Genomic DNA, 57671 nt, shown 5'->3' with positions numbered 1-57671 from the left:
TAATGCAATATAAATTAACAATTTCAATTCAAGAATGGTTAATTGTCCCCAAACGGTATTGTCATCAAATTCAATCCCGATCAAGGTCACGATATCGGTGTAATCATCGACTTCAACTTCTTCCAGACGTTCGACCAATGCCTCTAATTGTTCATCATCCAAACGATGGATATTTAAAATATCTTCGCGGAATAACAAAGCTTTATTGGTATTGTCCCAAATCAAATCTTCAACTAAATAAATTTCAGAATAATCAGGCACGATGATACGACAAGCAGTTGCACCTAAATGCTGATACACCGCCATATACACTTCTTTGCCCATTTCTTCCAAAATGCCGAATAGCGTCGCTGCTTCAGCTTCATTATCACCATTGCCAGTGAAATCCCACTCAACAAATTCATAATCAGATTTTGAACTAAAGAAACGCCAAGACACCACACCACTTGAATCAATAAAGTGTTCTACATAGTTATTCGGTTCAGTGACCGCATTTGAACTAAATGTCGGTTTTGGTAAGTCATTCAAACCTTCAAAACTACGACCTTGTAACAACTCAGTTAAACTACGTTCAAGTGCAACTTCCAGTTTTGGATGTGCACCAAAAGATGCAAATACACCACCTGTACGTGGATTCATCAAAGTCACACACATTACAGGGAATTCACCGCCCAATGATGCATCTTTGACCAATACAGGAAAGCCTTGCTCTTCTAAGCCTTTAATGCCTTCGACAATTTTAGGGTATTTGGCCAATACATGCTCAGGCACATCAGGTAGCGCAATTTCACCTTCTAAAATTTCACGTTTTACAGCACGTTCAAAAATTTCAGATAGGCACTGAACTTGAGCTTCTGCCAAAGTATTGCCTGCACTCATACCATTAGAAAGATATAAATTTTCAATCAAGTTTGAAGGGAAATAAACCGTTTCACCATCCGATTGACGAACAAATGGTAATGAGCAAATACCACGTTCAGTATTGCCTGAGTTGGTATCGTATAAATGCGTACCGAGTAACTCATTGTCAGGGTTATAAATTTCTAAAGTATATTCATCTAAAATTTCTTTCGGTAAAGCCCCTTTTTTACCAGGCTTAAACCATTTCTCATCGGGATAATGCACAAATTCAGCATTGGCAATCTCTTCACCCCAAAACTGATCGTTATAGAAGAAATTACAGTTTAAACGCTCAATGAACTCACCCAGAGCTGAAGCTAAAGCACTTTCTTTAGTCGAGCCCTTACCATTGGTAAAACACATCGGCGATTGTGCGTCACGAATATGTAAAGACCAAACATTCGGCACGATATTACGCCATGACGCAATTTCAATCTTCATACCCAAACCTGCCAAGATCCCAGACATATTGGCAATGGTTTCTTCTAAAGGCAGATCTTTACCTGGAATATAAGTCGTATTTTCTTTTGCAAGATCAGGCATGAGCAAAGCTTGTGCATCTGCATCAATGCTTTCAACCTGTTCAATCACAAATTCAGGCTGATTTTGAATGACTTTTTTAACCGTGCAACGGTCAATTGAACGCAAAATGCCTTGACGATCTTTTTCTGAAATATCAGACGGTAATTCAACTTGAATTTTAAAAATTTGTTTATAGCGGTTTTCAGGATCAACAATATTATTTTGTGATAAACGGATATTATCTGTCGGAATATCACGTGCAGCACAATACACTTTGACAAAGTACGCAGCGCATAGAGCTGAAGATGCAAGAAAATAGTCAAATGGACCAGGTGCAGAACCATCGCCTTTATAACGAATCGGTTGATCGGCGATGACGGTAAAATCATCGAACTTGGCTTCTTGACGAAGATTGTCGAGATAATTAACCTTGATTTCCATGTGGGCACCTAAAAATTGCTATGTGTGGTCATGGACACATAAAATTTAAATATAAAACTGAAATACTAAACTAAGTCGAATCACAGAGAAGAATTGACTTAAAAAAGAGACTAGCATCAACTGACGTTAGTAATAATGGGCGCTATTATAGAATGATTCTGTAGAATTGATAATCTTTGTCGAATATTTAAATTTTTCACTTCAAAATATAACCATTTTTTATCGAATTTCTCATTTTCATTCGCTCTTTTTCATAGAATAAAATGCTTATTTGAAACACAATTTCAGCTATAATTACGCCTGAAATATCTCGCCCCCCTAAGTCAGTACTGCTCTTGTCCTAGAGCAAAGATACGCTTCGTATGATGTCAAAAAATCTTGCTACATTGATCGGCTTCAGTGCAATTTTGCAATGGTCATCGATTGTAGGCTTATTGAAAAAAATCAGTTTCAGTATTGGTGCTGATCTTGCTGTTATGCTGATGTATACACTCAGTACCATCATTTTATTGGTTTTTTTTAAAATTCCAGATTTAAAACTTATTTCAAAGAAATATTTAATTTTTTCAACACTACTTTTTGTAGTTTATGAATTATGCTTCTCGTATGCGATTGCGCTTGCACAGACGGCACAGCAAGCAATTGAAGTCAGTCTAGTCAATTATCTTTGGCCAAGTTTAACAGTTGTCATGTTGATTTTATTTAAAGAAATTAAATTCAACATCTTCGTTATTATCGGTTTAATGATTAGTTTAAGTGGAATTATCGTCATACAAACTGGGCAAGGTGATCTGAGTTGGGGAAATATTCTCTCCAATGTTCAAGCCAATCCGATCAGTTATATCTTGGCATTTCTAGGTGCGAGCTTATGGGCGCTGTATTGTGTTGTCACCAAAAAATATAGCGATGGACACAATCCGATCTCATTCTATTTTATTGCCATTTCATTATTGCTTTGGGTGAAGTATTTACTTAGCCACGAATTGAGTCTAAATGCGCTACCAGATTTTGATTTGATAACTCTGACTTATATGGCAATCGTATCATTGGCTGTTGCACTTGGCTATGCTGCATGGAATATTGGAATTATCAAAGGAAACATTACCATACTGGTGACGTTGTCTTATTTTAGTCCAGTCATTTCTACTGTTATTTCGATGTTTATTCTACAGACTACACTCTCAACTGAGTTTTGGTATGGCGTCATTTTGGTGACAATGGGTTCATTTGTTTGTTGGATTTCGACCAATTGGCAACTCCTTAAAAGCAAAATATTGAAAAGCGCTTAATTATTCAAAATACGAATTTAGCAATAATATTTATATTTTGATTAAGCCCAAATCACCAATATTGCTGCGATTACAACCAAAACTAAGCCAAGGTGTTCTGTTTTAGCAAGTTTTTCTTTAAAGAAATACATTGAAATGAGTAAGCTGAATAGTATTTCAATCTGCCCTAAAGTTTTAACAATTGCGACGGATTGCATACTCATGGCTGTAAACCATCCAAGTGAAGCCAAGAAGCTACAGACACTTACTTTAAATGTCAGCCCTATTTTATTCCACATTGCTATTAATGTTTTCCGGCTAAATAAGATCAAATAAACCAACATGCCAATGCATTGAAATCCAATAATACTTAAAAGTACCCATGAAGCACGATGTATATAAGGCAAATTTGTTAATTCTAAACTCGCTTCACGAACCAATAATGATGTAATGGCAAAACACAATCCACTCCCCATTCCGATTGCTAAAGTAGAGAGTGAAATAGGTTCTTTATTTTTGCCTTTACTCAATAGAAATACAGCTAAGCCACCTAAACCAACACCGAACCATCCATAAGCTGTGAGGTGATCACTTAATAAAGTCGTGGCGATAATTGCAGCAAAAATCGCTTCACTTTTTGCTAGACCGACACCAATCGCGTAATTTTTTTGTTTAAATAGTTGTACCATTAGTGCCGTTGCAGCAATTTGGCTCAGTCCTGCAATGACAATATAAATCCAAAAATATGTGGTGAATTTAACCTGTGTTTGAATGGGTTGAAAATGATATAGCAATGAAATATATAAAATTGCGAAAGGAAAACCAAATATAAATCGCGCTAAAGTTACGCCGTAAACATCAACTGATTGACTGAGTTGTTTTTGAAATGCATTTCGCCAAGCCTGCATAAATGCAGCCATAAGCGTAAACAAAATCCAGATTGAAGTCATGATGGAAAGGTGTAACTTTAAAGTGCTTCAATATACACCTTGTAACTCCTCAAATCGAATCAATGTTTAATATTTTTAGGATGTTAGCCTTGAAAATTAAAAATTTATTTTCTTACTACTTCTATTAATTTTGCTAACTGTTCCATCCCATCAAAAGTTGTCGGAATTTTATCATCAGATGCAACAATAGGAGAAAAAATGATATTTTCAAATTTTTCAAACCCCTCTTTATTCTTCTTATGTAATTCTTCTGAATCATTTGCATAGTTATGAATAAATTGGCATAGCGCCATACGTAATTCAAGTTGCATCATTTGTGATTGAACAGACCTGACATGTTGTAAACCAACTCTAGTAAAATAGAAAACAATTAACATTAAAGTTGTAATAGGAAAAGCTAGATACCAAAATGAAGTCAGTTTAGTTTCATGTCCAGTTAAAATTAGGATAATTACTGCAACAATTACAGTGAATGGAATACAGACTAATATAGCTCCGAATTGTGAATAGCCATCTCGTCTTTCTTTTAATTCACTTTGTTTTTTTTCATAAAGTTGTTGAAAGCCTTTGCTTAATAACACGAAATCATAAGTTAGTTTGTTTTCTTCTAATTTTTTTTCTAATTCAACTACTATCTCTTTTTTTCTATCAAAATTAGTCTCCCAAGTATTTATAGTCATTAAACATTCACTGACTTTGTCTTGAATTAATTCAATTTTTTGTAAATTTGATTGGTGGTATTTTTCTTTTATTACTTCGTAAGGTAATAAATTATTCGAATAATTTATTAGGTCACGGGCAAACTTGAAGTTATGCAAATTCCAAAGCCCAAAATCACAGTATCCCTTTAACTGCTTATCTAAATGCACATTTCTTAGTCTGATTTCCTGAAAATATCCATACGGAATAGCATAAACATACTCTAGGAGTTTTTGAAATTCATTTTCATTTTCAACAAATTCTCTAGGACTTGCTTTCGCATAAAGCTCATCTATTTCAACCTCAAAGTTAAAGACAGGTATTTCAGCTATTATTTTTACATCTTCTAAATCAATAGATGAAATGATTCTTTCAATTTTTAGAATCTGATCACAAAGTCTTTTTAAATATGCACCATCTTCAACAGTTTTTGTATCTAGATAATTTATTAAAATACTTTTAGTCGAATCCAATAATTGAAAAGTTTTTGAAGAATTTAGTGCCATAATATAGTCATAAATTATATTGTTTAGTCATACTAGCAAATTTTATATTAAGTCATTAATTATATTTCAAAAAATACACCTTTTCTACAGCTCTGCGATTCACCAATCCCTGTACAGTCTGCCCACCTGCTTTCACCCAAACATCAAACTGATTACTCGCCCCTACATAATCCAAAGCATTTAATAACTTTAACAATGTCGAATTCCGAAATGCACCAATTCCAATGTTATAAGTCAGCGAAACCAATGCATCAAATTGATGCTGATTTAAAGGTACTTTAACTGCTGTACTAACAGCCTGCTCAAAACGTTTAAGATCATGTTGCATAAAGCTTTGAGCTTGTTCAATTGTACAAAGATCACCATATTGAACCGTTTTACCATTTGGGTAAATTGTTGTCCCATAACCAATCGTACAAACTCCAGTACCATCATCATAAGCTTGTAGTTCCAAACCCTCAAAACCACAAATCAGCGCAATCCCTTTAGGGCTGACATATTTGAAATGATGAGTTTCTAAATCTTGCGCAAAGCCTATATCTTCATTTGTACTATGATCAATAGCTAGCGCTATATCATCTGAATGTTTAGATTTATTTTTCTTATTCTGTAATTCATGCAATACCGTATTTGCGACAGTCGAAATTAATTTAGACCAAAATGATTTCATGGTACTTGCTCAAACAGATCAAAGTTGAATATTGATAGCAATAAATTGAATCCTGAATGATTCAATAAAGATAGTGTATTTTAGTTTCTTGAATGGCGACCTAAAATTTAGCCAAATGGTATATCTACATCCTGTTCAAATATTTGCTCCTCTTCATTGATCATTAACCCTAAGCGCATCAACTTTTCCGCAAGAATATAATCAGGCTCAAAATACAGTGCTGTGGGTGTGAACATAAGTGGTACATTTAGATGTCCCAAGTAATAAGCCGCTCTCAAAAGATCGAAATTATTTTTAGACAAAACTTTCATTAATTGCTTTGGTTTAGCTTCTATAGATAAATTATCAATGCGTCTAACCAATTTAAAAGAACTTGCACATAAATCGTCTAGATATTGAAAAAATGCACCATGATTATGCTTGATATTTAAATCCGCACAAAGATAGTGCTTTCTACGAATGCCATGGATAGGCATTATTTCTTTAATCTTATTCAAGGCTTTAGTTTTGCTATTAATTTTTTTATATATTTTCATCTTTATCCATGCTTTCACACGACTTTATTCTTAAAAAATTGAAACGGAATGACAAAATCATTCACAGTGATCAATGATGATTAAAATAAAAAAGCATAGATCATGCCAATTCTTGATAATTTTATCATTTAGTGTAATTTTTAATGTTAGTGAAACGTATGTATGCGTTGTCTTTTCATTAAGAAAAAATATGAATATTTAAAGCTTCTCAACGGAAAAAGAATACTTACAAAATAAAACCATGAAAAAATTATGTGTATTTCACAATATATTGAAATAACACACTTTTAGTCAAATAAATGACAACTACTCTCAATTGCGAGAAAACTTACAATATGCTATCTATAGGATTATAACGAGATATAAAAGGAGAATATAAATGTCCTATCAACATATCCTTCTCGCAGTAGATGACTCTCCTATTTCTTACGCTGCAGTTGAACATGCAGAAAAACTGGCTCTTGCTCTAAACAGTAAAATTACTGTGATGAGTGTAATAGCGGTAGATCCTTTTAAAGGCGTAGATTTCTATAAAGTTGCACCAGCAGTGACGCAATACTTATTTGAAGCCGAGAAAAATGCACTTGGACGTCTAAAAGATATTCAAGAAACACTTATTCATCATGGCGTAAGCACTGTTGAAACGAAAGTTATTCGTGAGCTTCCACCTGCGACAGGAATCCTTGAAGCAGCTGATGAATTAGGTGCTGACATCATCATCATGGGTTCTCATGGTCGCACTGGCTTTAAAAAATTCTTCTTAGGAAGTGTTGCACAGGAAGTTCTGGCTATTAGTCCTCTTCCTGTATTGATTATTAAATCTGCTCAACATACAGATTCTTAAATTTTATTTAAATGATATAAAGGTATATGCACATGTCTTATCAAAATATTCTTGTTCCAGTAGATGGCTCTGATATTTCTTTCTCTGCACTAAAACATGCTGCTTCAATTGCAAAAGCACTGGGTAGTAAAGTCACTGCAATTAGTGTAGTTGCAGATGATCCTTTTGCTGCTGCTGATTTTTACTATTCTCCAGACATGTTAAAAGAATATATTAAAGAAGCAGTTAAAAACGCTGAAGAAGCTTTAGAAAAAGCGAAAAAAATAGCAGAAGAAGCTGGTGTTCAAATCGAAACTCAAGTGGTTAGAAATGCTGTTTCTGCTGAAACTGTTACTCAAACTGCTGATTCACATAAAACTGATTTAATTGTGATGGGTTCTCATGGTCGTAAAGGCTTCCAAAAATTCTTCCTCGGTAGCTTTGCACAAGATGTCTTGGGACAAACTCAAATTCCAGTTTTAATTGTGAAACAATAAGTTAAAACTATAAAAAAACCTCCTTATCATTAAGGAGGTTTTTTTATTCAAAATTAATGTGTTGCAATCACTTTGACTAAAATTGTTTGCGTCTCTTCAAAATCATCATAAATCTGTTTTCGAGTAAGTTCTTTAGATTTGACTTTAAATTCATGATTTTGGTAATGAATCACATTTGGAATTTGATCAAAATAATTTCCATCAGCTTCTATACTTTCTTCAAATAAAGGTGTGCCAAGCTGATATTCTTTGCTTTTAAGAACAACATATTTTACTGTCGTTTGCATGATTCGCACTCCATTTTTATATGCACTTTATTTTTATTTATATCACTTTTTTGCACGCTTCACAGTTAAAAATTCATAAATTCGCCTAGTTATTCTTCATTTAAGCTTAGAAAAAGAAAATCCACTCTTTTGGAGTGGATTTGCTGATTGTCAATTTTATTATTTTCAATTCTTTATTGTTTTGAAGCTATCTTTTATCAATTATTGTTACTTTTGAGCTTTATTCTTATCAGTATTTGTTCTTTGTGATTTGATTATGGCAAATGAACATGACAGTAATATTTCAAGTTTCATCTTTTTTTAAAAATTAAATACACACATCGCTTTAAAATAACTTTTATTGATTTTAAACCCTATTGAATACTCTTTATATGATTGAATTAACAATACTTTGTCAGTTCGTTGATAAAGATCATTGAACTGATGATTTATGATTTTGTTAAAATAACATTTCGTAGTAAATGCTTCTATTTTATGCATAAATAAAGTATAACTTGTTGAATATTAGAATTTTAATAGTGTTTTATCATGATTCGTCAGTGTTGTGATCAGCTTGAAAAATTAGGCTTAAAAATAGCCTTTATTGAAAGTGCCAGTTCTGGCTATTTGAGTAGCCAATTTTCAATTTATAAGAGAAGTGGCGCTGATATTTTGCTGGGTGGTTTGGTTAGTTACGACCCTTCTATTAAAATATCAATCCTAAAAATAGATGCTCAACTGATTGAAAAATATACGGCTGAATCTACTGAAGTGACTCAAGCCATGGCAATTCAAGGAAAACAATTATTTACCCAAGCGGATTTAGTTATCAGTTGTACTGGGCTACTCAAGCCTGGTGGTAGTGCTACAATAGAAAAACCTGAAGGAACTTTTTTTATTTCAATCTATTATCAAAATAAGCTCAATAACTTTAAATATTTATTGAATGGAGATTCTCTTTCTCGTTTAAATCAATTGACCACTTATGTTGCTTCAGAAATGATCAATATTTTAAATAAATAAGCAGTTATTTGATTTAAATCATCAATATATACAAATCTCCTACCTCAAAGTCGATATATCTCATTCACTTTTTAACAAAAAAACGGTACATTTTAAAACACGTTATAAACAAGTAAATAACATTAATGATTACAGGAAGCGTTATGAAACTTCAATTGGCTTTAATTTCTTCTCTGACTTGTCTAGCTTTGGTCGGTTGCGCAGGCTCTTATCCTGAACGTGTTGTGACTAAAGGACCATTAATTTGTGAAGCAAATGAAGTCTGCCCTGAACTATCTATGCGTTGGAAAGATGAGGTGCGTGATGGTTTTAAAATTACTGCTGAAATTAATAATCCAACAAAATATGATATTAAACAATTCGTTTTCTTAGTCGATGGCCAAGCCTATACCTATTCAACTTTAGACTCATCTAAGTTCGAAAATCAAGTTTCATCGAATTCTATTTTAGTTCCTGTGAGCTTCTTAAATTCTTTCCGTAGCGGTAAAGAAATTTCACTTAAACTGGTAACTGATCAAGGTGATGTTGAGCGTTCAATTTTAAAAGCTGATGGTCAAAAATCGTCTGCTTATTTAACTTTCTTGAAAGGTTATACAGGTCAAGTTCCTGGTGCTCAATAATGAGCATTTCAATAAAATAGAATGCATAAAAAACCAGACTCAGTGTCTGGTTTTTTATTAAAAGCAAATTACTTTGGTTCAATCGGTGCAAATGGTGCAACGACATCAGCATTCTGCGCACGATGGCGCATAAAGTGATCCATTAATACAATTGCCAACATTGCTTCAGCAATCGGCGTCGCACGAACACCTACGCACGGATCATGACGACCTTTGGTTAAAACATCGGTATCTTCACGATCAATATTGATAGTTTTGCCAGGAGTGGTAATACTTGCTGTTGGCTTAAGTGCAATCGCTACACGAATAGTTTGACCGCTTGAAATACCGCCTAAAATACCACCGGCATGATTGGCAAGGAATCCATCAGTACTCAGTTCGTCACGAGTTTCATGCCCAAACTGCCCTGCAACTGCAAAACCATCACCGATTTCAACGCCTTTTACTGCATTGATTCCCATCATGGCATGGGCGATATCTGCATCTAGGCGGTCAAACACTGGCTCGCCCCAACCTACTGGTACTTTTTCAGCAAGAATTTCGAGTTTTGCGCCACAGCTTGTACCTTGCTCACGTAGAGAAGTCACTAAAGCTTCAAAACGTGGCACAGCATCCACATCGCCACAGAAGAATGGATTATTCGGAACTTCATTCCAATCCAACTTTTCAGCAACTTCTGTCCCGATTTGCGTCACATGACCACGAATCACGATACCAAATTTTTCAGCAAGGAATTTTTTAGCAATCGCGCCTGCAGCGACACGCATTGCAGTTTCGCGTGCGCTTGAGCGACCGCCACCACGGTAGTCACGGAAACCATACTTTTGCGTATAGGTATAATCTGCATGACCTGGACGGAAAGTTTGTGCAATATTGCCATAATCTTTTGATTTTTGGTCTGTATTACGGATCAATAGACCAATCGGTGTCCCTGTAGTTTTGCCTTCAAAAACACCTGAAATGATTTCAACTTCATCAGGTTCTTTACGTTGTGTAGCAAATTTTGAAGTCCCAGGTTTACGACGATCTAAATCTTTTTGCAAATCTTCAGCACAAAGCTCAAGACCTGGTGGTACACCATCAACGATTGCCATTAAGCCTACGCCGTGAGATTCACCACAAGTCGTTACACGGAAGAGTTGTCCTATACTATTACCTGCCATGCTCACGACTCCTTAAGCTTGAATAGACTGAATAAATAAATCACGGAATGTACGACATTGTTCAGCAGTGAGGGCAAAAATACCGGTACCACCTTTTTGGAACTGCAACCAATAAAAATCAATGGTGTTAAAGTTTTGTTTCATTGCCCATTCAGAATTACCGACTTCAATGACGATCAAACCATCTTCTGTTAAGTAATCAGGTGCTTGCGCTAACATTTTACGCACTAAATCCAAGCCATCTTGACCTGCTGCAAGTGCAAGCTCTGGCTCATGATGAAATTCATCTGGAAGATCCGCCATATCTTCTGCATCCACATACGGTGGGTTTGAAACAATCAAATCATATTGATTTTCAGCAGGAATTTTAGCAAACAAATCAGACTCAAGTAACGCAACTTGATATTGTTTGTCATGGTGTTCAGTATTGATTGAAGCCACTTCTAAAGCTTCTTTTGAAATATCTGTCGCATCCACTTCTGAGTCTGGGAATGCATAAGCCAAAGCAATCGCAATACAGCCAGAACCTGTGCACATATCTAAAATACGTTGTGGTGTTTTAGGATTTGGGTTTTCAGGTAGGTTATTTACGCCTTCACGTGCTTGACCATTTTCATCTAAGCAATAAGGCGCAAAACGATTTTCAATTAATTCCGCAATCGGTGAACGTGGAATTAATACGCGCTCATCGACATAAAATGGCTTACCAAAGAAATAAGCCAAGTTTAATAAATACGATGTTGGAACACGTTCATTAATTCGACGTTCTAAAAGGCTTAAAAATTCAGCTTTTTCACTCGGTAATAATTTAGCATCTAAAATTTCATTGTCTGCATTCCAGTCCAAAGACATAGTTTGTAGAACGAGTGCTGAACTTTCAGCAAAATAATCTTCTGTACCTTGACCTAAATGTGCATCGTATTGACGTAAAGCTGTCACCCCAAATCGAATAAAATCGCGAATTGTAACAAGGTTTTCAGCAGCTTCCTGTAAATGTTCAGGGCTAATAGTCGGTCGATCCACTTAAGGTTTCTCCAAGGTCATAATTTAAAACGCCTTATGATACCTTGTTTTGCGTGACATTTATAAGCATTTACTACAATTTAAATGCAATTCATTTTTAGACAATCATCATCATAAACGATAAGTCAGTTTCTCTAGCATATTTGCACGGGTTACCGTTTGTTTTAACGCACAATTATAGTATTTCATCGCATAAGTATCAGATGCGGATTTTTGACTTTTGCCACATTGTTCACTACGCATTTTAAGCCATGTTTTTTGATATTTTTTTTGTAGTTTCTTTTCTTTACTTGTATATAAATCTAAGGTCTTTTTAAACAATGATTTCATACGATCATCTTGATCATTAAATTCAGATTTCATACAACGGGTAATAGAACTTGTACTATTTCCTGCCGAATTCATACAACTAATATAATCTGAACTATAGCCGATTGCTTTTGCTTGTATTGGTAATAGTAAAGCGAGAGCGATTCCCCAATATTTCATTTGCATCAAAATTCCCCAATTAAAAATCATTCTTCTAATTTAAAAACAATCTTTCTGAGTTTAAAAGATTTCAAATAAAATTCAATTGATAGGCTTCATTGATCATCACTTTTACAATTTATTTACACATTCAAATGATAGTCAGGCTCTAAATTTCGATCAAATGTGCTAATCAGAGCCACTATTTTCGCTAATTGAAGTAACTTTACCATTTTTGAATGTGATATAGCCTAAATCAGTATAATACCAAAGCTCATCCTTGCCTCTTGAAGTGGTATATGCGCTTTTACGATTTGGGGCTCCCCAATATGTAGCTTTGATAATTTGATCTCCAGTCATTCCTATTTGAGGATCTCGCGCTGCTTTCCAAAGTTTATATTTTTGAGTATCAGTTAAAAAAGCCTAAGCCTGCTGAGGAACATTTAACTTTGTTTTTACTGAGTTTGGACAAGGTTTACCTTGATAGACTGTTTGCCCTTTATAAGTGCAGGTATATACGTCAGCAATAGCACTTTGCATACATAATAGAAGCGTGAATAGCCCCAAAAAAAATTTCAAGAAGCACCTGTATTTTTAGATTTATTGTTTCATTATTATTGTATATTTTTAGCACAAATCAAGCGAAATATTGATCAAGTTAATCAAAATTAAAAGCCTATACAGTCTGCTTACAGATTCGAATAAAATATTACTCGAACCTCAGATTGAATCACATAAGTCGTTATTGATTTAAAAACAAAGGATCAAAATTCAATTAAATATCAATATGAAAAACGAACTTAGCTCTCAAATACTTCCCTATTTCCAACAAATATCAATTTTTTGATTGGTCGTTTTAACACAATCATAGACAGTTGAGTCCCATTGTTGATCAGAAATAATTTTTTGGCTATTTCCATCTCTTAAATAGCTTTTAGCATTCAATGTTGCCCCCTGATTAATTTGAATATGGGCTTTTGAACAAACGCCATCATCCAATTCATTTTGGCAACTTTCATATTGAATTTGATAGATTTTATCTTGGAATTGTAAATTTACTTGTCGAGCACCAGCGACAAAGCCCTCATCTATTTCACAACTTTGAATATTTGCCTTAGTCTGCCCAAGAAAACAACGATCAGCATTCACCTGAGTCGTTAAAATAGAACTTATGATCAGTATATATTTAAATTTTGCCATCATTTCCCTATTCCTTAGGTCTTTAAAATGAAAAATGACGCAAAAGACTAACAAAAAATCATCTTACTTACGAACTTAAATACAATTTTTAAACTTATCTCTTGATTTCTTAAAGTTTTGTTCCCATATAATTTTGGATACTTTCCATTAAAGTAGTTTCAAATCTTATGAGTTATAAACACAACAACCTTATGGCAATGCGCCAATCTTGGTGGGAAGATGAATCTTCTGCTTCTGTTCAAAGTGAAAAGCGTTATTTACAAACAATCCTATCTGAGCAAGGTGTTTTTGAAGCACCAAGTATTGATGATGTAAAATATTTTTTCTTTAGTTTACCGAGCATTGTCATTGTAAAAGGTTATGCCCTTGGTTTCACCGATCCAAGTATTAAAGAATTGATCCAAAACCATATTGAGTCAAATAAGCAGTTATTGATTCAAAAACATGAGATCAAAATTCAATTTAGAATGTAGTTTTTCTAATCGGATCAGTTGATTGTTATACCTTTTCAAACTTAAAGTACAAAATTACCATTCCATTCAGCGAATTGAGCTATTTAAATAGCACCATAACATGTAATATTCTTTACAGTTCCTTCACTTTTCGAATCGCTTATAAAGGATTTCATCTTCATGTCTGATCAGAACGAAAAGCTTAAACAGTTAAAAACCTCTTCTATGGATCGTCGTTTATCCATTGCGAAAGCATCATTATTAGCAGGTACGCGCTGGGCAGCTTCAAGTGCAAGTTCAATCTTTTCAAGTGAAGAGGAAAAAGAAAAAAAACGTAAACAAGCGATGAAAGAACAAGCCAATTATCTTGTTCAAGAAATCGGAAAACTGAAAGGCTCAATCGTTAAAATTGGTCAAATGATGGCACTTTATGGTGAGCATTTTTTACCAGAAGAAATCACTCAAGCTCTAAATACATTAAATAATCAAACAGTTGCACTAGCTTGGCCAGCGATTAAAGAGCAATTAACACGCCAGTTGGGTTCTAAACTTGATGATTTAACCATTGATCATGAACCAATCGGTACAGCTTCACTAGCTCAAGTCCATCGTGCGACACGTAAGTCAGATGGTTTAGAACTGGTTTTAAAAGTTCAATATCCTGGTGTCGCGGATGCGATTGACTCAGATATGAGTTTATTTAAAAACATGCTTAAGCTCACCCGTATGGTTCCGCAAACACGTGAGTTTGACCAATGGTTTGATGAAGTCCGCGAAATGATGCATCGTGAGGTGAATTATCGTGTTGAAGCTGCAACCACCCGTCGTTTCGCTGAAAGATTAAAAAACGATGCGCGTTATGGTGTGCCACAAATTATTGATGACTATTGTACAGACCAAGTGTTATGTATGACTTTCGAACGTGGCGTGCCGATCAATAGCCCCGTGATGCTGTCTCTCCCTCAAGAACGTCGTAATCAGTTAGGAGAAGCCTCACTTGAAATTGCTGTTCGTGAGTTGTTTGAATGGGGTGAGATGCAAACTGACCCGAACTTTGGTAATTACTTGGTTCGTTTAGGCAATGGTGACGACATTCAAGATAAAATTATTTTGTTAGACTTCGGTGCAATCCGTCAGTTTGATCATCAATTATTGACTGTTGCTTGCAATTTGATCAAAGCCGGCTACAACCATGACGCTGAAGCGATGGTTTACTCGATGTCAGGCTATGAGTTTTTTGATGGCATGCCACTGAGTATTAAGCCTGATATGGCGAAAGTATTTTTATTGGCAACAGAAGCTTTTAGTACGCCTTTGAATAATCCCGATCTCCCGACAGGTGTGATGGATGAACAAAATCGCTATGATTGGAAAAAAAGCCAATTACATAGTCGAGTGATGCAACGCGCTTCTAAATCAATGGCTTCACGTTATTTCAGTGTTCCTCCAAAAGAATTTATGTTTATTAGCCGTAAATTTATTGGTGCATATACTTTTATGACTGTGATTGAAGCGAAAACCAATGTTCGTAAAATGATTACACCATTTATTTAAAAACTTAAATAACGACTGACTTTAATTTATTAAAATGTCAACTTTACCAATACCCAACATTTGTTGGGTATTTTTATATATAAATAATTATTGAATTACAAATAGTTAAATACATAATTAAAACATTAACAACCACTCATCAAAGGTCAATCACTTTGTCAGCTTTGACATAGTTTTTTCAATATTTGCATGTCAGGATGTTGCCATACCAACATCAAAAACAAGGTACTGTAGAATGTCCAATATGGTAAACAAAGCTCAGGGCTTGGGCTTAAATCTAATTACAAAAATTGCTGGAAGTGACTTACTTGATCAATTCAAACTACGTAAGTTTATTGAAAAATCACTTTATCAAGGTTCAAAAGTAGGTTTCAAAACGCTCAGTGCAACACAAAAAGCGTTTAAATCGGATTCAAATGTCACCAAACAACGTTTACCAAACCAACAAAAATCATTGTTTGATCTGAGTTTGACTGAAGAACAGCAAATGACTGTAGATGCCATGGATCAGTTTGCTGCTGAAGTACTTTATCCATTGGCGCATCAAGCAGATCATGATGAAAAGTTTCCTGCAGAACTTTGGCAACATAGTATTGATCTAGGGCTTAATTACTATGCCCTACCAGAAGCTTTGGGTGGTGTTGCATCTGAAAAAAATATTGTCAGTAATATTCTGATCGCTGAGCGTTTAGCCAAAGGTGATTTTTCTTTAGCTGCAGGTTTGCTTTCAACATTTAGCGTGATCAATGCACTTACACAATGGGGTTCGGAAACAGTACAAGCAACTTATTTGCCCGCCTTTGCCAATGATGCAGAAATTCAAGCAACTTTTGCAGTACAAGAAGCAACGCCTGCATTTAATCCAATGTTATTGAAAACTAAAGCAACTTCATCTAATGGTGCTTTCAGCATTTCAGGTGAAAAAACTTTAGTATTATTAGGAGAAACTGCGGATCTGTTCCTTGTTAGTGCTGACTTCAACGGCAAGCCTGATGTTTTTGTGGTGAATCGTGACCATACTATTACTGTTAAAAAATCTCCAGCGATGGGGCTTAAAGCCACTGAAACAGTGACCTTAAAATTTGAAAATACCCCTGCTCAACGCTTAGGTGATGAAGACTTTAACTATAGCTATTTCCTTGATTTAGGAAATTTGATGTGGTGTGCAATGGCAGTCGGTACTGCTGAAGCAGTGAAAGAATACAGCATCAAATATGCCAATGAACGTACAGCATTTGGTGAGCCTATTTCACATCGTCAAAGTGTTGCCTTCATGATCGCTGATATGGCAATCGAAATTGATGCGATGCGTATGTTGATTTTAAATGCTGCAAGTCTTGCAGAATCAGGCTTACCATTCCATCGTGAAGCGTATTTAGCACGTCTGCTTTGTGCTGAAAAATCAATGAAAATTGGTACAGATGGCGTACAAATCTTGGGTGGACACGGCTTTACCAAAGAACACCCTGCTGAACGTTGGTATCGTGACTTACGTGCAACAGCTGTATTACATTCGGGCTTACATGCTTAATTAAAAATATAAAGATTACAGGATATAGATCATGAATTTACAAAATCCGAAAAAATTAAAAATGCTTGTAGATCAAGCGCATGAAACTGCACTGAATGTACTACGCCCGATTTCACGTAAATACGACAAGGCGGAACATGCCTATCCAAAAGAATTGGACATGCTTGCTTCATTGCTTGATGGTATGAATGATGGTGGTGATGGTTTGAATGCAGGCGCTGCGATTAATAAACGTGGCGATAAAGATGCCAGCAATAAAAATGGTACCAATATGTCCACAGCTTTGGGCATCATTGAAATGTGTTATGGCGACACTGGCTTACTACTTTCTATGCCACGCCAAGGTTTAGGAAACTCTGCAATTGCTGCTGTTGCCAATGACGAACAACTAGAACGCTTTAAAGGCACTTGGGCTGCAATGGCGATCACTGAACCAGGTTGTGGTTCGGATTCAGCTGCGATTCGTACTACAGCAACAAAAGATGGGGATGACTATATTCTCAATGGTGAGAAAATTTTCGTCACCTCGGGTGAACGTGCTGACTCTGTTGTGGTTTGGGCAACTTTAGACAAAAAACTTGGTCGTGCTGCAATTAAGTCTTTTGTTGTACCTAAAGGTACAGCTGGCATGAAAGTTGAGCGCCTTGAACATAAACTCGGTATCAAAGCTTCTGATACTGCTGCAATCAGTTTTATTGATTGCCGTGTACCTGCTGCAAACTTACTTGGAAATGAGGAAATTGATGTCGCAAAAGGTTTCGCAGGTGTGATGGAAACTTTTGACAATACTCGTCCACTGGTCGCTGCAATGGCTGTCGGATGTGCCAAAGCATCGCTAGAACGTATCAAAGAAATTTTTAAAGACCAGCTAGACCCAAACTATGCAACGCCTTATTTACAAACTTCAAATTTAGCCGCACAGATTTACCGTATGGAAGCTGAATGGGAAGCAGCGCGTTTATTGACGATTAAAGCAACATGGATGGCTGACAATAAAAAGCCAAACTCGCGTGAAGCTTCGATCGCCAAAGCCAAAGCGGGTCGTATTTGTAATGAAATCACCCTAAAATGTGTCGAACTGGCGGCAAGTGTTGGTTATAACGAAGAAGAATTGTTAGAAAAATGGGCACGTGATTCAAAAATTCTCGATATTTTTGAAGGTACACAACAGATTCAACAACTGATTATTGCACGCCGTGAACTGGGTAAATCGTCTAGTGAATTGAAATAAGATTTAACTCGATTTTCAATATAAGACCAGTAAATGCTTTATATTGATAAAATTTTAAGCAGTTAAATTTTAAGCACAACACAAGCGATGAGTTTTTTGATATAAAAATTCATCGCTTTTTTATTTTCATTATTTATGTATTCAATTCGCCCCATACAACAGCAAGACAATGCAGCAATTGCACAAGTCATTCGTAAGGTTTCTCAAGAATTTGGGCTCGCACCAGAGTCTGGCTTTGCCGTGGCAGATCCAATTTTGGATGATCTCTATCAAGTTTATTCTCAAGAAAATGCACAATACTGGGTAATTGAAGATCATAAAGGTCGTATTGTCGGTGGTAGTGGCTTATCTCCACTCAAAGGTGATACTTCAATTGTTGAAATTCAGAAAATGTATTTCTTATCAGAACTACGTGGTTTAGGCTTTGCTAAAAAAATTCTAGAAAATGCTTTTGAATTTGCAAAGCAAAATGGTTTTAGCGCTTGTTATTTAGAAACCACCAAAGACCTTTGGCAAGCGGTCAAACTCTATGAAAAACTGGGTTTTGAGCATTTGGCTCAACCTAAAGGTGATACAGGTCATAGCCATGCATGTGAAATTTGGATGCTTAAAACACTTTAATCCGCACATTTGAAAATATCCGTCATATTTTCCAAAATGAACTTTGGTCGTATTTTCATTAGATTCAAGAATTTTCAAAATGCGACGTGTTTAAAAGCTTTGTGGAATGATATTGTCCAATACTTGGATAATGATTCACTTAAAAAAATAATGTATATGGTGGCAATACAGTCATTGAAATTGCATAACGACGATCTAAAATATTCAGATCATTTGTTTCATGCTTACAAAGTCATCATGTTTAGATATTGTATGTAAAAGGGAATGTATAAAAGATGTTGTATTTAGAAGATTTAAATGTTGGTGATCATTTTCAAAGCCGTGAATATGAAATGACTTTAGAAGAAGTTTTAGAGTTTGCTGGTAAATACGACCCACAAGTTTTTCATACAGATCCTGAAAAAGCCAAAGACCACCCTATTTTCCAAGGTTTAGCTGCTAGTGGTTGGCATACATCTGCTGTGACGATGCGTCTTTGGACAGAATGCTTCCCTGTCGCTTATGGTTTAATAGGCTCTGAATCAAGTTTAAGATGGCCAAAACCCACACGTGTTGGCGATAAAATTCATGTCGATGTTGAAATTGTTTCAATCACGCCATCGAGAACAAAAAACGATCGTGCTATTGTCGCGTATGTCACTCAAGCGAAAAATCAATTTGATGATGTATTGCTTATTTCTACCACTAAAATTGTGGTTTTTAAACGTAATTTTGATGCACATTAATCCTTAATTTGTCTTACAATATTTAAGGTTTTTTCCATATTTCATGACAATATGATTAAAGAAATAGAAACAATCTTGAGCGCAATGGAAAGCACATGAAAACAGTCTCAGCTCGCCAAGATCAGGGAATTCCTGGTGTATATGGACTTTTATTATTAGATATCGTCTCTCGTTGGGGCTATAGTGCAGAGAGCCTTTTCGCTCCGTTTAATTTTACCAGCGAACAACTTGCAGAGCCTGAATGTCGTATACCCACGCCTATTGCCAATGAGTTGGTCAAACATGCATTAAAACTGACAGGTGAAAGTACGCTTGGTTTCCATTTAGGGACTCAAATGCGTATTTCGATTCATGGTTTCATCGGCTATGCAATTATGACTGCCAATGACATTACTGATGCTTTGGTTTTGGCAAATCGTTTTATTCAGTTACGCATGCCCTTTTTACAATTGTATTTCTCAACTTTTGGTGAAAAAGCAACTTTACAACTACAATGTGATATTGAAATAGAACCTTTACGCACGGAAATTGTGATGGGGCTGACCTTTGGTATCATGACCATGGCAAAGGCGCTCACTGGTATTGATGATTTAAAAGGCGATATTGACTTCGATTTTCCGAAGCCAGAAGGCTTTGACAAATATATCGAAAAGCTTTCGCCGCAATATAATATGCGTTTTGAACAGCCGCACTTGATTGCCAGTTTTGATAAATCTTATTTAGGTTTAACAATGGTGAATGCTGACCCTATTGCCAGTCAAATTGCCATTAACCAATGTGAGGCCGAACTCTCAGCCTTAGGTGAACGTCGTCGTTTAGCAATGCGCGTACGCGATATTTTGACCCATTCTGAACAGCATTATTTGAGTATTGAAAATGTTGCTGATCGTTTACACATGTCGGATCGAACTTTGAAACGTCAATTGGCTGCGGAAGGTACATCGTTCTCAACCCTTGTCGATGAGGTACGTTATCGACATGCAACCTCCCTGCTTTCTCGAACGGATTACACCCTTGAACAGATCGCAGATGAGCTTGGTTATAGCGATGTTGCTAATTTCAGTCGTGCATTTAAACGTTGGAGTGGTCGTAGCCCAAGTAGTTGGCGCAAAGATCCTTATTTATAAGGGGGCAAATCATAGAGAATCTTTTCCTGATTCGAGGATCTTATTGGATTCTATGAATAAGATTATCAATATCTTTGCCTTTTGTTTTAATGTAAAAACCTGTATAACGCTTAACAAAAATAAATGGATTAATTGAGGAGTCATTATGAATCATCCTTCAGATTTGAAGTATGCAAGTACACATGAGTGGGTAAAAATTGAAGGTGATCTGGTGATTACTGGCATTTCTGATCATGCTCAAGATGCTTTAGGTGATTTAGTTTATGTTGAAGCACCAGAAGTTGGTAGCCAAGTTGTTGCAGGCGCACAAGCAGGTGTGGTTGAGTCTGTAAAAACAGCATCTGATATTCATGCACCTGTATCTGGTGAAGTGGTTGAAGTGAATACTGCACTTGAAGATGACCCAGATTTTGTCAATGATGACCCATATGGCAAGGGTTGGATTTATAAAATCAAACCTAACAATATTGCGGATGTTGAAAAGTTATTGAGCAATAGTGAATACGAAGCAGGTCTTTAATCATCACATTATTCGTTAATGCATAAAAAAGATCAGAATTATTCTGATCTTTTTTGTTCCTATTTTCAATTATTAAGCTGTTTCCAACAAAAATTTCGCAGATAATTGCTCTGCGATATCTAACAATAATTTTTCAGTATTATCCCAACCCAGACAACCATCAGTCACAGACTGACCATAAGTCATATCACAAGAAATCTTTTGATTGCCATCGACCAAATGACTTTCTAACATCACACCTCGGACTTGAGTTAAATGACGTTCTTGAATAATTTGTTGTAGTACTAAAGGTTGTTTGAGTGGGTCTTTATGGCTATTGCCATGACTACAATCAATCACCAAAGCTGGTAACTTTCCTTGATGTTTATTGCGAATATGTTGGATCGACACCGCATCATAATTTGTTCCCGTATTTGAACCACGTAGGATGATGTGCGCCAATGGATTACCCAGACTCTGTAATATGCTTGGCGTGCCTTTTTGGCTCATGCCTAAAAATTGATGCGGATGGCTTGCCGATTGAATTGCATCTAAAGCAATTTGAATTGAACCATCTGTACCATTCTTGAAGCCAATACTGTATGGCATATGGCTTGAAATTTCACGATGGATTTGTGATTCACTGGTACGTGCGCCAATCGCGCCCCAAGCCAATACATCATCAAAGTAACCTGTTGCCATCGGGCTTAAAATCTCACTTGCAATTGGCAAGCCCATTTCAATAATATCGAGATATAGCTGACGTGATTTTTCTAATCCGAGTTGCATATCAGCAGAACCATCTAAATGAGGGTCATATAAAAAGCCTTTCCAACCCACTGTCGTACGTGGTTTTTCTATATAAGCGCGCATCACAATATAAATCTGGTCTGAAACTTTTTCTTGAAGTTTTTTGAGTTTTAAAGCGTATTCGAGTGCTGATTTTTCATCATGGATTGAACATGGTCCTGTGATGACCATTAAACGACAATCCGTACCATTTAAAATATTTTGGATCGTTTGGCGTTGTTCTGCAATTTGCAATGCATTGTATTGTTCTAATGGAAATTTTTCTTTTAATTGTGCAGGCAAACTAAGTTCAGTTTCTGTCGTTTGATTTTGTTGTAAAGCAATATTTAAAGCATTCATGATGTATTCCTTTGGACTCTTATTCAGTCCGAACTTTTATTTGAGCGTCTGTGATCGTTTCGAATGGCGAATTAAAGTTTGCATTTGACTAAAATAAGACCAATAAAAGTTGCTAAAGTACACATCGTTAAATTTCATCATGATATTCTCCAAATTTTAAAACATATTTATTCAAGCTAAATTTTGACACATAGGCATAAAAAAACCTGATCAGGGTTGCCGATCAGGTATTAACTTGGTGGGCAACCATTTTTCAGTGCCCGAACGACTTCAGGCAATTATCTAAAGTATTGCCAGAAATAATAAGAAGTAGCGATAACAGGTTGCTTTAACATCTTTATGTCGTTCATAAAAAACTGTATTGAATTTAAAATACTCGTAGTACATCGGATTTACAAGTATTTTTTAGATTATTTTCAAAACTTTCTGACTTAAATAAACACGGGGTTAAAGAAGCCTTATATTAGGGTCTGTTGACAATTCGTCTATGTTTGCGACTTCGTGTATTTTTTAGCTGATACTAGGCGTGAAATACGAAACTTAGTCATTCTAAGTGAGTAGTTCATAACGAAGTAGCAGCAAAAAATACACCAGTCCCCCGCTGCGCCTTGCGCTGCAAACAAAGCAGTGCTTTGTTCTTGCTCAGGTTGTGGCTAAAATTATCACAAACTTCGTTATGAAATTTAAAAATGAAACCACCATTCTTTTCATTTCATGCCTCGTTTGCTCTATTTTAGCCGACAACGCAAGCCATTTATGAAATGTCAACAGACCCTAATTAAATTAACATTTGTTTAGCATCATCGGCACTGATTGCTTGGCTAAATAGAAAGCCTTGTCCAAATTTACAACCTGCTGCTCTTAAACTATCAAGTTGTTCAACCGTTTCAATACCTTCAGCAATAATATCCAATGATAAAATTGGTCCAAGTTTGGCAATCCCTTCGACAATGGCTTTGATCGACTTTTCTTCATGCATGCGATTGACAAAATTATAATCAATTTTCAATGAATCTACTGGATAATCACGTAAATGGGTCATCGAAGAATGCCCTGTACCAAAATCATCCAAGGCAATCCGTACTCCCGAATTTTTCAACTTTTTCAAAGCACGTACTACATATTCATAACCGCGATCAGCCAGAATATGTTCAGTAATTTCGATTTCAACTAAATCATGTGGAATTTTATAAGCGGCCAAACGCTTCAATAAAATTTCAGCATAGTTATCACGCATGAATTCTACTGGCGAAGCATTGATTGAGATCGGAACAACATTAATTCCTTGCGAAATCCACGCTGACATATCAGTAAAAATTTTGTTATGCATGGTTTCACTGATTTTAGTCGCTAACTCAAAATCATTAAAAGCTTCAACAACTGTCGCTGGTGAATGTATATTGCTATCTTCATCACGCCATCTGAGTAAAGCTTCAAAGCCAATGATTGAGCAATCATCCAACTTAACTTTAGGTTGATAAAACGGTTCAATTTGATTATTACGGATAATCTGACGCGCCGTGTCGAGTTGTTTAGCTTTCATTTGGGCGATTTCAAACATATCAACCCCAAACATACGAATGCCACCACGACCACGATCTTTTAAATCATTGAGTGCAGTATCTGCACATTTTAATAGACCAGAACCATCTTTTGCATCTACTGGGTAAACTGACCCACCAATACTCATTCCCCCATTCAGCAACTTACCACTATATGTAATTGGTGCTTCGAGTTGCTTTAAGAGTTTTTTTGAAACATTTATAATTTGTTCATTACTTTCAATATTTTCAATCACAACAGCAAATTCATCACCACCCAATCTTGAAATATAAGCATTTTCATCTAAGCAATGTGCAAGTCGCTTAGACAATACTTTAAGCAAGTGGTCACCAGCAGAATGTCCCAATGTGTCATTAATATGTTTAAAGTGGTCTAAATCAATCAATAACAAACCTGTTTGACCACGAATTTCTTTTGCTTTAGCGATTGAAACCTTGAGTTTTTTCTTAAATGCTCGACGGTTCATGAGCCCCGTCATTTCATCAAACTCACTGGTGATACGGAGTTTTTCTTCAGCAATTCTTTGTTTCGTGACATCACGAGATACACATAAAATACTGGTGGTTTGCCCTTCTTCATTTACCACAGGAGTCAGAATATTGTCCCAATACATGGTCAAATTACCAAAGACACTTTTTCCTGCAAAACGTGCATTCTTACCTTTCGCCGCTTGTTTAATTGCTTTCTTGCCTTGATCACGAACTTCTGGTGGCAATAATCCAAGCCATTCCATGCCAAAAGTCTTCACTTTCTCTTTACCAAGTAAAGCAATACAACCTGATTTGTTCATGTGAGAAACAAAACCATCGGGTGTAATAATTTTGATACAGTCCACACTGACATCTAGCATATCTGTATTAGCACGTAACGACTCACTGGTTTCGCGTAATAACAATGCACGGTCATGAATATTGGTACAAGTTATAGTCCAATCAAATTGTTTACGACCATATTCTATGCTTTGTGCAAGGAGTAAAAACCACTGATAGTGTCCATCTACATTACGGATGCGACATTCTTTTTCAAAATTTTGACCTGTTTTTTGTGCAGTGATCCAAATATTATAAATATGCTCTGCATCTTCAGGATGTAAATATTTAATCCAGTCGGTATCACAGATATTGTTCGACTCAATGCCAATAAATTGTTTGAGTGGAGTATTGCAATACCCCACGCCAAGCTTAGTCATCCACACTAAATGTGGCATTAAATCCAAAGCTTGTTTTACCTCATTGGAAAATTGTGCAACTTTTACAGGAATAGAATTGGCAGACGAATCCACTGGATTCAAATTCGAATCTAGAGGTAAATTGATACTCGCCATAAATTAATCCTATAAAATCAGCACATTTACAAATATAAACTATTTTATAAAAATGTATATATTTTAAACATGCATATTCGATGACAACCCATAAAAAATGTATTTAAACACTCATATCAAACATAATATATGATGAATATAACATTTTCACACCAGTTAATGACATTGTATACAGATAAATGTATGGAATCCAATATTCAGACTACGACAATGGTTGAGATTGTTTTTATAAATATTCTTATCTAGTTTTCCATATTTTAAATCATATTTATTATCAAAAACTTAATCTAGATAAAAAATAAGAATAAATTGATTATTAATCAAAAATAAACAATATTTTTGTTTTTTAAATTTTATTACAAAATATTGTACTCAATATGAAATTCCTATAAAAATATAATTATATTCATAAAAACATTATGCTTTTTTATAAAACTTTGAATCATGCTTAATTTACATTCATTTAATTAACTTAATGTGCCTAAAAATCATCCATTAAAATAATTTAAAGGTAATTTTAAATAACGTAAACCATTGACTTCTGGTTCAGGAAATTTGCCACCATCCATATTAATTTGAATTGCAGGTAAAATTAATTTCGGCATAGATAATGTTGCATCTCGTTGTTCACGCATGCTGATAAAATCTTGTTTGGTAACGCCTGTATGAATGTGTATATTTTCATCACGTTGAGTTTTAATCGTGGTTTGATGTACATAATGTTGTCGTGACTCAGGCAAATAATCATGACATAAATACATCCGCATATGATCTGGAAGTTTATAGATTTCATTGACTGAATCAAATAACTGAGAAGCACTGCCCTTTGGAAAGTCACAACGTGCAGTCCCATAATCAGGCATGAATAAGGTATCTCCAACAAATACAGCATCACCAACCACATAGCTTAAACACGCAGGTGTATGCCCTGGCGTTGGAATATTGTACGCATCCATTTCACCAATCATAAAATGTTCATGATCTTTAAATAAATGATCAAACGATTGATGAGAATTTAGCGCTTTAATATCGATGTTATAAATCTTTGAAAAAATATCTTGCACAATAGTGATTTTTTCGCTCATGGCGATTTGACCACCTAACTGTGCTTTTAAATATTGAGAAGCAGTTAAGTGATCTGCATGTACGTGTGTTTCTAGTATCCATTGGACTTTTAACTGATTTTTGTTGATATAGGCAATGATCTGATCTGCGTGTATGGTTTGGGTTGATGCAGATGGCGCATCATAATCCAAAACACTGTCAATAATTGCACAATACTGAGTTTTAGGGTCTGTTACGACATAACTAAAGGTATTGGTATTTTCATCAAAAAAATCTTGAACCAGTGGATTCATCTTTAAGCCCCTGCAATTTTACGGTGAATTAAAACCCCAACCAACATTGCAATAATAAAATATGCAGCTTGATAATATCCCAAACCAATCAAAGTAAAAGCAGGTGCTGGACAAATCCCCGCAATTCCCCAACCGATTCCGAAAATAAATGCACCTGAAAGTAGTTTTTTATCAAGTTGATTATTCTTTGGTAAATCAATCGGTTCATTGAACACTGTTACGGGTTTGCGGATCGCTAACTGAAACGGGATAAATGCAACAAGAATTGCACCAATCATTACAAATGCTAGACTTGGATCCCACTGTCCAAATAGATCAAGGAAACCGATTACCTTTGCAGGATTTGACATGCCTGAAATCATCAAACCTATGGAGAATAAGCCACCGAATACGAATGCTAGAATATTTTTCATGATCAAGCTCCTATCACATGGCGCATCACATAGACAGTCATAAATCCAGCGAGCATGAATGTACAAGTTGCGACGATTGAACGAACAGATAAACGACTCATTCCGCAAATACCGTGACCACTGGTACAACCTGAACCCAAGCGAGTCCCAAAACCGACCAACACCCCTGCGACGATCAATAAAATGGGTTCTGAATGCACCATAACAATTTCAGGTTTAAAAAACAGACCATACGCAAATGGCGTAATAAATAAACCCAATAAGAACCATAATGCAGGGGTTTTAAACAAGCTTTGTGGATTCAGCACTTGTGCAATCAAACCACTAATCCCTGCAATACGACCATTTATAAACAAATAGCCAACCACTGCGAGTCCAAGAAGAATCCCTCCTAAGAAGGCAAGTACAAAACTGTGCATCGATATAAACCAACAACAATATATGTTTTTATAATATATAATTAATAAAATTATTCAATCTTATTTTTGTATAAAGGTATGAGTAAAAGTGGAGTTGATCACTCAGCAATTGAAATTATTTGCTCATGCGGATGATTTGAAAATTTTGTGTGCTCATAGATCCTGTACAAACACGACGTGATGGCAAGCAAATTTTCGATGTGATTTATTATCAGGAAGCTACATTTATGAAGAATGCGGATGATTAAACTCATCAATTGTCATCCACTTTATATTCTCAATTTCAGGATGTTGACTTAAAATCTCTGTTAATACTTGAATCAGTAAATCTAAATCTTCTGTAATATCAACATCTTTCCTAAACCATCTTTTTATAATAGGTGTATGTGGTTGGATATAAGCTAAAAAGCGATGCTCCCAATCTTCTTGAATACTCACACACAAATATATCGTCTTTTCTGGAAAATAAATTGCGATCTCATAGCCCCAATCTTCTGGGTAAATTATCGATTCTATAGCTAATTTATTCTGTAATTGTTGAAATATGAATTGTGCAATTTGTCGCGCTTGAGCTGTGCATTCATTTACTTCATTTTCATGTTGCTCAACATTATTTGAAAAGGACAAACTTTGAAATTCAACCACGGTTTTTAGCATATTTATTCCTTGTTTTATCGCTTAATATTCTCAATGTTTGCACTAGGTAAATTCACTTAAGACTTTATTGGCAAACCATTTTGGAAACAACTCAACCGCAGGATTTAATTTTAATACTTCTGCTTTTTCAATTTCTGCAATAAAAGACGCTTTTTCACCATAACTAGAATTATCAAAAATATAAGCGCGATCTGATGCTTCAATTGCAGACATGAGTAAATCCAAACTTCGATAATAACGCTCACGAATCTTTTGTTCAGGTACAGCATGCCCACCTGTATTGACCCGATAATGCACACGTCCAATATTAATTTCAGGATCTACTGTCGCAACATAATACAAATAAGTTTTAAAACCATGTTGCTGTGCTTCACGTAAAAACTCAACCTTGCTGATATGAGACATTACAGTTTCAAAGGTAAAACTAATTTTTAGACGTAAAAATTCAAAACGAATAAAATCAATAATACGTGCACATAAATATGAATCAATTTCCTGTATTTCAAAATGAATCAGGCTATCATCAATAATGTGTGGTTCAAGTGATAATAACGGAATGAATAACTGATCTTTTTTGCGCTTTTTTTGTTTCAGAAATGCAATGAGTGCTGTTGCTGATAAATCACGATGATAATCGTCCAAATCCAAATATTGCGTTGCATAAAGTTGTTTTTCTAACTCATCTGCATTTAAGTACGCCCCAATTTGATGGGGCGCTAAATATTCTTTAATGGTACTTTTACCTGATCCATTGGGACCAGCAAACATTCTTATTCTCGGTTGACGCATAGAACCTTATGCCATCACCTCTTGTTTTTTCTTACGTTTCAAAACACTACGCTTTAACTTTGGATCGACATAGGCATCTGAAAGATCTTTAACAATATGAATCTGACCATCCACTTGTTCTACGAGCTGTTGATTTTGAGCATAAGTTACTTTTACAGTTGAATGGGTCGCTTGCACAAAAGACTGTGCAAACGCATCTACAGCAAGCATCGGAATCGTTGCTTCCTCACGTAGTGTGGTTTTCATCACTGTAAATGTACTCATTATGTATATTCCAACTGTTTTTAAAGCTGTTCTCAACATATTATCATAAGTAGACAATTTGTCTATTTATTCAACGAATCAGTAATAAACTCATTATTTAACGAGAAAAAATGAGTTTCTGGCTTATTCAAAATTGTGAATAAAATAGCCTGAATTGTTATATAGATAAAATTGATTTAGAACTTCATCAAAAAACATAAAGTTAGTATCATGCGATGATGATAGACACAGTTATAATAGCGTAAATAATCAGGGAACCGTTATATATGTCTAATGATCTTGAAATTGATGTAATGCGTGAATCAGCATCATCCGTTGTGACTATTTTAAAATCTTTAGCCAATACAGATCGCTTACTCATTTTGTGTCATCTTGCTCAAGAAGAGCTGAATGTTTCACAAATCGAAGAAAAAACTCAAATCAATCAGCCGACATTATCCCAACAGCTCATGATGTTGCGTAAAAGTGATGCTGTGTCTACTCGCCGTGATGGAAAGCAAATTTATTATTCCATCAAGGATGAAAAAATGACGGTAGTACTGACCACTTTATATGACTTATATTGCCCTAAAGTTTAACTTTGAGATATTTTCATTCAGATTAAGCAACAGACTAAATTTATACTAAAAACAAATTGTTAACTCCTTAAAGGATTATTTTAGCTGTTTTCTTAGCATTTTTTCTGCATAATATATATGAAAATGTGATAACAAAGCACTCATGTCTGACTCCAAGATTCACCTCAGTAAAATTCTTCCTGCTTGGCAATGGCTTCAAGATTATTCAAAGCCAAAATTTCGAGCTGATTTACTCGCAGCATTAATTGTCATTGCCATGTTGGTTCCGCAAGGCATGGCGTATGCGATGGTTGCTGGCTTACCTCCTGTAACAGGCTTATATGCCAGTATTTTACCGATGATTGTGTATGCAATGGTGGGGGGAAGTCCGACACTTTCAATCGGTCCTGTTGCGCTGATTTCAATGATGACCTTTGCAACGCTTTCTCCCCTATACGAAGTTGGATCACCTGTTTATATTCAAGCTGCATGTCTTTTAGCACTTTTGGTCGGCATACTTTCGACCTTATTGGGTATTTTCCGTTTTGGTTTTCTGATTCGTTTAATCAGCCATCCTGTGATTAAAAGTTTTATTATTGCTTCTGCTGTATTAATCGCATTGAGTCAGGTTAAATTCCTCGTTGATGTGCCTTTAAAATCTGGAAATGTGGTTGAATTTCTACAAAGTACTTGGCAATACCTCAGTTTAACCAATCTTCAAACCTTGGTTTTTGGCTTATTCGCAATTCTATTTTTAATTTATGCATCAAAATTTTTAAATAGTGACTTATTTAAATCTTTTACGCATTCAATGCCTTTTTTTATCAAAGCGCTACCCTTGTTTTTGGTTTTTATTTCAATTGCTTTGGTACATTTTCTGCATATAGATCAATATGGGATTAAAACAGTTGGGGAAATTCCTTCTGGTTTTCCGCCTATTTCCATGCCGTTTTGGAGTTGGGACTTGGTGGTGCAGTTATTGCCAGGTGCAGCCATGATCACCATGGTCAGTTTTGTTGAATCTATTTCGATTGCGCAAGCCACCGCTTTTCAACAACGTAGTGAATTAAATAGTAATCAAGAACTCGTTGCGCTGGGTTTAGCCAATTTTAGTGCAGGAATTACGGCTTCCTTCCCTGTTACAGGCAGTTTATCTCGTACAGTCGTCAATGCAGATGCGGGAGCCAGAACACCGATGGCAGGTGTATTGTCCTCTATTTTCATTGTGATCGTTAGCTTATATTTCACAGGTGTTTTTAAAGAGCTCCCTTTGGCAATACTGGCAGCAACAATTATTGTTTCGATTTGGAAGTTGGTGGATTTTAAACCCTTTGTCGATTCGTGGCGCTATTCCAAAGCAGATGGAATCGCAATGTGGGTGACATTCTTTGGTGTTTTGTGTATCGATATTTCAACAGGTCTAATCATTGGTATTGTTTCGACGTTTCTATTACTATTATGGCGAATCAGTCGTCCACATATCGCCGTGATTGGTTTGGTTGAAGGTACACAACATTTCCGTAATATTTCACGTCATGATGTGTTAACCAGTACCAATATCGTATCGATTCGCATTGATGAAAACCTGACTTTTTTAAATGCCAATACACTCAAAGAATTTGTCATTTCAGAAGTGAGTAAACATCCAGATTTGCACCATGTCGTGATCAATTGTTCAAGTATTAGTAATATTGATTTGAGCGCCCTTGAAACCTTAGAAGAAATTAATAATGAGTTGAATAAACTCAATATTCTAACCCATCTTTCTGAAGTTAAAGGCCCTGTGATGGATCGCTTAAAACAATCGAACCTCATTGATGAGTTAAGCGGTAAAATTTATTTAACCCATTATCAAGCGATGCATGAGTTAGATGCACAAACATTCTGTTAATTTTAGATTGAATTTGCTTGATTAATAAGCAATATTAAAGCTTAATTTTCAAAAAACCTACATGTTTTTTAATATCTTAGTTTTTACAAAGCATTTGTATGATTTAAGTTATTCATTTTAGGTATAGAATAGTCAGCTTGTTCATTGATTTTAGACCAATTTAGGCAAAAAGGTTCAACATGTTTGCTGCCCTAGCACGTTTAAGTTTAGTCACACGTATTATTATTGCCATTATTCTTGGTTTTATAGTGGCGTTTGCATTTCCAAGTTCAGCTGAATATTTCAATATTTTAGGTGAATTATTCATTAAGGCGTTGAAATCTGTTGCGCCAATTTTGGTCTTTGTATTGGTACTTGCCTCTATTGCCAATTTTAAAGTCGGTAGTGGTGCGGGAAATTTAAAACCTATTTTGGGTTTATACACCATTGGAATGTTACTTGCTGCAATCAGTGCAGTGATCGCAAGTACGATATTTCCAAGTACATTGGTATTTACCCATGCCTCTGATGCGGCTTTGCAACCACCAGGTAGTGTAGCTGAAGTTTTAAAGAATTTACTCTTAAGCTTTATTACCAATCCTATTACAGCTTTACATGAAGCAAACTTCATTGGGATTTTAGCTTGGGCTGTTGGTTTGGGTGCTGCACTACGTCATGGTTCAGATACAACCAAACAAGTGATTACAGACGTTGCTGATGCAGTAAATTCAATCATTCGTATTGTGATTGCTTTTGCACCGATTGGTATTTTCGGTTTAGTTGTGGCAACTTTTGCACAAGCTGGACTCGATACTTTGAAAAATTACGCGCAATTGATTGCAGTTCTGGTTGGCACCATGTTCTTTGTGGCTTTGGTGATCAATCCATTGATCGTGGGTTTCGTCATGCGTAAAAACCCATACCCTTTGGTTTTAAAATGTTTAAGAGAAAGTGGTATTACCGCATTCTTCACTCGTAGTTCGGCTGCCAATATTCCAGTGAACTTAGACTTGGCTCGACGTCTAGGTGTCACTGAAACTACTGCCAACGTTGCGATTCCATTAGGTGCAACGATTAACATGGCAGGTGCGGCTGTTACAATTACGGTGCTTACCCTTGCTGCTGTACATACGTTAGGTATTCAAGTTGATGCTGTGACCATGATTATTTTATCCGTGGTTTCTGTAATTACAGCATGTGGTGCTTCTGGTGTTGCTGGTGGTTCATTATTATTGATTCCGATTGCTTGTGGTCTGTTTGGTATCCCTTCTGAAATTGCTATGCAAGTAGTTGCAATTGGTATGGTGATCAGTGTGCTTCAAGATTCAACTGAAACTGCATTGAACTCTTCTACTGACGTCTTATTTACAGCAGCGGTAGATCTTTCTAAAAAATAGTATATTGCGCTGTGAATAGTAAATGTTCTATTCACAGTCTCAAAAGTATATGAAAAATAGAAGTTACTATGCCTTTACAACATTTACCCGTCTGGATTCAACTTGGTGCTTTCATGCTTGCAGTTAATGCAGGCATGATTAATGTTTTAGGTTTAATCACCGTTTTACATCAATCTATCTCTCACATGACGGGGAATGCCAGTCTGCTTGCTCAAGCGCTGATTCATCAGCAGTTTGATATTGTTATTTATCTGACGCTGATTTTGCTCAGTTATATACTGGGTTCTAGTTATAGTGGTTTTATCTTGGGCAATAGTCATTTTGAGCTTGGGCGTCGTTATGGCGTACCGCTCAGTTTGGTCGGCATTTTTATTTTCCTATGTTGGTTATTTATTCCCAATTACCCGAAATATGCCCTACTTTGGGCAAGTGCTGCGATGGGAATGCAAAACGCGATGGTCAGCCATTATAAAGGCACGATTATTCGTACAACTCATCTTTCAGGTGTTTTAACTGACCTCGGATTGGCTTTGGGTTATTATTTCCGAGGATTCTCAAGTGAAAAACGCCGTGTCATACTACATTTGCTTATTCTTTTTGGATTTATTATCGGTGGAATGATTGCCACCATCATTCATCCTTATTTACAATTGAATGCATTTCTTATTCCCGCAGGCTTAAGTTTGAGTTTAAGTCTGGTGTATTGGTTCATTTATTTTCGACATGGTTCGAAACATCATTCATAGTTGGTTAAGTGTTATGGTCAAAAATGCATTGCAAGCACAGTTATTAAAAGCTGGCTTAGTTGACAATAAAAAGGCAAAAAAATTGTCAAAACAGGCTCAACATGAGCAACGCACTGGTCAAAGCAATGAAGCGGAACTGAAAGCAAAAATTGAGCAAGATAAACAAGAAAAAATCTCTAAAGATCAAGCGTTAAACCAAGAGAAGCAAAAGGTTTTAGATGAAAAAGCCTTAAAAGCATCGATCATTCAAATGATTGCACAGCATAAAATTAAAGATACGGATGGTGATGTTGTTTATCAATTTATTGATGGTACGATTAAAAAAGTTTATTTGAATCAACAAGTTTATAATGCATTAGTTTCAGGTAGCTTGGTGATTGCCAAAGAAAGTGATCATTATGCATTCTTACCAAAAGCTTTGGCAGAACGTATCAATGAGAAAATGACTGGCTTTATCATTAGCACCAATGCAGAGAAAAATGAACAAGTTACAGATGAAGAAGATCCATACGCAGCCTATGTCATTCCTGATGATTTAATGTGGTAAATCACCTTTAAAATCGTAACGACTTATTCAGCCAATTATTTTCGAATGATTGGCTTTTTTACGCCCGATTAAGAATATAAATACAATTGATAATTATTTAGTATTTCTTGTGATCTCCACAATATTTCTCCACAATTTTCGGTTAATCTTACGCGAAATTACATAAACGGAATTCTGCAACATGCACCGTACAAAACTTTACTGGGGTACGCTCAGCACATTAAGTATCGCTATCTTTGCGATAAATTCAGCAAGTTTTGCTGAAGATCTTATCGCTGAAACTCAACAACCAACCAATAATACTGCCGAACAACCACAACAATTAAAAACCATCGTAGTGACAGGTTCGAGTGCTCAACCCAAAGATCCAGATATCAGTGCTGTTGCAAAAACTATCGTAACACGTGATGAAATGCTGAAATATGGCGATCAATCAGTCAACGATGCGTTACGTCGTGCAGCAGGTTTCCAAATGCCGACGCCTGGACAAGGTCCACGTGGCGGTTCAGGTAGTATGCGTTTCCGTGGTGGTGGTGCGCCAATTTTCCTGATCAATGGTGAACCTGTACAAGGTGGTCCGCGTGGTGGCATGTCGGTCGTCGATTCAATCACCCCAGAAATGATTGAACGCATCGAAATCACCAAACAACCGAGTGTTGCACAAGCTTCAGTTGCCTCTTCTGCTGTGATTAACATCATCCTAAAAGAACCATTAGATGATGCACGAATTAGCGGTTCGGTAAAATTAGGCTACGGACTCACTGAATCAGATAAAAAAGAAGAAGAACGTAAGAATGTCAGTGTGCAAGCGGATGGACGAGATGGTGCATGGATTTATAGCGTATCGGCCAATCAAATGTGGAATGACTCAACCTCAACGACTGAGGTTGAAAATGCCAATGGTATTCGCCAACAAACTCGTAATACTGATCGTACCAGTACCATGTTTACACCACGTGTAGAATATCAATTGGATGATCAGCAAAAATTAGTGGCTGAAATTTTCTATCGTAATAATGAAACAGATGGCAATAGCGGCAATCAAATTCAAAATGATAAGAATGACAGTATCCGATTGAATACGCGTTATGAGCGTAAAGATAAAGGTGACTCAGACAAAGTTCGTTTTACTGTAGAAAAGCAGAATGAAACTGAGTCAACCAAGTCGAGCCAATATAGTTCTTATATTGATGAAACAGTAACAGAATATGGACTTGCCTACGACGGTGTGCGTAAGTTCGATGAAACAAAACAAGTTAAATTTGGCGTGGATTCTCGTTTTAATGAGCTTGAAAGTAATATTGCTGAAACTCTAGATGAACAACGTTATGCGCTTTATTTAGAAGGCAGTTGGAAATTCACACCGCGTCAAACGATTACTTTGGGGGCGCGTCAAGAGTGGTTGGATCGTTCAGGTTTGGTTGAATATACCGATCAAAATTTTAGCCCTGTACTTGCACACCGCTTTGATTTTACCGATACATGGTCATTACAAACCAATATCAGTCATGCCGTAAAAAGTCCAAATAGCAATAATTTAATGCCAACGGTATCCGTTTCGACCGATGCCGATGCAGGAACAATGAACAATCCAGATCGTGGTGGTAATCCAAACCTTTTGCCAGAAAAAATTACCGCATTTGAAACCACTTTAGGCTATAACATGGAGTCTGGCGGCGTAAATATCACAGCCTATCATCGTGATATTGATGACTATATTGAAAAAGTCATTCGCCTTGAAAATGGTCGCTATGTCGAACGCCCTTATAACCAAGATCAAGCCACAACCTATGGTGTAGAGCTTGCAGGTCGTTATGCATTAAAACAAACGGCAAAAGGTCACTCACTGATGTTAACAGGTCAAGTGTCTACAGTACGTGCCAAAATTGAAGATGCTGATCACAATGAACGCCTAGTCAGTGATGTAGCACCGTATACCGCAAGTACAGGGCTTTCTTACAACTATCAGCCGTGGCGTCTTGCGACCAGTATTAATGTCAACTATACCCCTGAATTTACACGTGCCTTAGATTATCTGCCTTATGACCGTACCAGTAATGAACGTGTCAATGTTGACATCAGTGCAACCAAGCGCTTTGATAAAGGTTGGGCTACAACGTTCAGTGCACGTAATATTTTAAGTACCGATTATAAAGAGCGCTTGAATCATCAGTCTGATGGTAGTTTGTACGAAGCACGTGTGAATGATGCGATTCCAAGCTTCCTATTTACAGTTGAAAAGAAATTTTGATTAAAAAATTAGAGTGCTTGTAAAAGTAATTTTTCAGTCTGACTTGATCAATATTGGTCGTTCCCTCTCCTTAGCAAGTTTTAAAGCACTGCTTTAAAATGAAGCGCAAGTGAGGGTTAGGGAGAGGTTTTCTTAAATAAAGCCTCTTTTCTAACCATGATGATCTATGAGAAAAACGCCCAAAGCAATCTTTATAGACCTTGCACTAAATATCACAGTTAAAATTAAAGATAAAAACATTAAAGATAAAAACTCAATACCACAAAACTCAATAGACTCACCGCTTCAACAATTTCAATACTCGCGCCCACGGTATCGCCTGTAATACCATCAATTCGTTGAACAAATTTATGGCGTAAATAGATTAAAGTGAGAATAAAAATAATCGCTGTCGCCAAACCAGTCCAGACAAAATAACCTGTCGCCAAAAGTGTCAGCGCAAAAACAATCATTGCCCATGTTTTGGGAATATATTGCGCAATAGAAGACCCTAAACCTTTTGCACGTACATATTCAGTCGTAAGGAATAAGAAGAGTGGTGCTAAACGCCCTAAAATCGGGAATAAAATTAAAGCCAAATAAAATTTTTTCTCTAAAAGTACATACAGTGCCGACCATTTTATTAAACAAAGAATGATTAGACTTAACACCCCAATCGGACCACATGCAGGGTCTTTCATAATGCTTAAAGTTCGTTCTTTGTCACCAAAACCACCAACCCATGCATCCGCAGTATCAGCCAAACCATCTAAATGCAAACCACCAGTTAACCAAATCCATAACACTAAAATCAATGTGCTAAGTAAAATAATTGGTAAAGTACTTAGAAAATAAACAGTTGCAAATAAAATCAGCCCTATCAATAAACCAATGATCGGATAGAACAATAAGGATTGCGCATTTTGTTGTGGACTAGGCATTGCCTTGAGTTGAATTGGAAACGTAGTTAAGAATTGCAATGCGATTAAAAAAGGTGTCATTTTTTATTCTCTATCCATTCCAATTGCATCGTTTCACTATCCAATATAAAGCGATTGAGCTGCCCTAATTCTGCCGACATTTTTAAAATATCATCTAAAGGTTGTTGCAAAGCCAGACATTTCAAAAGTTTAATCACTCCACCATGCGTCACAATCAAGGCATTTTGATGATTCTTTTGTTGCATTTCCAAACTAACATCTGTGATAGCCGTTAAAACTCGCTGTTGAAAATCTATCAATTTTTCTGCATTGGGTGGTGTAAATCGTGTTGGAAATTGCCAAAAATTTGCCAATAATTCAGGATTTTCATCATAGATTTGCTGTGTAGAAATTCCTTCCCAATCACCAAAATGCATTTCTTGTAAATGAGGATCTGTGATCAATCCTAAATCTAAAGCAGTTGCTAACTTTTCTGAAAATTTAAAACAGCGCTGTAAAGGCGAGGTAAATATGACGTTCCAAGGTTTATAAATTGAAGATTGATGATCAACAGTTGCATGCTGATCAATTGTCTGTTGCATTTGTTGCCAACCCAATTCAGTTAATTCATCATCCGTTGAACCACGTAATGTGTGACTTAACGTGGTTTCACCATGACGAAGTAAATCAATCCTCAATTTCATTTAGTTACCTTTGTTCACATGCAAATCGTGAATTGTTTTAAACCTTCTCACCAATCACCGCTGCTTCTGCAAAAGTCGCCATGTTGTTATGCAAACTACACGCCAATTTAATCACGCCCAATGCAGCTCCTGCACCACTGCCTTCACCCAGACGTAGATTCAGTTTTAATAATGGATCAGCATCCAACTCTTGCAACAAGCGTTGATGACCATATTCAGCAGATTGGTGTCCAAATAGCATCCATTGACGTACTTGTGGATTTATTTTTACCGCAAGTAATGCCGAAACAGTGCTAATAAACCCATCAACGATCATTGGCAAGCCACGTTGAGCACAGCGAATATAAGCGCCTGTCATTGCAGCAATTTCTAAACCACCTACGGCGCATAAGGCTTTAAAAGCATCATCCGCCACATAGTCTTGGTGAAGTTGAATTGCTTGCTGAATAATATCTTTCTTATGTGCCAATTGCTCTGCGCGAATCCCTGTGCCGACACCTGTTAATTTTTCAGCAGGCTCATTCAATAGAAAACAAGCGACTGCCGATGCAGAACAGGTATTACCAATACCCATTTCACCTGCAATATAAATCGAAGCGCCATTGACAATGGCTTTTTCTACACTATCATGACCAAGGTTCATGGCTTGAATACACTGTTCTTCAGTCATTGCTACCTGTTGTGCAAAGTTTGCTGTACCTTGCGCGATGCAGTGACGTTCAACACCAACATATTCATAAGCTTCACCCACTGAACCACAGTCAATCACTTGTAGTGTTGCATGATACTCTTTGGCAATTACGCTAATACAAGCACCGCCAGTGGCAAAGTTTTGTAGCATTTGCCGAGTCACCGCTTGCGGATAGGCTGAAATATTTTCAGCCATCACACCATGATCCCCTGCAAAAATTGTAATCCACGGCGCATCTACACTTGGCTTTACTTTGCCCTGTAAACCTGCCAATTGCACCGCAACGTTTTCTAAAACAGAAAGTGAACCTGTTGGTTTTGTCAGTTGTAATTGACGTTGTTCAGCCTGTTGTTGCATTTCAGTATTGGGAACTTGACATGCATCTAACCACCAATTCATTTTCTATTCCTATTCATTTTTACTTCAAAAATAATTTGTTCATAGCTGATCACAACGGATGTTACATTTATTGAAACAACAGTGTGAAAAGCCTGATATATTAACCTTTTAAGGTCATCGGGAAACCTGCAACACAAAACATGACTTTGTCCGAAATTTGCCCGAGCTGTTGGTGCAAACGACCTGACTCATCGACAAATTTACGGGTAATTTCACCCATCGGAACTACGCCTAGCCCAGTTTCATTGCTGACTAAAATAATCTCTGACTTTAATTTTGGCAAAACAGCTAACAGCTTCTGACATTCTGCCAATTGTAAATTTTGATCTTCATTCATCAATAAATTACTCATCCACAAGGTCAAACAATCCACTAGAATCACTTGCCCTGTTTCAGGTGCATTCTGATCGATGCGTTGTAAACATTCTGCTAAATATAGTGGTTCTTCAATCAGTTGCCATTCTTGCGGACGTTGAGCTTGATGATGATCAATTCGATCACGCATTTCATCATCCCAAACTTGCGCAGTCGCAACATAAGTCACTGACAAATCTGAATCTTTGGCAATTTTTTCTGCCAAACGACTTTTTCCAGAACGCGCTCCACCCAAGATTAATTGCAACATGAATGAATCTCCTGAGAATTTTCCCTATGATGTTGAATCAACGGAAACTGATGTAAGGTGATCAACTGACCTTGTAAAACGTTGGCTTGGTAAATACCAAAACTGAGTTGATCGATACTGATTTCAAAAGTTTTCGGTGGTATAGAATCAATTATTTTAAAAATTTCATCTGATTCAAACTCTTGTGAATACAGCCCCAGTGTAATATGTGGGCAATAATTGAGTGCAGCAATTTCTTGAGAAGACTTAGAAAATGAATTTCTAATTTTGCTTAGGCTATTTTCATTATCTTCTATTTCTAGAAATAAGGCACTACTGAAACTATTCAAGCGTCCAACTTTTAATTGGAATGGTTTAAGTTCAAGTACTTTTAAACGTTCCATTTGCTGTTGAAATTGTTGCTGTGAAAAATCATCGTCAAAATTTACTTGCGCTTCATTTTCAAGTAAAAAACCACAAATATATAAGGTGATATGAAACTGGCGGGTATTGGGTTGAAACAAATACGGCGCAAAATGTTGCCGAAGTTGAGTTAAATAATCTAATAATTCAGGATCTTGTATTTCCAAATACCACAATGCGTAACGCACTCTCCCTTTGTGCCATTCAGGATAATCATGTGCTTCCGTTGGAACTGTTAGACTGTGAGGTTGTAAAAACACCTGAAAATTCACATCGAATTCAATCGCATTATTAAACCATGTATTGAGATTTTTTTGATCTTGAATTGAATGAGCGTTGTACAATTAATCTTGAATTTTATTCACTGATGTTACGCACTTCAAAAGAACAACATTGTTTTCAAGTTTACTTGGCGGAGTCTTACATCAAAAGTTTTAATTTAGGGGTTAGCCTTCGGCTCGACCACACTTTTGTTTCGGCAAAATGAGAAGCGAAGCTTCGCAAGAAAACCACCTTGCGGAGCGTTGCTCCTCACCGCAAAACTCGTCCACTTTCGTCAAGATATTGAATAGATCGCAGAAACATATCTGATTAAAAGTAGTCTTGCCTCAGACACGTTGCAGATGACGTTATCGCGTATCCTATTTTATCGAGAAGCAGGAATATTTTTATGTTACTGCGTAACATTAGTTATTCAGTTTAAATCCTTATTCATACTTTCCAGTTTTTAATCTTAATACGACGAAATATCCTGAAAATAGAATAAAAATTCCGATCAGCATGTAATAAGGAAAAATCATATCGAATTGATATAAAGCTGTACTCAATAATGGGGCGACGACCAAACTTAAACCTTGAACCATAGTACAAAGTGCTGCAATTTTAGTTTGTAAATTCAACGCAACAGATTGCGCAGCACCTGTGGTAAAAGCAGGCATTAAACATGCCACTGCAATTCCATAAAAAATATAAGCACTTTGAAAAATGAGAATATTGGCACTGACAATAGAAATCCCTAAACCAAGCAACATGCTACTCAGCCCGACAAAAAGCAGTTGTTGTAATGACCATTTTAACCATTTAGAAATAGCGATTTGCATCATGACCAATGCGATTCCCACAATGAGTGAACATTGTGAAAAGTAAATCGCACTTTGTGGAATACTCAGTTGAAATTTATCTTGGATATAAAATCCAGCAGTTAAATTTAAAGTCACAATCGCGATATATAGACTAAATCCTAAAATCAACCAAATGATTGCTTTGTTTATGCTGTCTTGTTGAAGCTTAATCTGTTGTGAGTGTGCAACGACATTACCTTCTCGTTGTAAATAAGTCTCTTGTTTTTGATGAATCTTCTGCTGTTGTCCTGTGGTCGCTTGAACTGAGCCATCATGAATCTTAGCCTGATGATTAAACTGTTCTTTTGGATATAAACATACAATGATAATACTCATCAGCGCTAAAATTATCACCGCCAACCACATCGGAACGAGAATCCCCCATCCGATCAATAAAGTCGTGACCAATGGACCAAGAATTAAACCCACACTATTTAATGATCCAAATTTCGCCATCATTTGACTACGTTGTTTCTCCTCAGTACATGAGGTCATGACAAAACTTTGTAGTGCGATTTGTGGCATTGCCATAAAAATTCCTGTACTGGTTCGAGTCACTAAAAGTAAGCTGAATAGCAGACTCATCGCGATGCTATAAGTAACACCATAACTCAGCACAGCAGAAAATAATCCCCACGTGATGGTCATCCCAATAAAGCCGATACTGAGTAAATAGAATTGATTTTGCCAATGTGCTTTTTTTGAAATCCACATCGCAGTCAAACTCATCAATAAAGCACTGACTGAAACCAAAAGCCCTGCTTGAAACTCTGTCATGTGTAATTGGCGAATAAGTGGGGCAAGTAAAGGTAAAATCATTGAAAAGCTAACACCATTCGCCAGACTTGCAGATAATAAAATCCACAGTGTTTTATCATTATTTTTATTCATTTCATCTCAGTACATAGAAATATTAAACATAAATTTAAAAGTTAAAAACCGCGTTTAAAAATAAAGCCCCTTCCTAATATGAAAGAGGCTTTGAAAATTAATACTTCATGGTATATGTCAGACCATAAGTACGACCTTGCGCAGGCAAACTAGAAATTGCACCATATACCGTTGACACGGCTTGGCTATAAACCGATTTATAATCTTTATTCCAAACGTTATACACACCAAAACCTAAAGTCCCCAAACCGACTTTAGCATTGGTAATCACATCCATGGTGATAAAACCTTTGATTTCCGCAGGTGGACGTGTCGAGCCGTTGTCGATTGCATCTTGGCGTGCTTTATCTGTACCACCAATAGCAAGCGCTTGAACACGAAGCCCTAAACCATCATTGAACTGCCAGTCTGAATATACTGTCCCTTTTAACGGCGCTACACGAATCGCATCCAGTTCTTGCCATTTACCATTGCTATTTTTAAATTGTCCTGAAGTATAGGCAGCTGTCCCGCCGACTGTCCAATTTGGTGATACTGGATAAGCAATATTGGCTTCTGCCCCATAAACACGCTCATCAGTATCTAAGACTTCAATGGTGTAATTAGGTGCGCCAAATTTAAGACTTTTATCTGAATCATTATAAAACGCAGTTAAACCTGCATTAAACCCTTTAGGCGTTTGTATACGCCAACCCAACTCATAGTTATTCACTTTAATTGGATCAATCGTTTGGCTATTTACAACAAAGTTTGCAGGAACATCACGTAACATACGCTGTACGTCTGGCAAGTTTGAACCTTGTGAGAAGTTTGCAAAGACTTGTTGAGCATCTGTCAGATGATAAACCGCTCCGATATTAAATAATGTCGCATCATGTTTTACCGTGCCACCATTTAAAGATTTGGCTTGATAATCGGCAACATCATGAGCAATGATCGCTTCTGTATAAGGTACTGAACTCGATACATCACTCTCTACTCGTTCATGACGTATTCCTGCTTGTAAACCAATACGATCCGTCAAATCATAGTGACTTTGGATAAATGCACCCAATTTACTGGTTTCAACATCGGGACCAAAACCATAACGCTGTTGCGGTTTAAATTTAAGACCATTACTTGCCATAAAAGTGGCTAAATCATAGCGTTGAATATTTTGTCGATCTTGTTCATTTTCATAATCAAGACCATAAGTCAGTCCAAGTTTTCGACCTTGCAAATCAAAGTCTTTTTGAAGTGCTAAACGTGCTCCCCAAACATCAATATCCGTATCAGATTGATATACCAAGTAGTTATTCTTACTATCTTTTGGTAATGCGCTATGCGCAATTGGGTTTACAGCAGGATACCAACGAGCCTGTTCATTACGATAATACGCTTCTGCATTTAAAATTTGAGTGAAGAAATCATCATTTTGATATTGGGTATTGAAACTATAACGCTCTGTCTGTGGTTGGGTATCGAGTTGCAAACCTTTCACAGCTTTTTGACTTGGTGCTGCACCAAATAGTACTGCTAAATTTTTACCATAATCTGGACCATAGTCACTGTCTTGTTCGTCATTGTAATACTGCGCTCCAAAACTTAAGCTCTGACCATCTGCAATTTTCCACGTTAAACGACCATTGACATCGATCGTATCGGTATCTTGACGATCTGTTTGTGCAACTTCAGGGCCTATTCGGTCACCATGACTGTCTTGAATTTCACCACGTTTGGCGTAACCTACACCCAAAGAACCTTTTAAAGCGCCTTGATTGAATGAAACCGACTGTGACGCTTCATACGCCATTGCATCACTTTTAAAATTATCACCTGAGGTTACACCAAGTTTAGTTTCAAAACTTAAAGGTTCTTCGCCACCATTCTTGGTAATAATATTGATGATTCCACCTGTCGCCCCTGAACCATAAATACTACTTGCTCCTGACACCACCTCGATACGTTCAATCATGGTCGGACTAATACTATTGAGCTGTCTTGAGCCATCGCGATAGCCAGTTTGGGGTACACCATCAATCATATATTGCACCACACGACCACGCATGCTCATGCCATAGTTTGACGTTGTCCCACTGCTTGGGGTTAATGACGGCACCAATAAACCTAAAATATCTGCGGTACTTTTACCTGCATTGGCTTGTTTTTCAATTTGTGTACGGTCAATGCTGTATACCGTCCCTGCAATATCAGCAATGCTTTGTGCAGATCGAGTCGCTGTCACCACAATCGGCGCAAGTTGAGTCACTGAATTTTCAGTATGACTACTTGAATTAGCTGTTGAGTCCTGAGCATAGAGTTGTGTGCAAATCGCCAAACTTAAGCAAGTTACTTGGAATTGAATTGATATTTTTTTCATTACGAATGCCCCATTTATTTATGGATTTAGAGTTTTTTGTGATTTGAAAATAATGATTTGTGAAAGCACCACACTCAGCACAGATACCAGTGCAAGAACGATATAGAACTTTCCATAACCAAACGATTGCGCAAGAAAGCCTGATGTCGCACCGCCAATGAAATAGACCAATAATTCAAAGCAAACAAGAATGGTAAAATCCGTACCCGCTTGTTCCTTAGAACTACTTTGCATGAAATGGGCATAGAGCGAAGTCATCGCGATATAGCGTATGGCAAGGAATGCAATAACAAAGACGCCCAATAATAAGTGCCATTGATTCAGCCATCCGAAGATGATCGCCATGCCCAATAATCCATAGACCACGGTTCTACACCAACCAGCCCAGACCAGTAATTGTGTTGCTTTGAGTTTTTTAAGGAGAAATGCTGCAGACACCGCAGCCAGTAAACCTACACCTGCTCCAACAACCGACATCAATACGCCAATCTGTGACAGTGACCATTTTTGATCAATCAACATTGGATTGAGCATTGCCATTGCAGGTGCTTCAACAAAGCGATAACAAATAATCAGCAATAATGCCCAACGAATTTCAGGTCGTTTAAATGCTCGGATTAAACTCGGTGGTGTTTTGGCTATTTGAACATCTGCTTTTTCTTGAATCCTAAATACTGCAAACATGGTCAATGCTGTCATCGTGGCGAGACAAGTCAGCGCAATTCGCCAGCCATGATATTGGTATAACCACAAAGTCACAGCTCCACCCACCATACTTCCAAGCGCAACACCAATACTTTGTGCCATACTCCCCAAGCGATAATCAGACTCAGAAAAAGCTTCGACGGTATAACCATCAATGGCGATATCTTGTGTAGCAGCAAAAGTAGAAATCCATAACCCAATCACAATGAAGACTGTGAAACCATAGGAGAATTGGGTAAATGCCAGTGCTAAAACACCGATCACTAAAGCAATTTGAGTGAATAGCAACCATGTTTTGCGCTTACCTAATTTTTTAAGATAAAAACGATCAATCAGTGGTGCCCAAAAGAATTTAAATGCCCAAGGAATATAAAGCAGTGACAACATCCCAATCCAACGGAGATCCACACCTTGATGTCTTAGAATCGCGGGTAAAGCTACATTATAAAAATACAATGGTAAGGCATGTGCCAAATAAAGAATGACGACAACCGTCAGGCTCATTTTTGAAAGTTGGGTGACTGAAACAGCCGTATGATTCGAATTTATTTTTTGCATGACCATCGCCCCATTGCCCATTGCAAAGCATCTGCGTGATCTAAAGTGACATAATAAGGAACACGCCAAGCAGCATTTAATGCAGGTGTATTTAAACGTTCACGATCTGCTTCATCTTGCGCTAAACGGACTAAACCGATGCAATATTTAAAAAAATCGCTTTTAAATTTCTTATACCAAGTCGCTTGCAATGCTCGATATTGCTCAGGAAATGTTGTTTCAACATCCGTTTGCATCACTAAAACAAAATCTTGTTTTTGTACAATCAATGTTTCGACTTGAGTGAGCCACAGTTGAAATTCCTCGATAGATACATTTCCTGAAAATTGCATGTCGATGATTTGAATATGGGTTGAACGATAGCTCATAAACTTGTTTCAACCTGCTTCGTAGTATCACGTTCATGTTGAGTTTGTTTAGCGCCACCTTTTTGAACTGTGTCTAAATATTTTGTAGATTCAATTAAATAGTGACCAAACTTGGCATAAAAAGTATCTCGGAAGCAGTAATAGAGCATGGCATCTTTTTCAGGCATCGGGATAATGCCCTGTGCTTCATAGCAAAGTTCTTCAACCACAGCAGCATAAGGTTTTACTTTAGAATCAGGCTCTCCTACGATTTTGAGAGACCCTGCATTTTCAAAAATATAGAAACTTAATAAGCGCATCACAGCACGAAGATAACCTTTGCCAAAAGCTGATTTTTCCCCAAAAAGTAAATGCCAACCTAGATCTAATTCATGTCCATCGTAATAGCGCCCTAAGCGATCACGCTTGCCCTCATAAATTTCGGTATATCCCACATCTTGACCATCTACACCGACAATCAAAATACGATGATGATCATCTGAAAGCATTTTTTCGTAATAGACTTTCAAATCAGTTTCAGATTTGTTTAATTGCCATTGTGGAATCACATGGGGTTCATGCATCCAACGATGTACCATTGCCATATCTTCAGGATATTGCATTTGACGCAAATAGAATTGCGTCTCATTCTCATAGTATTCATAAAAATCTGGCAGTTGCTGTGATAATGTTTTCATCATCTGTCCTTATTTCAATCTAGAATTTATTTAAATCACTTACTTAAATCGGTTGTTATTCAATATTGATAATTAGCTCAGTTCTGTTTGACGCTTTGCTGATGTTTGTCTTTGAAATGATTGTGTTTTACTTAAACTTTCCCAATTTTTAAGCGTATTGGGACTCACAGGATTGGCGATCGGATCTAAAAAGACTGGAACTGGACGCTCGGCTTCATCGTTATAACTGGTGGTGAATAGGCGAACGCGATTCAGACAAATTTTGTCGTATTCATTTCTAAACACCGTAAATTTGGCAATTCGCTCTGCCAGTTCAGGATGCTGATCATGAAATTCGGCGATGACACTTGAAACAGTTTGCCAAAACTCTAATTCTGAATGTTGCGGATAATCTTGCAGAAATACATTACAGATATAGCGGTAATGCACCATAAACAAACCAGTGAAGATAAAATGGCTGAGTTCTAATGCTGAATGACGCAGAAGAATTTTGCCTTCTTCAGGTAAATCGTGAAGTTCAGGAAAATCCTCATCGACTAAATTTACATCGTCTATAAAGTCCTTCAACACCATCGCTTTCGGAACACCATCTTCATGAATCAACATGGTATTTTCACCATGTGGTGAGAATGCAAGCCCATATTTATAAAGGCAAATTAGTAAAGGTGTAACACTCACTTCAACAAACTTTTTTAACCATGCCAAAGGAGATAAACCAGAAGCTTGAATTAAAACATCAAGGATGGATTGTCCTTGAATATCTCGATGTAAAAGCCCTGCTTGTGAAAATACCTGTTGACCTTGTTTTAAATAAGGATCAACACTTTCTCGCCACAAGCAACCGAATAACTCTTTAAACTGATACGGCGCACCATCAATTTGGTCATAGCAGGGTTGTTGAATGGTTAAAGTCGCAACTTCGCCAAGGAATACCACACCTGTTTTTTCTAAATCGGTATCATTTTTGAGAATATTTTTGAGCCAACCTGTAACAGCAGGTGCAGCTAAGTTACGTTTAGAGGGCAAGCCACGATAAACTGCCGTATTGAAAATGCTGACAGGTAACTTAATGTAATGACGTTGTGAGTTCGTTGTATTGCATAATGTGCGAATCGACTGCATTGGTACATAATCATCTTGCCCAATATCTAACTCTACGATTCTTTGATCCACAATTTCATTGCTATATGTAGGCACAATCCATTGGTGCCATTGCCATGTATGTACAGGAATTAAATAATAATTTTCAGGGTTAAGCGCTAAAGTTTGCATTTTTTCACGGAACTTGAGCAACTCCTCTTGATCAAATTCATGTTGATAAAGTTCACCCGCTTGCCACTCAGTGGTCGAACGAAACTCGGCTAAATCTTGATGAACTGCTAACCATAAAACTTTAACGTTTGGGGAAAGCTCTGGCGCTGAACTGAGATAGTCATCATAGCCGAAGCCCATCCGTCCCTTACTCATAATCAGCCAAGGATGACCACGTAACATTCCTTCAATACGATGATGAGGTTCAGTCAGGACTGCATCACTCGTTAAACGATTTTCATCAAATACATGTGCTTCTGCGAGCCACGTATTGTTCATTTCTTTGATTAAATAAGCTTTAGTAAAAGGTTTCACTTCAGCTTGTTTGGAAAAAGCAGCAATAAATTGATGTAAATTCCAAGCAGGATTTTCCAAATCACTTAATTCTCGCACTGAACCTTCTTCGATCAGCCAATGTCCCAATAAATACTGTTTGGCTTTGAATTGATAAGTACATTCAGCCAGTGTCAATTGAAATGCATTTTCAGTTAAATGCTCAACCTGAATAATTTCTTCATATAAGAACTCTGCAATCGCCATTTCAATTAAACGTTGCCCTGCACTACGCCACTGTTTTTGCGTAATTTGTAATTTAGCAAATGTCATATTCTGTTCTTCTCAAAAAATGGGTGTGTTGTATGTTTGATCTCTTTGGAATGAGGCTGTTGGTTTTTGACTTGCTGAAAAGCTTGATTGGTCTGAGCCATGCTTAACTGTGAAATAGACTTTGATTGATAAGCATTGACTTCAGGATTTTGGAATGGATTAAAGTGTTGGAAACATTGTGCTGTATTGCCTAAATCATATTGCGTATAACCGAGCAATTGATTGGCGATCGTCGCTGCACGATGCGCTCCTAAACCTAGATCAGGCACACCAACACCATGTGTATGCATTTCCATGTTTTGTACAAATATTTCACCGACTGCATCATGTACAACACGGTAGTCTTCACTAATCTGCCAACGCCCTTGCGCATTGGTTTGAATATGCGTTTTGAGTTGTTTCAAAAATTCAAATTCAGGGGTGTGATAGCCTGTCGCACTGACGACAAAATCAGCATCAATTGAGAATTGTTTTAAAGTCACACGGTCTTGAAATACCAACTTGACCTGATCTAAATCCGTAAAAGTGGCATCTATGAGATTCGCTTGGCTATGTAGATGCGTAGATGATGGTTGTCCACCGATACTACGGTGATACAACTTTTGATAAATCTCATGAATGGTTTGCGCACTAATTCCTTTATATAACAGCGATTGTTTACCTAACTGGAGATCTTTATTTAATTCATCAAACTGATAGAAATGACGTAAATAGTCAGGGCTAAAATGCTCCAATCCTAAAGGCGCATATTCCATTGGGAAAAAACCACTAGCACGAGTAAGCCAATGCAGATTGAATTGTGCTTTCTGCTGACGATCATAGTCATATTGTTGATCGAATAAATCTAAAAAAACTTCAGCAGCAGATTGCCCTGATCCAAGTACCACAATATTGCCTTTTAAGGCTCGATGAGAATCATCTAAATACTGTGAGGAATGGATGCAGCGCTCAGGATGAGCTTTTATCAAACTTTGTAAACACTTGGGCAGATAAGGAATATTGCCGACACCCAATACAAGATTACGGCATAAATATTGATTTTCTGTACCATCTTGAATCACGCTAACCGCAAAACCATTTTCTACGGGCTGAATCGAAGTCACAGTAGATAAATATTCAATTTGCTCAATTTGATCAGCAACCCATTGACAATAATGATTATATTCACGGCGAGGAATATGTGTCTGTTCTAGAAAATAGAATTTGTATAACCGTTGCTGTGCTTTGAGATAATTGAGAAAACTAAAGGGACTGGTTGGATCAACCATTGACACCAAATCTGCCATGAACGGCACTTGTAAAACGGTATGTGGAAGTTGCATCCCCGCATGCCAGTCGAATTGCGCTTTTTTCTCAAAAAATAGATAGTCTAAATCTGACTTTTGATGTAACAAACTCGCTAAACTTAAATTAAATGGTCCTAGACCTACACCTATAAAATCAAGCATATACAGCATCCTTTTCAGTTTGAACCATTTGAAATAAAGGATTCGGAAGCTGTATATAAATAGACTGTTGTTCTACAGGTGCGGTGAGTTCATCTAATTCATACAAACGAGTAAGTAAATTACCTTTATAAGGCAATGTCGGTTGATACAATAAACTGCTTAACAAGCTACTTTCAGGATATTGTTCCAATAAATCAGTAATTTGATCACGTAAAATATCGAGCAATTGTTGTTCATGAACAGTACCTGTTGCACCGATTGCATTGATAATGCCAAATAAAGTATTACCAAAGAAATAATAACTAAAGCGCTCATCAACAAAGGCTTTTGAACCGACTGCATGCGCTTTAACATCAAGTTCAGGAAATTCTTTTAAAATTTCTGTGGCGTATTCTTCTATATAGTAAAAGCCTTGATTATCACGTAACCATAAATTCTTTGGTTGATGATTTTCCAACTCAACTAAAACATTTTGCTGATGAGACTCAAACGCCATACCATAGCGATGATATAGGTACATCATCGGTACTAAGCTGATTTCTAAAAATTGTTTAAACCAATTCAGTGCAATCTGTTCTAGGCTTAACTCAGGTTGAGCATGTGCAATATTTTCAAATAAATGATCAAAACGATTTAGATCCTGACTTGGATGGTCTTGGCACAGTGAGGCAATACAAGTCACTTGCTGTTGTTTGTCAAATGGCTGATCTCGAAAAATACAGATGGTTTCATTGATAATCTTTCCATCTATTTTTAGTGCTGTCCAAGCAGGATCATTGACGGCTTTTAAAGTTGGACAATGTTTTAGAATGTTCTTACCGAATCGACCATTCCACAAACGATGTGTCATTTCACCACGATGACACTCTTTGGCTAAATTAACCCGTATAGAATTGGTAATCATTACGGATAATGATGGTTTCACCATCCACGGCGCTTGATAACTTGCTAAAGTTCGCACCGATGTCGTTGGTGAAAATTGCCATGCTTTCTCACCGAAATCGATGATTTTTTTCTTGGCTTTAAGCGCTTTATACCAATCTTTACTTTGTAAATAGCGTGCTTGCCAAGGATGCAATGTGAGTAATTGATAATTTGAATAGGTTCGTAGTTGCTCTAATTCTGCTTCATTCAAATGCCAACGAATTTCTTGCTTGAGTTGTTTAGAAATTTGAGTTTCTTCAGCAGAGCCTTCTGCAAAATATTCTTGATCAACCAACCAGAAATACAGTTGTGTTAAACCTTTATTTTCTGGTGAATATTTCAGCCAATCTTCATGAATAAAGCCTAATCTACTCTTTGGCGCTGGGTGCATACTGTGCCCTAAAATTAAGGCTTGTTCTGTGTAAATAAAATCTTGTTTGGCTTGAATGAGTGAATCAAAATCATGTTCACGATGTGTTAAAAATGCAGTTAATGCGTCACGGCTTTGTATCCACTTTTCCACAAGTGATGATGCGTCTAATGTAACTTCTGAATTTTGTACTAATTCGTCTAAAAGTAATGCGACTATTGCGATGTGGCTGTATTTTTGTACCTGCCCTTTGTTCAGGATCTGTGGCAGTTTCGCGATACGGTGTCGTCCAACTAAACTGCTATAAGACAACGGGACATATAATTGAGATTGGATGGAATCCAAAGGGATCATTAATAACGTCATGCCTTGGCTAAACGTCAATTGGGTTGAATTTTGTTGATATTTTTCAAGCAAAATTCCACAACCTGTTTCTTGTGAATATGCATTGATTAGGTGCTGCATCGCCAAACGGCTGGCAAGCTCTTTCATCTGACCAGATTCCTCTGTACAAGACTTTTTACTGCACTAAAAAGTTTCAAATTAATTTATGATTTTTCTCAAATGTGCTCTAAAACACACTAATAATGCTAATGATTCTCATTTTTAAACGCAAGTTTGTATCATTTCTGTTTTCTTGTAATTAACTAAATGAATTTAAAAAAGTTAAAATTTATATTTATTTTTTCTAATATTTTTATCACTAAAATTGTCATAGTTATAAATGATAATATTCTCATTTATCATTGGTAGATTTCATCTAATTATTCATTTTTTTGAAATACACAGCTTTTTATAGTTTCTATTTTATAGGAGCTGAAACAACTCATCTGCTTTACTCACAATTAGTTTTTATACATTTTTTCAAATATACCTTACCTATGTTTTTTGTGGATTTTTTTTAAATTTTCATTAAGAATCAAATTATTATCCATAGTTTCTTTTAAAGAAAAAGTCTGTTTTCATCCATTTTTTTAAACTTAATGATCAAAGTTCTGTATCTCTATCTTATATATTTATCTGATTTACTATATAAAAATTTATAAACAACAAATATCAACCTGTCATAATTACTCACAATAAATTTGGGTAAATATTTATAATATTAATTTAAATTACAACACAAATTACTGACTAAAGTTGTACCATTATATTAATAATTAGTTAAAATAGAACACTTTAAATATAACTCCGAAATGATATGAGCATAACAGCTAACACATGCTATATGTGCGATAAGCCTGTAGTTTCAAAAGAGCATGCCCCTCCTAAATGTTTATTCCCAAAAGGAAATGAATTTCGCTCAGATTTAATCACCGTTCCATCTTGTAAAGAACATAATCAAGATTTAAGTCAAGCTGATGTAATTCTTTTACAGCTATTATTATCACAACCGATTCAGGAAAATAGACCCTTTAAAATTCTTAAAGACCAGTTTTTAAATAGAGATTCTGTGAACTTCAAAAGAAAGATCGGTTCTTTTTCAAACCAAATCAATCAAATAGTACCTGCTACTTATATTAATACTACAGGTGAGCAAATTAATTCTGGCTTAATCTTCTTCAAACAATCTGCGTCTATCATTTTTAATTCTTTAGAAAAATTAGGTTGTGCACTATATTTTAATGATTACCAGAAAAAACTTACAGGGAAGTATTACGTAAACTTAGATGTTCTTATTCAAAAAAATAATAATGATGAAAAACAAATCCAAGACTTATATGTATTGAATAAAAATTTATTTGATATGTTTGAAATTAAATTTAAAGGGCCTGTGCCTAATGTCTTTCAATATAGGATTTATGATCACGGAGGTCTTGGACAGCAAGTAATTATTGAATTTCTTTTTTACGAAGAAATTAGAGGCTTCTTTAAATGCACCAAATCATAAAGGTATAAATTACTACTCCAATATTGAAAAATATGAAAACTTACTCATCTAAAACATCAACAAAACTTGCACCTAAAACTTTTGCCAAATCTTGTGGTTTTAGTCCAATATCCAAGCCACGCTTACCACCACTGACATAGATTTTAGCTAAGGATTCAGCAGTTGCATCAATCACCGTTTTTAAACGCTTTTTCTGTCCTACTGGACTAATACCACCGACCAAGTAACCTGTTAAACGCTCAGCATCTTTAGGATCTGCCATGTGTAATTTTTTACAACCAAAAGCACTGGCAACTTTCTTTAAATTCAACTGATGATTAACAGGCAATACCGCAACAAAATAATTTTTATCATCAGTGACCATCAAGGTTTTAAACACTTCTTCAACGTCTAAACCCAGTTTTTCTGCGGCTTCCAAACCAAAACTTTTTGCATTCACATCATGTTCATATTCATGAATAGAAAATTCAATTTTATTAGATTTTAAAACTTTACAAGCAGGTGTCATGATAGATAGCAAAATGATTAATTCTAGAATGGATAAAATTATAGGACGATTCGCACAAATTTAAAAATAACTTTGCTTATTTTTAATCCTGAAAATTAAATCTTGTCAAACAATCAATTATTTGCTTAAAATCCATTCAAATAGCTAATTTTAATAGAACAATGCCATCCATTTACCAGTTAAAACCTGCATTTCAAAACTTATTACGCCCCTTTGTGCAAAAGCTATTTAATGCAGGAGTCACAGCGAATCAAATCACCCTTTTGGCGATGTTCATTTCTATTGCAATCGCCATTTTTATTTATGTCTATTTTCTCGATGTTGCACCGAATGTATGGCTATTGATCTTTCCTGTATGGATGCTGGTTCGGATGGCATTTAACGCAATTGATGGCATGCTCGCACGTGAGTTTAAACAACAATCCAATTTAGGTGCTTTTTACAATGAATTGTGTGATGTGATTTCCGACACTGCACTCTATATCTGTTTAGCTGTGTTTAGCTTTATCAGTACACCGCTCTTACTCTTGATTGCTTTTCTCGCCATTTTAAGTGAATACACAGGTGTAATGGCACCACTGATTGGTCAAGAACGTCGCTACGATGGACCAATGGGGAAAAGTGACCGCGCATTTTGGTTAAGTTTAATCACTGTAATTATCGTGATATTTCCTATATTCAGTACAAATCTGCAACTGCTCGGTTGGATTTGTAACGGCATACTCTGCCTTATCGGATTATTACTTATTTTGACAATTTATAACCGTATTAAAAACAGTTTGAAATCGACCACTTCGTCAGTTTAATTTTTAAAAATTTAGGGTATCCAACAATGTATAACAACAGTCACCACACATTCACCACGCATGATAACACTGAGATTTTTTATCAGCATTGGAAAACAGCGTCTGTTTCTGAGCCTAAAAAAGCCATCATTTTATTCCATCGTGGTCATGAGCATTCTGACCGTATGGCGCATTTGGTCAATGAACTGAATTTACCAGAATTCGACTTTTTTGCATGGGATGCACGTGGTCACGGTAATACTGCTGGCGAACGTGGTGATGCGCCGAGTTTTTCAGCATGTGTCAAAGACATTCAATATTTTGTACAGCATATTGAACAAAATTATGGAATTGAAGCGCAAAATATTGCTGTGGTTGCACAAAGTGTCGGTGCGGTTCTCGCTGCCACGTGGGTACATGATTATGCGCCGAAAATTCGTGCATTGTGCCTCGCCTCGCCTGCTTTTGACATTAAACTCTATGTGCCTTTTGCTGAACCAAGTTTAAGAGTCATGGCAAAGGTACGTGGCAATTTCTTCATTCAAAGCTATGTCAAAGCCAAAATGCTGACTCATGATGAAGAACGTGCAACAAGCTATGATACAGATCCAAAAATTGCCAAAGCGATTTCTGTGCGTATGTTACTCGGCTTATATGATGCCTCTAAACGTATTGTGGCAGACTCGCAAAATATCTTTGTACCAACTCAAGTGCTGTGCTCAGGTTCAGACTTGGTGGTTTTCCAAAAACCACAACGAGAGTTCTATCAAAAACTTCCACATCCTAAAAAAGAGTTTCATGTCTTAGATGGTTTCTTCCATGACACTTTAGGTGAAAAAGATCGCTATATCGCCACTGAAAAAATCCGTCGTTTTATCCAACAATGTTTTGCTGTTGAATATCAAGCACCTGATGTTTTAAATGCCGATAAAATTGGTGTCAGTTGTGCCATTGCAGAAGATCTCAGTTCACCATTACCGAATAAATCAATTAAAAATATCTTTTGGGAAATGACTAAAAAGAATTTGAAAATTGGTAGTCATTTATCTACAGGCTTAAAAATTGGTGAAGATACAGGCTATGACTCAGGTAGTACCTTAGACTTTGTTTATCGTAATCAAACAGAAAGTGGTAATCCGATTGGTAAAATTATCGACCGTCAATATTTGAATGCGATTGGTTGGCGTGGAATCCGTGTCCGTAAGCAAAACATTGAGCTTTTGGTTCAAAAATACGCTGAGATCCTTGTTAAAAAGCGTAAGCCTTTAAGAATTATGGATATTGCTTCTGGTCATGGTCGTTATATTTTAGATGCTGTTGCGCAATTACCAAAACAGCCTGATTCTATTTTGCTAAGAGATTATAGTGAGATCAATGTGCAAGCGGGTCAGCAAATGATTGCAGATCGTGGTTTAGCTGAGATTGCTGAATTTATCAAAGCAGATGCCTTTGATACACAATCTTTGGCTTCGGTAAAACCAAAACCATCACTGGCTGTCGTTTCAGGTTTATATGAATTGTTTAGTGATAATGATTTGCTTCGTCAATCATTAGAGGGTTTAAGTAAGGCAATTTTGAAAGATGGCTATCTGATCTATACCGGTCAAATTTGGCATCCACAACAAGAGTTTATTGCTCGTGCGCTTACCTCACACCGTGAAGGTGATGCTTGGGTCATGCGTTTACGCTCTCAAGCTGAAATGGATGCTTTAGTTGAAGCTGCAGGCTTTAAAAAAGTTGATCAATGTATCGATGAATTTGGAATATTTACTGTTTCTGTAGCGCAAAAGCTGTAAAGTGACATAAAGGTAGAGGTTTAAAATGATTGACCATCTACCTTTCTGAAATAATTCAACTTTTATATATTAAAATAATAAGTCATGGAATATGTATGCAGACACTCGATAAAGAAAAAGGCACATGGAAATGGGGAATCTTGTGTTTAGTATTCCTCGCGCCATTCTTCTTCCTGACTTATGGTTTTGCCAACCATTATGCGTCAGGATTGAGTCATGTACCCAGTATCGTATTTGACTGGGAAAAACATATTCCGCTGTGGGCTTGGACGATTGTACCTTACTGGTCAATTGACCTATTTTACGGGCTTTCATTATTAATCTGTTGGAATAAATTTGAACTTCGGCAACAAGCTTCACGCCTACTTCTCGCACAAATTATTAGTATTACGTGCTTTCTCTTATTTCCCCTAAAATTCAGTTTTGACCGACCAGCTTTGGATGGATTCTTTGGCTTATGGTTCGATGTACTCATGGGCTTCGATAAACCCTTTAACCAAATGCCTTCTTTACACATTGTTCTTCTAGTCATTCTTTGGGATTTTTATCGCAGACATGTACAAGGTACTTGGAAATACCTCGTTGATCTATGGTGTTTTTTAATCGGTATATCCGTACTGACCACATGGCAACACCATTTTATAGATGTTCCAACAGGAGTTTTAGTTGGTGTGATCTGTCTATGGTTATTCCCAGTTTCAGTTAAATCACCTTTTAAAAAAGATGGTATCCAGTTTTTAACGTCTAAGCATTTAAAGCTGGGAAGTTACTACATGTGCGGTGTGGTGATCTGCGGAATTTTAGCTTATGAACTACGACCATGGGGATTGTGGTTTATATATCCTGCTGTGAGCTTATTTATTGTGGCGCATAGTTATAGCCTTGTTCGTCCTCATTTTATGCAAAAACAAAGTGATGGCAATATGACCATTGCGGCAAAAATCCTTTTAGCGCCTTATCTTATATTTGCATGGTTGAATAGTCGCATCTGGACGAGAAAGCATCCTGAAGATT

At 36.5% G+C, this 57671-nt stretch carries 56 protein-coding genes (2 of these 56 cut by a window edge); 23 read left to right on the top strand and 33 right to left on the bottom strand.

What is annotated here, in order from left to right; translation table 11 throughout:
• A protein-coding gene (locus tag EXE09_RS07060) for an OsmC domain/YcaO domain-containing protein (protein ID WP_130116801.1) crosses the window boundary here: on the bottom strand, positions 1-1863 show its 5' portion. It extends 336 nt beyond the left edge of the window; the window shows 1863 of its 2199 coding nt (coding positions 1-1863); the start codon lies at positions 1861-1863; the stop codon falls past the left edge of the window.
• A 365-nt stretch (positions 1864-2228) separates the two neighbouring features.
• Between EXE09_RS07060 and yddG the strand changes: the two genes are divergently transcribed.
• Positions 2229-3152, top strand: coding sequence for an aromatic amino acid DMT transporter YddG (yddG, locus tag EXE09_RS07055; RefSeq protein WP_130116820.1), 924 nt, complete (start codon positions 2229-2231; stop codon positions 3150-3152).
• A 41-nt stretch (positions 3153-3193) separates the two neighbouring features.
• Here yddG and EXE09_RS07050 read toward each other — a convergent pair whose 3' ends face one another.
• From EXE09_RS07050 to EXE09_RS07035, 4 genes are all read right to left on the bottom strand, one after another.
• The gene (locus EXE09_RS07050) at positions 3194-4081 is read right to left on the bottom strand and encodes a DMT family transporter (protein ID WP_130113714.1); all 888 of its coding nucleotides are present in this window, start codon (positions 4079-4081) and stop codon (positions 3194-3196) included.
• Between the two features lie 104 nt (positions 4082-4185).
• A complete protein-coding gene (locus tag EXE09_RS19035; RefSeq protein WP_228257179.1) occupies positions 4186-5286 on the bottom strand; it encodes a hypothetical protein in 1101 nt (366 codons plus the stop codon).
• A 55-nt stretch (positions 5287-5341) separates the two neighbouring features.
• Positions 5342-5956: a lysozyme gene (locus EXE09_RS07040; protein WP_130116800.1), complete on the bottom strand. Its 615-nt coding sequence runs from the start codon at positions 5954-5956 to the stop codon at positions 5342-5344.
• A 107-nt stretch (positions 5957-6063) separates the two neighbouring features.
• Positions 6064-6510 carry an urease accessory protein UreE gene (locus EXE09_RS07035; protein ID WP_228257178.1) on the bottom strand — a complete coding sequence of 149 codons (447 nt, stop codon included), beginning with the start codon at positions 6508-6510 and terminating at the stop codon, positions 6064-6066.
• 361 nt (positions 6511-6871) lie between these two features.
• Between EXE09_RS07035 and EXE09_RS07030 the strand changes: the two genes are divergently transcribed.
• Both EXE09_RS07030 and EXE09_RS07025 read left to right on the top strand, forming a co-directional pair.
• Positions 6872-7336: a universal stress protein gene (locus EXE09_RS07030; RefSeq protein ID WP_068975931.1), complete on the top strand. Its 465-nt coding sequence runs from the start codon at positions 6872-6874 to the stop codon at positions 7334-7336.
• 32 nt (positions 7337-7368) lie between these two features.
• Positions 7369-7812, top strand: a complete 444-nt coding sequence (locus EXE09_RS07025) for a universal stress protein (protein ID WP_130116799.1) — start codon at positions 7369-7371, stop codon at positions 7810-7812.
• A 53-nt stretch (positions 7813-7865) separates the two neighbouring features.
• Here the strand turns inward: EXE09_RS07025 and EXE09_RS07020 are convergent, their stop codons facing one another.
• The gene (locus EXE09_RS07020; RefSeq protein WP_068975929.1) at positions 7866-8099 is read right to left on the bottom strand and encodes a hypothetical protein; all 234 of its coding nucleotides are present in this window, start codon (positions 8097-8099) and stop codon (positions 7866-7868) included.
• A gap of 528 nt (positions 8100-8627) precedes the next feature.
• Here EXE09_RS07020 and EXE09_RS07015 point away from each other — a divergent pair.
• Together EXE09_RS07015 and EXE09_RS07010 are read left to right on the top strand one after the other, a co-directional pair.
• A complete protein-coding gene (locus EXE09_RS07015; RefSeq protein ID WP_130116798.1) occupies positions 8628-9101 on the top strand; it encodes a CinA family protein in 474 nt (157 codons plus the stop codon).
• A 143-nt stretch (positions 9102-9244) separates the two neighbouring features.
• Positions 9245-9721, top strand: a complete 477-nt coding sequence (locus EXE09_RS07010) for a hypothetical protein (protein ID WP_130116797.1) — start codon at positions 9245-9247, stop codon at positions 9719-9721.
• Between the two features lie 68 nt (positions 9722-9789).
• On the opposite strand, the gene aroC is transcribed toward EXE09_RS07010, so the two are convergent.
• The 5 genes from aroC to EXE09_RS06985 form a co-directional block, all read right to left on the bottom strand.
• A complete protein-coding gene (gene aroC, locus EXE09_RS07005; RefSeq protein WP_068975926.1) occupies positions 9790-10884 on the bottom strand; it encodes a chorismate synthase in 1095 nt (364 codons plus the stop codon).
• 12 nt (positions 10885-10896) lie between these two features.
• A complete protein-coding gene (gene prmB / locus EXE09_RS07000) occupies positions 10897-11907 on the bottom strand; it encodes a 50S ribosomal protein L3 N(5)-glutamine methyltransferase (protein ID WP_068975925.1) in 1011 nt (336 codons plus the stop codon).
• 111 nt (positions 11908-12018) lie between these two features.
• Entirely contained in the window at positions 12019-12402 is a 384-nt protein-coding gene (locus EXE09_RS06995; protein ID WP_130113709.1) for a lysozyme inhibitor LprI family protein, read from the bottom strand.
• 396 nt (positions 12403-12798) lie between these two features.
• Positions 12799-12942, bottom strand: coding sequence for a DUF4124 domain-containing protein (locus EXE09_RS19170; RefSeq protein WP_416332362.1), 144 nt, complete (start codon positions 12940-12942; stop codon positions 12799-12801).
• 252 nt (positions 12943-13194) lie between these two features.
• Positions 13195-13578 (bottom strand): hypothetical protein, encoded by a 384-nt coding sequence (locus EXE09_RS06985; protein ID WP_130113708.1) that lies wholly within the window; start codon positions 13576-13578, stop codon positions 13195-13197.
• A gap of 164 nt (positions 13579-13742) precedes the next feature.
• On the opposite strand from EXE09_RS06985, the gene EXE09_RS06980 reads away from it, so the two are divergent.
• The 8 genes from EXE09_RS06980 (at position 13743) to gcvH (ending at position 21336) form a co-directional block, all read left to right on the top strand.
• Positions 13743-14048: a hypothetical protein gene (locus tag EXE09_RS06980; RefSeq protein WP_130116796.1), complete on the top strand. Its 306-nt coding sequence runs from the start codon at positions 13743-13745 to the stop codon at positions 14046-14048.
• A 159-nt stretch (positions 14049-14207) separates the two neighbouring features.
• Positions 14208-15581 (top strand): ABC1 kinase family protein, encoded by a 1374-nt coding sequence (locus EXE09_RS06975; RefSeq protein WP_130116795.1) that lies wholly within the window; start codon positions 14208-14210, stop codon positions 15579-15581.
• A gap of 244 nt (positions 15582-15825) precedes the next feature.
• Entirely contained in the window at positions 15826-17112 is a 1287-nt protein-coding gene (locus EXE09_RS06970) for an acyl-CoA dehydrogenase family protein (protein ID WP_171478619.1), read from the top strand.
• Positions 17113-17143: 31 nt separating this feature from the next.
• A complete protein-coding gene (locus tag EXE09_RS06965; protein ID WP_130116793.1) occupies positions 17144-18343 on the top strand; it encodes an acyl-CoA dehydrogenase family protein in 1200 nt (399 codons plus the stop codon).
• Positions 18344-18478: 135 nt separating this feature from the next.
• The gene (locus tag EXE09_RS06960; RefSeq protein ID WP_130116792.1) at positions 18479-18964 is read left to right on the top strand and encodes a GNAT family N-acetyltransferase; all 486 of its coding nucleotides are present in this window, start codon (positions 18479-18481) and stop codon (positions 18962-18964) included.
• Positions 18965-19239: 275 nt separating this feature from the next.
• Positions 19240-19689 carry a MaoC family dehydratase gene (locus EXE09_RS06955; RefSeq protein ID WP_068975917.1) on the top strand — a complete coding sequence of 150 codons (450 nt, stop codon included), beginning with the start codon at positions 19240-19242 and terminating at the stop codon, positions 19687-19689.
• 95 nt (positions 19690-19784) lie between these two features.
• On the top strand, positions 19785-20816 hold the full coding sequence (locus EXE09_RS06950) for an AraC family transcriptional regulator (protein WP_087551931.1): 1032 nt from the start codon (positions 19785-19787) through the stop codon (positions 20814-20816).
• Positions 20817-20961: 145 nt separating this feature from the next.
• The gene (gcvH, locus tag EXE09_RS06945; RefSeq protein ID WP_130113701.1) at positions 20962-21336 is read left to right on the top strand and encodes a glycine cleavage system protein GcvH; all 375 of its coding nucleotides are present in this window, start codon (positions 20962-20964) and stop codon (positions 21334-21336) included.
• 72 nt (positions 21337-21408) lie between these two features.
• Here the strand turns inward: gcvH and EXE09_RS06940 are convergent, their stop codons facing one another.
• From EXE09_RS06940 to EXE09_RS06905, 8 genes are all read right to left on the bottom strand, one after another.
• The gene (locus EXE09_RS06940; RefSeq protein WP_130116791.1) at positions 21409-22464 is read right to left on the bottom strand and encodes a 3-deoxy-7-phosphoheptulonate synthase; all 1056 of its coding nucleotides are present in this window, start codon (positions 22462-22464) and stop codon (positions 21409-21411) included.
• 778 nt (positions 22465-23242) lie between these two features.
• Positions 23243-25351, bottom strand: a complete 2109-nt coding sequence (locus EXE09_RS06935) for an EAL and GGDEF domain-containing protein (protein ID WP_130116790.1) — start codon at positions 25349-25351, stop codon at positions 23243-23245.
• 488 nt (positions 25352-25839) lie between these two features.
• Complete coding sequence (locus EXE09_RS06930; RefSeq protein WP_130116789.1) at positions 25840-26709, bottom strand: MBL fold metallo-hydrolase; 870 nt, start codon at positions 26707-26709, stop codon at positions 25840-25842.
• Between the two features lie 2 nt (positions 26710-26711).
• Positions 26712-27122, bottom strand: a complete 411-nt coding sequence (locus EXE09_RS06925; RefSeq protein WP_130116788.1) for a DUF6691 family protein — start codon at positions 27120-27122, stop codon at positions 26712-26714.
• 2 nt (positions 27123-27124) lie between these two features.
• The gene (locus tag EXE09_RS06920) at positions 27125-27541 is read right to left on the bottom strand and encodes a YeeE/YedE family protein (protein ID WP_130116787.1); all 417 of its coding nucleotides are present in this window, start codon (positions 27539-27541) and stop codon (positions 27125-27127) included.
• Positions 27542-27766: 225 nt separating this feature from the next.
• Positions 27767-28198, bottom strand: a complete 432-nt coding sequence (locus EXE09_RS06915) for a hypothetical protein (RefSeq protein ID WP_130116786.1) — start codon at positions 28196-28198, stop codon at positions 27767-27769.
• A 42-nt stretch (positions 28199-28240) separates the two neighbouring features.
• Complete coding sequence (locus tag EXE09_RS06910) at positions 28241-28987, bottom strand: zeta toxin (protein WP_130116785.1); 747 nt, start codon at positions 28985-28987, stop codon at positions 28241-28243.
• Positions 28988-28993: 6 nt separating this feature from the next.
• The gene (locus tag EXE09_RS06905; protein WP_130112219.1) at positions 28994-29251 is read right to left on the bottom strand and encodes a hypothetical protein; all 258 of its coding nucleotides are present in this window, start codon (positions 29249-29251) and stop codon (positions 28994-28996) included.
• A 266-nt stretch (positions 29252-29517) separates the two neighbouring features.
• On the opposite strand from EXE09_RS06905, the gene EXE09_RS06900 reads away from it, so the two are divergent.
• From EXE09_RS06900 to EXE09_RS06875, 6 genes are all read left to right on the top strand, one after another.
• Positions 29518-29829: an ArsR/SmtB family transcription factor gene (locus EXE09_RS06900; protein ID WP_068975906.1), complete on the top strand. Its 312-nt coding sequence runs from the start codon at positions 29518-29520 to the stop codon at positions 29827-29829.
• A 142-nt stretch (positions 29830-29971) separates the two neighbouring features.
• Complete coding sequence (locus EXE09_RS06895; RefSeq protein ID WP_130116784.1) at positions 29972-31699, top strand: SulP family inorganic anion transporter; 1728 nt, start codon at positions 29972-29974, stop codon at positions 31697-31699.
• Positions 31700-31878: 179 nt separating this feature from the next.
• Entirely contained in the window at positions 31879-33075 is a 1197-nt protein-coding gene (gene sstT / locus EXE09_RS06890) for a serine/threonine transporter SstT (protein ID WP_130116783.1), read from the top strand.
• Between the two features lie 68 nt (positions 33076-33143).
• Positions 33144-33821 (top strand): YoaK family protein, encoded by a 678-nt coding sequence (locus EXE09_RS06885; protein WP_130116782.1) that lies wholly within the window; start codon positions 33144-33146, stop codon positions 33819-33821.
• 13 nt (positions 33822-33834) lie between these two features.
• A complete protein-coding gene (locus EXE09_RS06880; protein ID WP_130116781.1) occupies positions 33835-34368 on the top strand; it encodes a DUF2058 domain-containing protein in 534 nt (177 codons plus the stop codon).
• 181 nt (positions 34369-34549) lie between these two features.
• On the top strand, positions 34550-36619 hold the full coding sequence (locus EXE09_RS06875; RefSeq protein WP_130116780.1) for a TonB-dependent receptor plug domain-containing protein: 2070 nt from the start codon (positions 34550-34552) through the stop codon (positions 36617-36619).
• A 239-nt stretch (positions 36620-36858) separates the two neighbouring features.
• On the opposite strand, the gene EXE09_RS06870 is transcribed toward EXE09_RS06875, so the two are convergent.
• From EXE09_RS06870 to EXE09_RS06810, 13 genes are all read right to left on the bottom strand, one after another.
• Positions 36859-37599, bottom strand: coding sequence for an adenosylcobinamide-GDP ribazoletransferase (locus EXE09_RS06870; protein ID WP_130116779.1), 741 nt, complete (start codon positions 37597-37599; stop codon positions 36859-36861).
• Entirely contained in the window at positions 37596-38222 is a 627-nt protein-coding gene (locus tag EXE09_RS06865; protein ID WP_130116778.1) for a histidine phosphatase family protein, read from the bottom strand. The genes EXE09_RS06870 and EXE09_RS06865 overlap by 4 nt, the downstream gene beginning before the upstream one ends.
• A 37-nt stretch (positions 38223-38259) precedes the next feature.
• A complete protein-coding gene (cobT, locus tag EXE09_RS06860; protein WP_130116777.1) occupies positions 38260-39312 on the bottom strand; it encodes a nicotinate-nucleotide--dimethylbenzimidazole phosphoribosyltransferase in 1053 nt (350 codons plus the stop codon).
• 100 nt (positions 39313-39412) lie between these two features.
• The gene (cobU, locus tag EXE09_RS06855) at positions 39413-39937 is read right to left on the bottom strand and encodes a bifunctional adenosylcobinamide kinase/adenosylcobinamide-phosphate guanylyltransferase (RefSeq protein ID WP_087551915.1); all 525 of its coding nucleotides are present in this window, start codon (positions 39935-39937) and stop codon (positions 39413-39415) included.
• On the bottom strand, positions 39925-40599 hold the full coding sequence (locus EXE09_RS06850) for a 2'-5' RNA ligase family protein (protein WP_130116776.1): 675 nt from the start codon (positions 40597-40599) through the stop codon (positions 39925-39927). Before EXE09_RS06850 ends, cobU begins: the two co-directional genes overlap by 13 nt.
• Positions 40600-41046: 447 nt before the next feature.
• Positions 41047-42351, bottom strand: a complete 1305-nt coding sequence (locus EXE09_RS06845) for an MFS transporter (protein ID WP_130116775.1) — start codon at positions 42349-42351, stop codon at positions 41047-41049.
• A gap of 97 nt (positions 42352-42448) precedes the next feature.
• Positions 42449-44710: a TonB-dependent receptor gene (locus EXE09_RS06840; protein ID WP_130116774.1), complete on the bottom strand. Its 2262-nt coding sequence runs from the start codon at positions 44708-44710 to the stop codon at positions 42449-42451.
• 18 nt (positions 44711-44728) lie between these two features.
• Complete coding sequence (locus EXE09_RS06835) at positions 44729-45973, bottom strand: MFS transporter (RefSeq protein ID WP_130116773.1); 1245 nt, start codon at positions 45971-45973, stop codon at positions 44729-44731.
• Positions 45961-46341: a hypothetical protein gene (locus tag EXE09_RS06830; RefSeq protein ID WP_130116772.1), complete on the bottom strand. Its 381-nt coding sequence runs from the start codon at positions 46339-46341 to the stop codon at positions 45961-45963. The genes EXE09_RS06835 and EXE09_RS06830 overlap by 13 nt, the downstream gene beginning before the upstream one ends.
• Positions 46338-47018 (bottom strand): GNAT family N-acetyltransferase, encoded by a 681-nt coding sequence (locus EXE09_RS06825; RefSeq protein WP_130116771.1) that lies wholly within the window; start codon positions 47016-47018, stop codon positions 46338-46340. Before EXE09_RS06825 ends, EXE09_RS06830 begins: the two co-directional genes overlap by 4 nt.
• Before the next feature lie 72 nt (positions 47019-47090).
• Positions 47091-48935 (bottom strand): IucA/IucC family protein, encoded by a 1845-nt coding sequence (locus EXE09_RS06820; protein WP_130116770.1) that lies wholly within the window; start codon positions 48933-48935, stop codon positions 47091-47093.
• Positions 48932-50383 carry a lysine N(6)-hydroxylase/L-ornithine N(5)-oxygenase family protein gene (locus EXE09_RS06815; RefSeq protein ID WP_130116769.1) on the bottom strand — a complete coding sequence of 484 codons (1452 nt, stop codon included), beginning with the start codon at positions 50381-50383 and terminating at the stop codon, positions 48932-48934. The genes EXE09_RS06820 and EXE09_RS06815 overlap by 4 nt, the downstream gene beginning before the upstream one ends.
• Positions 50376-52169, bottom strand: a complete 1794-nt coding sequence (locus EXE09_RS06810; protein ID WP_130116768.1) for an IucA/IucC family protein — start codon at positions 52167-52169, stop codon at positions 50376-50378. The genes EXE09_RS06815 and EXE09_RS06810 overlap by 8 nt, the downstream gene beginning before the upstream one ends.
• Before the next feature lie 709 nt (positions 52170-52878).
• On the opposite strand from EXE09_RS06810, the gene EXE09_RS06805 reads away from it, so the two are divergent.
• On the top strand, positions 52879-53568 hold the full coding sequence (locus tag EXE09_RS06805) for a hypothetical protein (RefSeq protein WP_130116767.1): 690 nt from the start codon (positions 52879-52881) through the stop codon (positions 53566-53568).
• Positions 53569-53608: 40 nt separating this feature from the next.
• On the opposite strand, the gene ybaK is transcribed toward EXE09_RS06805, so the two are convergent.
• Entirely contained in the window at positions 53609-54076 is a 468-nt protein-coding gene (ybaK, locus tag EXE09_RS06800) for a Cys-tRNA(Pro) deacylase (protein ID WP_087551906.1), read from the bottom strand.
• A gap of 161 nt (positions 54077-54237) precedes the next feature.
• On the opposite strand from ybaK, the gene EXE09_RS06795 reads away from it, so the two are divergent.
• The 3 genes from EXE09_RS06795 to EXE09_RS06785 all read left to right on the top strand — a co-directional run.
• Positions 54238-54882 carry a CDP-alcohol phosphatidyltransferase family protein gene (locus tag EXE09_RS06795; protein ID WP_130116766.1) on the top strand — a complete coding sequence of 215 codons (645 nt, stop codon included), beginning with the start codon at positions 54238-54240 and terminating at the stop codon, positions 54880-54882.
• A 26-nt stretch (positions 54883-54908) separates the two neighbouring features.
• A complete protein-coding gene (locus tag EXE09_RS06790) occupies positions 54909-56657 on the top strand; it encodes a bifunctional alpha/beta hydrolase/class I SAM-dependent methyltransferase (RefSeq protein WP_130116765.1) in 1749 nt (582 codons plus the stop codon).
• Between the two features lie 95 nt (positions 56658-56752).
• Positions 56753-57671 carry the 5' portion of a phosphatase PAP2/dual specificity phosphatase family protein gene (locus EXE09_RS06785; RefSeq protein ID WP_130116764.1) on the top strand. It continues 449 nt past the right edge of the window, so only the first 919 of its 1368 coding nucleotides appear in the window; the start codon lies at positions 56753-56755; its stop codon lies beyond the right edge, outside the window.

Source organism: Acinetobacter sp. WCHAc060025 (assembly GCF_004209355.1).
GTDB classification, from domain to species: domain Bacteria; phylum Pseudomonadota; class Gammaproteobacteria; order Pseudomonadales; family Moraxellaceae; genus Acinetobacter; species Acinetobacter wuhouensis.
This window is presented reverse-complemented; position numbering and strand designations above follow the sequence as displayed.

Coding starts and splice junctions, on each gene's coding strand:
- ybaK (WP_087551906.1), bottom strand. CDS start 54,076: ATGACACCTGCTTGTAAAGTTTTAAAATCTAATAAAATTGAATTTTCT.
- EXE09_RS06900 (WP_068975906.1), top strand. CDS start 29,518: ATGTCTAATGATCTTGAAATTGATGTAATGCGTGAATCAGCATCATCC.
- sstT (WP_130116783.1), top strand. CDS start 31,879: ATGTTTGCTGCCCTAGCACGTTTAAGTTTAGTCACACGTATTATTATT.
- EXE09_RS06915 (WP_130116786.1), bottom strand. CDS start 28,198: ATGCTAAAAACCGTGGTTGAATTTCAAAGTTTGTCCTTTTCAAATAAT.
- cobT (WP_130116777.1), bottom strand. CDS start 39,312: ATGAATTGGTGGTTAGATGCATGTCAAGTTCCCAATACTGAAATGCAA.
- EXE09_RS06935 (WP_130116790.1), bottom strand. CDS start 25,351: ATGGCGAGTATCAATTTACCTCTAGATTCGAATTTGAATCCAGTGGAT.
- EXE09_RS06925 (WP_130116788.1), bottom strand. CDS start 27,122: ATGAAAAATATTCTAGCATTCGTATTCGGTGGCTTATTCTCCATAGGT.
- EXE09_RS06950 (WP_087551931.1), top strand. CDS start 19,785: ATGAAAACAGTCTCAGCTCGCCAAGATCAGGGAATTCCTGGTGTATAT.
- EXE09_RS06835 (WP_130116773.1), bottom strand. CDS start 45,973: ATGCAAAAAATAAATTCGAATCATACGGCTGTTTCAGTCACCCAACTT.
- EXE09_RS06965 (WP_130116793.1), top strand. CDS start 17,144: ATGAATTTACAAAATCCGAAAAAATTAAAAATGCTTGTAGATCAAGCG.
- EXE09_RS06930 (WP_130116789.1), bottom strand. CDS start 26,709: ATGAATCCACTGGTTCAAGATTTTTTTGATGAAAATACCAATACCTTT.
- EXE09_RS06795 (WP_130116766.1), top strand. CDS start 54,238: ATGCCATCCATTTACCAGTTAAAACCTGCATTTCAAAACTTATTACGC.
- EXE09_RS06865 (WP_130116778.1), bottom strand. CDS start 38,222: ATGAAATTGAGGATTGATTTACTTCGTCATGGTGAAACCACGTTAAGT.
- EXE09_RS06845 (WP_130116775.1), bottom strand. CDS start 42,351: ATGAATAAAAATAATGATAAAACACTGTGGATTTTATTATCTGCAAGT.
- EXE09_RS06940 (WP_130116791.1), bottom strand. CDS start 22,464: ATGAATGCTTTAAATATTGCTTTACAACAAAATCAAACGACAGAAACT.
- EXE09_RS06840 (WP_130116774.1), bottom strand. CDS start 44,710: ATGAAAAAAATATCAATTCAATTCCAAGTAACTTGCTTAAGTTTGGCG.
- yddG (WP_130116820.1), top strand. CDS start 2,229: ATGTCAAAAAATCTTGCTACATTGATCGGCTTCAGTGCAATTTTGCAA.
- EXE09_RS06815 (WP_130116769.1), bottom strand. CDS start 50,383: ATGCTTGATTTTATAGGTGTAGGTCTAGGACCATTTAATTTAAGTTTA.
- EXE09_RS06830 (WP_130116772.1), bottom strand. CDS start 46,341: ATGAGCTATCGTTCAACCCATATTCAAATCATCGACATGCAATTTTCA.
- EXE09_RS06820 (WP_130116770.1), bottom strand. CDS start 48,935: ATGACATTTGCTAAATTACAAATTACGCAAAAACAGTGGCGTAGTGCA.
- EXE09_RS06810 (WP_130116768.1), bottom strand. CDS start 52,169: ATGAAAGAGCTTGCCAGCCGTTTGGCGATGCAGCACCTAATCAATGCA.
- EXE09_RS06970 (WP_171478619.1), top strand. CDS start 15,826: ATGGTAAACAAAGCTCAGGGCTTGGGCTTAAATCTAATTACAAAAATT.
- EXE09_RS06805 (WP_130116767.1), top strand. CDS start 52,879: ATGAGCATAACAGCTAACACATGCTATATGTGCGATAAGCCTGTAGTT.
- EXE09_RS06960 (WP_130116792.1), top strand. CDS start 18,479: ATGTATTCAATTCGCCCCATACAACAGCAAGACAATGCAGCAATTGCA.
- EXE09_RS06870 (WP_130116779.1), bottom strand. CDS start 37,599: ATGACACCTTTTTTAATCGCATTGCAATTCTTAACTACGTTTCCAATT.
- EXE09_RS06880 (WP_130116781.1), top strand. CDS start 33,835: ATGGTCAAAAATGCATTGCAAGCACAGTTATTAAAAGCTGGCTTAGTT.
- cobU (WP_087551915.1), bottom strand. CDS start 39,937: ATGTTGCAATTAATCTTGGGTGGAGCGCGTTCTGGAAAAAGTCGTTTG.
- EXE09_RS06995 (WP_130113709.1), bottom strand. CDS start 12,402: ATGCAAATGAAATATTGGGGAATCGCTCTCGCTTTACTATTACCAATA.
- EXE09_RS06980 (WP_130116796.1), top strand. CDS start 13,743: ATGAGTTATAAACACAACAACCTTATGGCAATGCGCCAATCTTGGTGG.
- EXE09_RS07050 (WP_130113714.1), bottom strand. CDS start 4,081: ATGACTTCAATCTGGATTTTGTTTACGCTTATGGCTGCATTTATGCAG.
- gcvH (WP_130113701.1), top strand. CDS start 20,962: ATGAATCATCCTTCAGATTTGAAGTATGCAAGTACACATGAGTGGGTA.
- EXE09_RS07010 (WP_130116797.1), top strand. CDS start 9,245: ATGAAACTTCAATTGGCTTTAATTTCTTCTCTGACTTGTCTAGCTTTG.
- EXE09_RS06985 (WP_130113708.1), bottom strand. CDS start 13,578: ATGATGGCAAAATTTAAATATATACTGATCATAAGTTCTATTTTAACG.
- EXE09_RS06875 (WP_130116780.1), top strand. CDS start 34,550: ATGCACCGTACAAAACTTTACTGGGGTACGCTCAGCACATTAAGTATC.
- EXE09_RS06885 (WP_130116782.1), top strand. CDS start 33,144: ATGCCTTTACAACATTTACCCGTCTGGATTCAACTTGGTGCTTTCATG.
- EXE09_RS06895 (WP_130116784.1), top strand. CDS start 29,972: ATGTCTGACTCCAAGATTCACCTCAGTAAAATTCTTCCTGCTTGGCAA.
- EXE09_RS06955 (WP_068975917.1), top strand. CDS start 19,240: ATGTTGTATTTAGAAGATTTAAATGTTGGTGATCATTTTCAAAGCCGT.
- EXE09_RS06825 (WP_130116771.1), bottom strand. CDS start 47,018: ATGAAAACATTATCACAGCAACTGCCAGATTTTTATGAATACTATGAG.
- EXE09_RS19035 (WP_228257179.1), bottom strand. CDS start 5,286: ATGGCACTAAATTCTTCAAAAACTTTTCAATTATTGGATTCGACTAAA.
- EXE09_RS07020 (WP_068975929.1), bottom strand. CDS start 8,099: ATGCAAACGACAGTAAAATATGTTGTTCTTAAAAGCAAAGAATATCAG.
- EXE09_RS06975 (WP_130116795.1), top strand. CDS start 14,208: ATGTCTGATCAGAACGAAAAGCTTAAACAGTTAAAAACCTCTTCTATG.
- EXE09_RS06905 (WP_130112219.1), bottom strand. CDS start 29,251: ATGAGTACATTTACAGTGATGAAAACCACACTACGTGAGGAAGCAACG.
- EXE09_RS07015 (WP_130116798.1), top strand. CDS start 8,628: ATGATTCGTCAGTGTTGTGATCAGCTTGAAAAATTAGGCTTAAAAATA.
- EXE09_RS07030 (WP_068975931.1), top strand. CDS start 6,872: ATGTCCTATCAACATATCCTTCTCGCAGTAGATGACTCTCCTATTTCT.
- EXE09_RS06910 (WP_130116785.1), bottom strand. CDS start 28,987: ATGCGTCAACCGAGAATAAGAATGTTTGCTGGTCCCAATGGATCAGGT.
- EXE09_RS07025 (WP_130116799.1), top strand. CDS start 7,369: ATGTCTTATCAAAATATTCTTGTTCCAGTAGATGGCTCTGATATTTCT.
- EXE09_RS06920 (WP_130116787.1), bottom strand. CDS start 27,541: ATGCACAGTTTTGTACTTGCCTTCTTAGGAGGGATTCTTCTTGGACTC.
- EXE09_RS06790 (WP_130116765.1), top strand. CDS start 54,909: ATGTATAACAACAGTCACCACACATTCACCACGCATGATAACACTGAG.
- EXE09_RS07040 (WP_130116800.1), bottom strand. CDS start 5,956: ATGAAATCATTTTGGTCTAAATTAATTTCGACTGTCGCAAATACGGTA.
- aroC (WP_068975926.1), bottom strand. CDS start 10,884: ATGGCAGGTAATAGTATAGGACAACTCTTCCGTGTAACGACTTGTGGT.